49 protein-coding genes, 2 tRNA genes and 2 riboswitches (2 of these 53 cut by a window edge) are annotated in these 56,553 nt (G+C 68.2%); of the genes, 15 read left to right on the forward strand and 36 right to left on the reverse strand.

Translation table 11 applies throughout. From position 1 onward, the window contains the following. On the reverse strand, positions 1 to 231 hold the start of the coding sequence (locus AC1DGD_RS08215; RefSeq protein WP_476856480.1) for a phage holin family protein. The gene continues 648 nt to the left of window position 1, outside the view; 231 of the gene's 879 nt are visible here — the first part of the coding sequence; it begins with the start codon at positions 229 to 231; its stop codon lies off the left edge, out of view. A gap of 184 nt (positions 232 to 415) precedes the next feature. Between AC1DGD_RS08215 and AC1DGD_RS08220 the strand changes: the two genes are divergently transcribed. Further along, positions 416 to 1,639 carry a multidrug effflux MFS transporter gene (locus AC1DGD_RS08220; RefSeq protein ID WP_028278281.1) on the forward strand — a complete coding sequence of 408 codons (1,224 nt, stop codon included), beginning with the start codon at positions 416 to 418 and terminating at the stop codon, positions 1,637 to 1,639. A gap of 563 nt (positions 1,640 to 2,202) precedes the next feature. Further along, positions 2,203 to 2,610, forward strand: coding sequence for a hypothetical protein (locus AC1DGD_RS08225; RefSeq protein ID WP_476849386.1), 408 nt, complete (start codon positions 2,203 to 2,205; stop codon positions 2,608 to 2,610). Between the two features lie 125 nt (positions 2,611 to 2,735). Here the strand turns inward: AC1DGD_RS08225 and AC1DGD_RS08230 are convergent. From AC1DGD_RS08230 to AC1DGD_RS08260, 7 genes are all read right to left on the reverse strand, one after another. Continuing rightward, positions 2,736 to 2,808: transfer RNA gene (locus tag AC1DGD_RS08230), tRNA-Asn, on the reverse strand. A gap of 135 nt (positions 2,809 to 2,943) precedes the next feature. Next, a tRNA-Asn gene (locus tag AC1DGD_RS08235) sits at positions 2,944 to 3,016 on the reverse strand. Positions 3,017 to 3,069: 53 nt separating this feature from the next. Next, positions 3,070 to 5,025, reverse strand: a complete 1,956-nt coding sequence (gene dnaG, locus AC1DGD_RS08240) for a DNA primase (RefSeq protein WP_476856481.1) — start codon at positions 5,023 to 5,025, stop codon at positions 3,070 to 3,072. A gap of 52 nt (positions 5,026 to 5,077) precedes the next feature. Continuing rightward, positions 5,078 to 6,376, reverse strand: coding sequence for a deoxyguanosinetriphosphate triphosphohydrolase (locus tag AC1DGD_RS08245; protein ID WP_476856482.1), 1,299 nt, complete (start codon positions 6,374 to 6,376; stop codon positions 5,078 to 5,080). Next, positions 6,360 to 7,538: a tRNA dihydrouridine synthase DusB gene (dusB, locus tag AC1DGD_RS08250; RefSeq protein ID WP_018774562.1), complete on the reverse strand. Its 1,179-nt coding sequence runs from the start codon at positions 7,536 to 7,538 to the stop codon at positions 6,360 to 6,362. Before dusB ends, AC1DGD_RS08245 begins: the two co-directional genes overlap by 17 nt. Positions 7,539 to 7,639: 101 nt before the next feature. Next, complete coding sequence (locus tag AC1DGD_RS08255) at positions 7,640 to 9,070, reverse strand: YibE/F family protein (protein WP_476856483.1); 1,431 nt, start codon at positions 9,068 to 9,070, stop codon at positions 7,640 to 7,642. 69 nt (positions 9,071 to 9,139) lie between these two features. Then, complete coding sequence (locus AC1DGD_RS08260; RefSeq protein WP_476849383.1) at positions 9,140 to 10,513, reverse strand: FAD-binding oxidoreductase; 1,374 nt, start codon at positions 10,511 to 10,513, stop codon at positions 9,140 to 9,142. A gap of 269 nt (positions 10,514 to 10,782) precedes the next feature. Here AC1DGD_RS08260 and AC1DGD_RS08265 point away from each other — a divergent pair, with 269 nt between their 5' ends. The 4 genes from AC1DGD_RS08265 (at position 10,783) to AC1DGD_RS08280 (ending at position 14,773) form a co-directional block, all read left to right on the forward strand. Further along, a complete protein-coding gene (locus tag AC1DGD_RS08265) occupies positions 10,783 to 11,547 on the forward strand; it encodes an alpha/beta hydrolase (RefSeq protein WP_476856520.1) in 765 nt (254 codons plus the stop codon). Continuing rightward, positions 11,547 to 12,359, forward strand: coding sequence for a DUF1295 domain-containing protein (locus AC1DGD_RS08270; RefSeq protein WP_476856484.1), 813 nt, complete (start codon positions 11,547 to 11,549; stop codon positions 12,357 to 12,359). The genes AC1DGD_RS08265 and AC1DGD_RS08270 overlap by 1 nt, the downstream gene beginning before the upstream one ends. A gap of 46 nt (positions 12,360 to 12,405) precedes the next feature. Continuing rightward, positions 12,406 to 13,263 (forward strand): lysophospholipid acyltransferase family protein, encoded by an 858-nt coding sequence (locus AC1DGD_RS08275; protein WP_476856521.1) that lies wholly within the window; start codon positions 12,406 to 12,408, stop codon positions 13,261 to 13,263. A gap of 70 nt (positions 13,264 to 13,333) precedes the next feature. Next, complete coding sequence (locus AC1DGD_RS08280) at positions 13,334 to 14,773, forward strand: short-chain fatty acid transporter (protein ID WP_476849381.1); 1,440 nt, start codon at positions 13,334 to 13,336, stop codon at positions 14,771 to 14,773. Between the two features lie 82 nt (positions 14,774 to 14,855). On the opposite strand, the gene AC1DGD_RS08285 is transcribed toward AC1DGD_RS08280, so the two are convergent. The 3 genes from AC1DGD_RS08285 to AC1DGD_RS08295 form a co-directional block, all read right to left on the reverse strand. Continuing rightward, on the reverse strand, positions 14,856 to 15,863 hold the full coding sequence (locus AC1DGD_RS08285) for a GNAT family N-acetyltransferase (RefSeq protein ID WP_476849380.1): 1,008 nt from the start codon (positions 15,861 to 15,863) through the stop codon (positions 14,856 to 14,858). A gap of 2 nt (positions 15,864 to 15,865) precedes the next feature. Beyond that, entirely contained in the window at positions 15,866 to 17,251 is a 1,386-nt protein-coding gene (locus AC1DGD_RS08290) for a glycine--tRNA ligase (RefSeq protein WP_028278290.1), read from the reverse strand. A 136-nt stretch (positions 17,252 to 17,387) separates the two neighbouring features. Continuing rightward, positions 17,388 to 18,353 carry a DMT family transporter gene (locus tag AC1DGD_RS08295; protein WP_476856485.1) on the reverse strand — a complete coding sequence of 322 codons (966 nt, stop codon included), beginning with the start codon at positions 18,351 to 18,353 and terminating at the stop codon, positions 17,388 to 17,390. Positions 18,354 to 18,386: 33 nt separating this feature from the next. Here AC1DGD_RS08295 and AC1DGD_RS08300 point away from each other — a divergent pair, with 33 nt between their 5' ends. Further along, positions 18,387 to 18,623, forward strand: coding sequence for an RNA-binding S4 domain-containing protein (locus AC1DGD_RS08300; protein WP_018774572.1), 237 nt, complete (start codon positions 18,387 to 18,389; stop codon positions 18,621 to 18,623). Positions 18,624 to 18,670: 47 nt separating this feature from the next. Here AC1DGD_RS08300 and AC1DGD_RS08305 read toward each other — a convergent pair whose 3' ends face one another. Next, a complete protein-coding gene (locus AC1DGD_RS08305; protein WP_476849377.1) occupies positions 18,671 to 19,327 on the reverse strand; it encodes an alpha/beta hydrolase in 657 nt (218 codons plus the stop codon). A 94-nt stretch (positions 19,328 to 19,421) separates the two neighbouring features. Between AC1DGD_RS08305 and AC1DGD_RS08310 the strand changes: the two genes are divergently transcribed. After that, positions 19,422 to 20,294, forward strand: a complete 873-nt coding sequence (locus AC1DGD_RS08310; RefSeq protein WP_043437127.1) for an SGNH/GDSL hydrolase family protein — start codon at positions 19,422 to 19,424, stop codon at positions 20,292 to 20,294. Positions 20,295 to 20,407: 113 nt separating this feature from the next. Then, positions 20,408 to 21,028, forward strand: a complete 621-nt coding sequence (locus AC1DGD_RS08315) for a hypothetical protein (RefSeq protein ID WP_476856522.1) — start codon at positions 20,408 to 20,410, stop codon at positions 21,026 to 21,028. Here the strand turns inward: AC1DGD_RS08315 and AC1DGD_RS08320 are convergent. From AC1DGD_RS08320 to mmsB, 3 genes are all read right to left on the reverse strand, one after another. Next, entirely contained in the window at positions 21,025 to 21,591 is a 567-nt protein-coding gene (locus AC1DGD_RS08320) for an isochorismatase family protein (RefSeq protein ID WP_476856486.1), read from the reverse strand. The two genes, AC1DGD_RS08315 and AC1DGD_RS08320, sit on opposite strands and share 4 nt — an antisense overlap. A 141-nt stretch (positions 21,592 to 21,732) precedes the next feature. Next, positions 21,733 to 23,217 (reverse strand): CoA-acylating methylmalonate-semialdehyde dehydrogenase, encoded by a 1,485-nt coding sequence (locus tag AC1DGD_RS08325; protein ID WP_476849375.1) that lies wholly within the window; start codon positions 23,215 to 23,217, stop codon positions 21,733 to 21,735. 68 nt (positions 23,218 to 23,285) lie between these two features. Then, positions 23,286 to 24,188, reverse strand: coding sequence for a 3-hydroxyisobutyrate dehydrogenase (gene mmsB / locus AC1DGD_RS08330; protein WP_243179644.1), 903 nt, complete (start codon positions 24,186 to 24,188; stop codon positions 23,286 to 23,288). Between the two features lie 201 nt (positions 24,189 to 24,389). Between mmsB and AC1DGD_RS08335 the strand changes: the two genes are divergently transcribed. Next, the gene (locus tag AC1DGD_RS08335; protein ID WP_476856487.1) at positions 24,390 to 25,289 is read left to right on the forward strand and encodes a LysR family transcriptional regulator; all 900 of its coding nucleotides are present in this window, start codon (positions 24,390 to 24,392) and stop codon (positions 25,287 to 25,289) included. Between the two features lie 139 nt (positions 25,290 to 25,428). Here AC1DGD_RS08335 and AC1DGD_RS08340 read toward each other — a convergent pair whose 3' ends face one another. From AC1DGD_RS08340 to AC1DGD_RS08350, 3 genes are all read right to left on the reverse strand, one after another. After that, the gene (locus AC1DGD_RS08340) at positions 25,429 to 26,811 is read right to left on the reverse strand and encodes an MFS transporter (protein ID WP_476856488.1); all 1,383 of its coding nucleotides are present in this window, start codon (positions 26,809 to 26,811) and stop codon (positions 25,429 to 25,431) included. A 166-nt stretch (positions 26,812 to 26,977) separates the two neighbouring features. Next, positions 26,978 to 28,117, reverse strand: a complete 1,140-nt coding sequence (gene metX, locus AC1DGD_RS08345) for a homoserine O-acetyltransferase MetX (protein WP_476856489.1) — start codon at positions 28,115 to 28,117, stop codon at positions 26,978 to 26,980. Between the two features lie 11 nt (positions 28,118 to 28,128). Further along, positions 28,129 to 28,244: riboswitch (SAM riboswitch) on the reverse strand. Positions 28,245 to 28,427: 183 nt separating this feature from the next. Beyond that, a complete protein-coding gene (locus AC1DGD_RS08350) occupies positions 28,428 to 29,744 on the reverse strand; it encodes a bifunctional o-acetylhomoserine/o-acetylserine sulfhydrylase (protein ID WP_476856490.1) in 1,317 nt (438 codons plus the stop codon). A 61-nt stretch (positions 29,745 to 29,805) separates the two neighbouring features. Then, positions 29,806 to 29,921, reverse strand: a riboswitch (SAM riboswitch). Positions 29,922 to 30,090: 169 nt separating this feature from the next. Between AC1DGD_RS08350 and AC1DGD_RS08355 the strand changes: the two genes are divergently transcribed. Then, complete coding sequence (locus AC1DGD_RS08355) at positions 30,091 to 30,729, forward strand: VOC family protein (protein ID WP_223914077.1); 639 nt, start codon at positions 30,091 to 30,093, stop codon at positions 30,727 to 30,729. Positions 30,730 to 30,903: 174 nt separating this feature from the next. Here AC1DGD_RS08355 and AC1DGD_RS08360 read toward each other — a convergent pair whose 3' ends face one another. After that, entirely contained in the window at positions 30,904 to 31,671 is a 768-nt protein-coding gene (locus AC1DGD_RS08360; protein ID WP_079551520.1) for a CPBP family intramembrane glutamic endopeptidase, read from the reverse strand. 100 nt (positions 31,672 to 31,771) lie between these two features. Here AC1DGD_RS08360 and AC1DGD_RS08365 point away from each other — a divergent pair, with 100 nt between their 5' ends. After that, entirely contained in the window at positions 31,772 to 32,452 is a 681-nt protein-coding gene (locus tag AC1DGD_RS08365; protein WP_028278302.1) for a histidine phosphatase family protein, read from the forward strand. 63 nt (positions 32,453 to 32,515) lie between these two features. Here the strand turns inward: AC1DGD_RS08365 and AC1DGD_RS08370 are convergent, their stop codons facing one another. The 4 genes from AC1DGD_RS08370 to tdh form a co-directional block, all read right to left on the reverse strand. Further along, entirely contained in the window at positions 32,516 to 33,748 is a 1,233-nt protein-coding gene (locus tag AC1DGD_RS08370; RefSeq protein ID WP_476856491.1) for an amidohydrolase family protein, read from the reverse strand. A gap of 11 nt (positions 33,749 to 33,759) precedes the next feature. After that, positions 33,760 to 34,944, reverse strand: a complete 1,185-nt coding sequence (locus tag AC1DGD_RS08375) for an NAD(P)/FAD-dependent oxidoreductase (protein ID WP_476856492.1) — start codon at positions 34,942 to 34,944, stop codon at positions 33,760 to 33,762. Between the two features lie 754 nt (positions 34,945 to 35,698). After that, a complete protein-coding gene (locus AC1DGD_RS08380; RefSeq protein WP_243179652.1) occupies positions 35,699 to 36,910 on the reverse strand; it encodes a glycine C-acetyltransferase in 1,212 nt (403 codons plus the stop codon). 97 nt (positions 36,911 to 37,007) lie between these two features. Continuing rightward, a complete protein-coding gene (gene tdh, locus AC1DGD_RS08385; RefSeq protein WP_223914081.1) occupies positions 37,008 to 38,054 on the reverse strand; it encodes an L-threonine 3-dehydrogenase in 1,047 nt (348 codons plus the stop codon). Positions 38,055 to 38,234: 180 nt separating this feature from the next. Between tdh and AC1DGD_RS08390 the strand changes: the two genes are divergently transcribed. Beyond that, positions 38,235 to 39,143: a LysR family transcriptional regulator gene (locus AC1DGD_RS08390; protein WP_476856493.1), complete on the forward strand. Its 909-nt coding sequence runs from the start codon at positions 38,235 to 38,237 to the stop codon at positions 39,141 to 39,143. Between the two features lie 3 nt (positions 39,144 to 39,146). Here AC1DGD_RS08390 and gatB read toward each other — a convergent pair whose 3' ends face one another. From gatB to AC1DGD_RS08410, 4 genes are all read right to left on the reverse strand, one after another. Then, positions 39,147 to 40,652, reverse strand: coding sequence for an Asp-tRNA(Asn)/Glu-tRNA(Gln) amidotransferase subunit GatB (gene gatB / locus AC1DGD_RS08395; protein ID WP_476856494.1), 1,506 nt, complete (start codon positions 40,650 to 40,652; stop codon positions 39,147 to 39,149). After that, positions 40,652 to 42,217, reverse strand: a complete 1,566-nt coding sequence (gene gatA, locus AC1DGD_RS08400; protein WP_476856495.1) for an Asp-tRNA(Asn)/Glu-tRNA(Gln) amidotransferase subunit GatA — start codon at positions 42,215 to 42,217, stop codon at positions 40,652 to 40,654. The genes gatB and gatA overlap by 1 nt, the downstream gene beginning before the upstream one ends. Before the next feature lie 4 nt (positions 42,218 to 42,221). Further along, on the reverse strand, positions 42,222 to 42,518 hold the full coding sequence (gatC, locus tag AC1DGD_RS08405; RefSeq protein WP_026537696.1) for an Asp-tRNA(Asn)/Glu-tRNA(Gln) amidotransferase subunit GatC: 297 nt from the start codon (positions 42,516 to 42,518) through the stop codon (positions 42,222 to 42,224). Between the two features lie 176 nt (positions 42,519 to 42,694). Beyond that, positions 42,695 to 44,176: a CitMHS family transporter gene (locus AC1DGD_RS08410; protein WP_476856496.1), complete on the reverse strand. Its 1,482-nt coding sequence runs from the start codon at positions 44,174 to 44,176 to the stop codon at positions 42,695 to 42,697. A gap of 169 nt (positions 44,177 to 44,345) precedes the next feature. On the opposite strand from AC1DGD_RS08410, the gene AC1DGD_RS08415 reads away from it, so the two are divergent. Beyond that, positions 44,346 to 46,100: a sensor histidine kinase gene (locus AC1DGD_RS08415; protein WP_476856497.1), complete on the forward strand. Its 1,755-nt coding sequence runs from the start codon at positions 44,346 to 44,348 to the stop codon at positions 46,098 to 46,100. After that, positions 46,093 to 46,764 carry a response regulator gene (locus tag AC1DGD_RS08420; RefSeq protein WP_223914086.1) on the forward strand — a complete coding sequence of 224 codons (672 nt, stop codon included), beginning with the start codon at positions 46,093 to 46,095 and terminating at the stop codon, positions 46,762 to 46,764. The genes AC1DGD_RS08415 and AC1DGD_RS08420 overlap by 8 nt, the downstream gene beginning before the upstream one ends. 28 nt (positions 46,765 to 46,792) lie before the next feature. Here the strand turns inward: AC1DGD_RS08420 and AC1DGD_RS08425 are convergent, their stop codons facing one another. The 9 genes from AC1DGD_RS08425 to AC1DGD_RS08465 all read right to left on the reverse strand — a co-directional run. Then, a complete protein-coding gene (locus AC1DGD_RS08425) occupies positions 46,793 to 48,508 on the reverse strand; it encodes a SulP family inorganic anion transporter (protein ID WP_476856498.1) in 1,716 nt (571 codons plus the stop codon). Between the two features lie 82 nt (positions 48,509 to 48,590). Continuing rightward, positions 48,591 to 48,974, reverse strand: a complete 384-nt coding sequence (locus tag AC1DGD_RS08430; RefSeq protein ID WP_476856499.1) for a RidA family protein — start codon at positions 48,972 to 48,974, stop codon at positions 48,591 to 48,593. Between the two features lie 114 nt (positions 48,975 to 49,088). Beyond that, the gene (locus tag AC1DGD_RS08435; RefSeq protein ID WP_223914089.1) at positions 49,089 to 49,592 is read right to left on the reverse strand and encodes a GNAT family N-acetyltransferase; all 504 of its coding nucleotides are present in this window, start codon (positions 49,590 to 49,592) and stop codon (positions 49,089 to 49,091) included. A 112-nt stretch (positions 49,593 to 49,704) separates the two neighbouring features. Next, the gene (locus AC1DGD_RS08440) at positions 49,705 to 50,541 is read right to left on the reverse strand and encodes an inositol monophosphatase family protein (RefSeq protein ID WP_476856500.1); all 837 of its coding nucleotides are present in this window, start codon (positions 50,539 to 50,541) and stop codon (positions 49,705 to 49,707) included. Next, entirely contained in the window at positions 50,538 to 52,796 is a 2,259-nt protein-coding gene (gene ligA / locus AC1DGD_RS08445; protein ID WP_476856501.1) for an NAD-dependent DNA ligase LigA, read from the reverse strand. The genes AC1DGD_RS08440 and ligA overlap by 4 nt, the downstream gene beginning before the upstream one ends. Before the next feature lie 91 nt (positions 52,797 to 52,887). Continuing rightward, positions 52,888 to 53,676, reverse strand: coding sequence for a PP2C family protein-serine/threonine phosphatase (locus tag AC1DGD_RS08450; RefSeq protein ID WP_476856502.1), 789 nt, complete (start codon positions 53,674 to 53,676; stop codon positions 52,888 to 52,890). A gap of 154 nt (positions 53,677 to 53,830) precedes the next feature. Further along, positions 53,831 to 55,108 (reverse strand): adenylate/guanylate cyclase domain-containing protein, encoded by a 1,278-nt coding sequence (locus AC1DGD_RS08455; RefSeq protein WP_476856503.1) that lies wholly within the window; start codon positions 55,106 to 55,108, stop codon positions 53,831 to 53,833. Next, positions 55,098 to 55,697, reverse strand: coding sequence for a PH domain-containing protein (locus tag AC1DGD_RS08460; RefSeq protein WP_230007961.1), 600 nt, complete (start codon positions 55,695 to 55,697; stop codon positions 55,098 to 55,100). Before AC1DGD_RS08460 ends, AC1DGD_RS08455 begins: the two co-directional genes overlap by 11 nt. After that, on the reverse strand, positions 55,690 to 56,553 hold the 3' portion of the coding sequence (locus tag AC1DGD_RS08465) for a biotin--[acetyl-CoA-carboxylase] ligase (RefSeq protein ID WP_476856504.1). The gene runs 75 nt beyond the window's last position; only the last 864 of its 939 coding nucleotides appear in the window; its start codon lies beyond the right edge, outside the window — the gene reads right to left on this strand; it ends in the stop codon at positions 55,690 to 55,692. Before AC1DGD_RS08465 ends, AC1DGD_RS08460 begins: the two co-directional genes overlap by 8 nt.

The raw sequence follows: 56,553 nt of genomic DNA on the forward strand, positions 1-56,553 counted from the left end.
GATCGCTGCAACGAAGAGTCCGATCACCAGGAGTCCAACGAAGACCAAGGCGACGGCGAAGAAGGCGCCGGCGACGCCGAGCTGTGCCCCCTTGCGCTTGATTTCGGCCTTGGCCAGGGCAATCTCGTCATTGAGCTGCCGGGGCGCCAGCTTGAAGATCATCTTCAGGGTTTGCGGCAGCGCGGAAATCCGCAACCCGCTGCCTGTGCCGCCGCTGTGACGTCCGCTCATCGGTCCCGCCTAACTGGTGCCATCCGTCGATCCGCTCGCGCGGGCTTGCCGGGTCTGGACAGCTTCGCACAGACCCCGGTGTCAAAACTATCATTTAGGCTCTTGGGAGGCCTTTTCGGGCAAGGTGTGGCGCGCCCGCCCAGCCACCGGCCGGCCACCCCGGCGGGCCCTAGGATGGACCACTGTGAGCACACCCCACAATCCCGGTGATTCCCTGAGCCGCCGTCGTAAATTCCTCTACATTCTGACGCTCGGCGCTTTGACCGCCCTAGGGCCGTTCACGGTCGACCTTTACTTGCCTGCATTCCCGGCCCTGGAAGACAGCCTTGGCGTCTCCGCGGCCGCGGTGCAACTGACGCTCACGGGGACGACCATCGGTTTCGCGCTGGGACAGCTGGTCGTGGGCCCGCTGAGCGACAAGTTCGGCCGGCGCCTGCCCCTGATCGTGGCGACAGCGGTCCACATCGCGGCGTCCCTGGGCGCAGCGCAGTCCACGGACATCGCCACGCTGGGTTTTTTCCGCGTCCTCATGGGTGTCGGGGCTGCAGGGGGCGGCGTGGTGGCCATGGCCATGGTCCGTGACCTGTTCAGCGGCTACGCGATGGTGCGGATGTTCGCGAGGATGGCTCTGGTCAACGGGCTGGCGCCGATCCTCGCCCCGGTCATCGGCTCCCAGCTGCTGTTGCTGATGCCCTGGCCCGGCATCTTCCTGTTCCTGGCCGCCTACGGGACCTGCGTCATCATCGCGGCCCTCTTCGTGATCCGGGAAACCCTGCCGCCGGAACTGCGCGGCAAAACCGGGATGACCATGGGCCAGCGTTACAAGGTGCTGTTCTCCGACCGGATCTTCGTAGGCCTGCTGCTGGTGGGCGGGATGAACTTCGCGGGCCTCTTCACCTACCTCTCCGCCTCGCCTTTCCTGTTCCAGAATGTCTACGGGTTCACGCCCCAGCAGTACGGCCTGCTCTTTGGCGTCAACTCGCTGGGCATCGTGGCAGGCGTGCAGACCAGCGCGCGGCTCATCAAGCGCGTCCCGCCGCAGTGGATCCTGGCTTGTTCCACGGCCTGGATGTTCGTCATGGCCGTCCTGATTGTCGTCTTCGACCAGCTGGGGTTCGGGCTGTGGGGCGTCCTGGTGCCGCTGTGGTTCTACATCCTGGGCGCCGGTTTCACCTTCCCCACCGTGCAGGTCCTGGCCCTGGCCAAACACGGAGCCCAGGCCGGAACCGCGGCTTCACTTCTCGGCGCGGCGACCTTCTTGATGGCTGGCCTGGTCTCGCCGGTGGTCGGCTGGCTCGGCGTCAGCTCCGCAACCCCGATGGGCGCCGTCCAGGCCGTCTGCATCCTTCTGGCGGCCGCTGCACTGTGGCTGGTTGTTCGGCCCAGCACGGTGCCACCGATCCAGTAGCCGGGCCATCCCCCCGGGGGGACACGCCCATTCTTCACGGCCTCCCCACGGGACATGCCCATTCTTCACGGCCTCCCCACGGGACATGCCCATTCTTCACGGCCTCCCCCACGGGACATGCCCGTTCTTCACGGCCTCCCCCACGGGACATGCCCATTCTTGGCGCCCGGGGCTGGACATATTGGCACTATGTCCATCCGCCAGGACCACCACTGGACATGTCCCAAGGGCATCCCGCCAGCACTGAGCATGTCCCCCGGACAGCCCCAGTACAGCGAACACCGTGGCCCAACCCTGTGCCTGTGGCGCTGCCCAGCCGTACTCTGCACCCCTGCACACTTGTGCCTGTGCCTGTGGCGCTGCCCAGCCACACCTTGCACCCCTGCACCCCTGCACCCCTGCAGCTCTTGTCCTCTGGCCCGTCGCTCCGCCAACATGGCCTGCACCCTGGCCTCTGCCCTAGGGCCCCGCCCAGCCGCCCACGCATCGCTGTCCGTGGCCTGCAGCCCTTGCGCCCCCCTCGCGCCCTGTTCGACGTCCGCGCCGGGCGATAAAGTTATTTCATGCCCGACAGGCAGGATCACCAGCCCCTTCCGGCCACTTGGCAGCGGTGTGACGCCGGAATCCTGCCCCTGTGGTGGGATCGCTTGTGCGCTCAGACCAGTCCGCAGTCGGCCGCCCTGTTCGCCGCCGGCCTGTTCACCGAAGACCGCCGCCGCCCAATCGCCCAGTGGTACAACCCCGCATATGACTCCGCCCTCCTCGTGGCACCGGAATCTTCCCCGGAATGGCCGGTGCAACGGTTCGGCATCTTCTATGCGCCCCCGGGCGGCGGATTCACCCAGGTCCACTCGGCGCCGCATGAATGGCACCCGCGGGAACCTCGGAAATCCCCCACGGAGCTGGAGGCCTTCCAGGCAGCGGTCGCCGAGGCCCAGCGCTTCCTTCAGGTGGAAATGTACTTCGTCTGAACCTCCACCTGAACTGCCCGCCACTGCGTTGCCCGGCGGAAAGCCCTGGCCATTGACGGGGCAACAAAAAAGAGGAAATAAAAAAGGTCCCGCGGCTGGTTTTCACCGGCCACGGGACCTGTCCGCTCCTCCTGCTGGACTTGAACCAGCAACCCTTCGATTAACAGTCGAATGCTCTGCCAATTGAGCTAAGGAGGAATGAAGCAGGTACGACATTAGCAAAGGTTTTGCCGGTAGGGAAATCGGCCACGGGGCCAGCGCCTGCCAGTCGCAAAATACCCCCTCCGGGTATAAAAAAGTCCCCGTTCCGGAACCCGGAACGGGGACTGCGCGCTCCTCCTGCTGGACTTGAACCAGCAACCCTTCGATTAACAGTCGAATGCTCTGCCAATTGAGCTAAGGAGGAATGAAGCGGGTATAAGCCTAGCAAACACCAGCCCGGGAAACGAAATCGGCGGCTCAGGCGTCCGAGCGCAGGGACCGCCGCTGCATCTCAAGTTGCATGAGTTCGCGATTCAGCCGCTGGAATTCCTCGGGGTCGGCCGAGGCGTCCAGACGCTGCAGCTGGCCCATCTTCTCGGCCTTGACGCGGGTGATCTGGAGCTCGAACAAGCGGGCGAGGATGTCCTTGCAGTAGCGCAGGACGCCTTCGGGGGTGTTGGCCGGCAAGGGCACCACGGAGAGCTCGGACACGAGCGGGCGAAGGGGCTCAGGGACCTCCTGCAGCAGCTGCTCGACCCAGCGCACCGGATCCCCCGAAGACCCGAGTCCGGTGGCCCGGATGGCCTCGTGGATGGCGAGATAGGCGGGTGTGGAGAACCGCGCCTCCGAGAAGCGCTGCCACGTCTCGCCCTCGAGCATGCCGGGTTCCTGCAGTGCGACCTCGAGCGCCTGGCGCTCCATCGCGGCCACGGGGTCCCGGGGATCGGGGCGGTTGAAGGACGGGAGTACGGCCGACGGCGGCAAGGGGGCAACGCCGGGCGCGGTCCCGGCAAAGCCGCGGCCGGACCCTGCATATCCCTGCCCGCCCCCTTGCCCGTGGCTCTGGGCCTGGCCGCCGCCCGGTGGAGCCGATGCAGCCTGTGCGGCGCGCTTGGTCGCCGCGCCGACGGCCCTGCTGACCTCCTCGACCGGCATCCCCAGCCAGCCGGCGAGCTCCCGGGCATAGGCCGGCCGGATTCCGGCGTCGCGAATCTGCGCCACCACGGGCGCGGATTCACGCAGGGCCGCGATCCGGCCCTCGACCGTGTCCAGATTGTGCCGCTTCAGGGTGGCCCGGATGGCGAACTCAAACAGCGGGCGGCGGCTACCGATCAAATCCCGGACGGCGGAGTCGCCCTTGGACTGGCGCAGTTCGCAGGGGTCCGCGCCGTTGGGTTCGACCGCCACGAAGGTTTGTGCGACAAACCGCTGGTCCTCTTCGAAGGCGCGCAGGGCCGCCTTCTGCCCGGCGGCGTCGCCGTCGAACGTAAAGATGACCTCTCCCCCACTGCCGTCGTCGGAGAGCAACCGGCGGGCGATCTTGATGTGCTCGGTGCCGAAGGCGGTCCCGCACGTGGCTACCGCCGTCGGAATGCCCGCCAGGTGGCAGGCCATGACGTCGGTGTAGCCTTCCACGACCACGAGCTGGCGGTCTTTGGCGATGTTGCGCTTGGCGAGGTCGATTCCATAAAGGACCTGGGACTTCTTGTAGAGCGCGGTTTCGGGGGTGTTGAGGTACTTCGGGCCCTGATCGTCCTCGTAGAGCTTGCGGGCACCGAAGCCGATGGTGTCGCCGGCGATGTCCCGGATGGGCCAGATCAGCCGGCCGCGGAAACGGTCATAGATCCCCCGGCCGCCTTCAGAGAACATGCCGGTCAGCTTGAGTTCCGGGTCCGTGTAGCCGCGGCCGCGGAGGTGCTTGAGGAGCGAGTCCCAGCCCTGCGGCGCGTAGCCCACGCCGAACTGTTCGGCCGCCGCACGGTCGAAGCCGCGCCCGTAGAGGAAGTTGCGGCCCTCAGCGGCGCCGGGGGTGAGCAGCTGGGCACGGAAGAACTCGTCGGCCACCTTGTGCGCGTCCAGCAGCCGCTGGCGCCGGCCGATGTCCTCCCGGTTGGGCCCGGAGCCGCCGTCCTCGTAGTGGAGCTCGAAGCCGATCCGGTGGGCCAGCTTCTCCACGGCCTCGTGGAAGGAGATGTGGTCCAGCTTTTGGACGAAGGAGATGACGTCGCCGTCCTCGCCGCAGCCAAAGCAGTGGTACCGGCCAACCTGGGGTCGAACGGTGAAAGATGGAGAACGCTCGTCGTGGAAGGGGCACAGACCCTTGTAGGACCCGAGCCCGGCTCCCTTGAGCGTCACGTAACCGTCGACGACTTCCTTGATGTCGGTGCGCTGGCGTACTTCATCGATGTCTTCGCGTTTGATCAGGCCGGCCACATTGCCATCCTAGTCCCCGGGTACGACGCCGACGGGCCGGCCATGGGGGCCCTCACCACAGCGACGGCAGGCTGCCCACGAGACGCTCGTACATGGCCAGCGCCGAGCCGTCCGTCAACGACGCGACCTGGTCGATGACGACACGCAGCCGCGCGGCGTCGTCGCCCGCGTCGAGCCAGTCGGCGGCGAACATCGGTTCCAGATGGCGGTCCCCCGTGGCGCTGAGCGCGGTGACGAGGGCATGCAGGACCTCACGCTGACGCTCGTAGATGGGCTGCCGGTGTTCGGTGGTCATCACGAAGGTGGTGGCCAGGCCCTTCATGACCGCGATTTCCATCACGGTTTCATCCGGAACGATCAGCTCCGCGTTGTAGCGGGTCAGGTTTTCCGGACCGTAGACCGTGCGGGTGGCCTCCAGCGCGCTCTGGCAGAAGCGGCCGATGAGCTGGCTGGTCATGTCCTTGAGCGCCGCCATGGCTTTGCGGCTGCCGTCGGCCTCGCGCACCCAGACATCCGTGGCCTCCAGCCGGGCCAGGGCGGCGTCGATCGCGGCGGGATCGTTCTGCGGCAGGTACCACTGCTTGGCGTAGCCGACGACGCGGGCGCGGTGGTCCGGGTTGTCCATCCAGCGCAGCTGGAAATGCCCTGCCACGATCGCGTCCTCGACGTCGTGCACCGAGTAGGAGATATCGTCCGCCAGGTCCATGACCTGCGCTTCGAGGCAGGACCGGCGTTCCGGGGCGCCGTCGCGGATCCAGTCGAAGATGGGGAGGTCGTCCTCGTAGGCACCGAACTTGCTGGTCCGCTCCCCGTGGATGACCGGGGCGTTTACCGCGGACCACGGGTATTTGGCGGCGGCATCGAGACTGGCCCGGGTCAGGTTCAAGCCGGCCGGCCGGCCGTCGGCGGCGAGGACCTTTGGCTCCAGCCGGGTCAGCAGCCGCAGCGTCTGGGCGTTGCCTTCGAAGCCGCCGATCCCGTGCGCCACCTCGTTGAGGGCGGCTTCGCCATTGTGGCCGAAAGGCGGGTGGCCGAGGTCGTGGCTGAGGCATGCGGTGTCCACGACGTCGGGGTCACAGCCCAGCGCACGGCCCAGTTCGCGGCCCACCTGGGCAACTTCGAGGCTGTGCGTGAGCCGGGTCCGGACGAAGTCGTCGGTATCCGGGGCCACCACCTGGGTCTTCGCGCCGAGCCGGCGCAGCGCCGAGGAGTGCAGGACCCTTGCACGGTCACGCTCGAAGTCCGAGCGGTAGGTGCTCTTGGGCGGCTCCTCGACCCAGCGGGCCCAGTCGCGGGACGTATACCCGTCCAGGACGGGCGCGGTGGTCCGGGTCTCAGCCACCGGAGACATCCAGTTCGGCGAAGGAAATATCGCGGGTCTGGGCGTCATCCAGCGTCCGGTTCAGCAGCCAGTCCTTTGGCAGGGCCGGTTTTTTGGGCGAACCAGCGCGGCCGCGCGGACCCTCGGCGTCGCCTCCGGGATACGGCGAGTCGAGGTCCAGCTGGTCCAGGGTGCCGCGCAGCACCTCCAGGCTGGTGACGAGCGCCAGCTTGGTCCGCAGTTCGCTGCCGACCACGTAGCCCTTGAAGTACCAGGCAATGTGCTTGCGGATTTCGCGCAGGGCTTTGCCCTCGTCCCCGAACGTCTCGACCATGAGCTCAGCGTGCCGGTACACGCTCTCGGCAACCTGGCGCAGGTCCGGCCGGTGCCGCTGGTCGCTGCCTTCGAACGCGGCCATGAGGTCGCCGAACAACCAGGGCCTGCCCTGGCAGCCACGGCCGACGACGACGCCGTCCACACCCGTTTCGCGGACCATCCGGACCGCGTCCTCCGCGGACCAGATATCTCCGTTGCCGAGAACGGGAATGTCCGGCAGGGCCTCGCGCAGCCGGGCGATGGCGGACCAGTCGGCCTGGCCGGAATAGAACTGGGCGGCCGTGCGGCCATGAAGGGCGACGGCTGCGACGCCGGAATCGCGGGCAATCCGGCCGGCATCGAGGTAGGTCAGGTGGTCCTCGTCGATGCCCTTGCGCATCTTGATGGTCAACGGGACATTGCCCTTGGAGGCTTCCTTCACCGCGGTCTGGACGATGGAGGTGAAGAGGTCGATCTTCCACGGCAACGCCGATCCGCCGCCGCGCCGGGTGACCTTGGGCACGGGGCAGCCGAAGTTGAGGTCGATGTGGTCCGCCCGGTCCTCCTCCACCAGCATCCGGACGGCCTGGCCGACGGTGACGGGGTCCACGCCGTACAGCTGGACGGAACGGACTTTTTCGTCGTCGTCGTGCGAAATGATGCGCAGCGACTCCGGCGTGCGCTCGACGAGGGCGCGCGAGGTGACCATCTCCGCCACGTACAGGCCGCCGCCGTATTCACGGCACAGTCTGCGGAAGGCGGAGTTGGTGATGCCCGCCATGGGAGCCAGGATCACGGGGGTGTCCACCGTGATCGGGCCCAGCTTCAGGGGCGGGAGTTCCAGCTTGGGGGCGGGAGGGGTTGCTACAACAGTCACCCGACCATTGTCTCAAAGACGGGCAAATCGGCCCGGTCCCGCTCCGGCTATGTGGAAATCTTCCCGATCTGGCGGCGTTCGGGGTGCCTGCAGATTCCTCGTCAGCCCCGCAGTGCGGCCCGCCGCCCGCGGCGCGTGGCAGCACCGGCGCCGTCGGACCCGCCCGGGTCCGACGCGGGCCCTTCCGGCCTGCCCCGATCCGAAGCAGTCCGTTCCGACGCAGTCCGTTCCGACGCGGTCCCTGCCACCGCACCACCCCTGATGCCGGTGGCCTTGACCACCAGCACGGCGATCAGGGTGGTGACCGGCACGGCCAGGACGAGTCCCACGGAGCCGACGAGGGTGCGGATGACTTCCTCGGAGAGTTCGGCACTGGTCAGGGCGTCCCCGAGCGGCCGCTCGTAGAGCATGACCAGGATCAGCACCGGCAGGGCCGCGCCGGCGTAGGCAAACGCGATGGTGTAGACGGTGGAGGCGATGTGGTCCCGGCCGATCCGCATGGCGGACGTGAAGAGCTGCCGGGCGCTGGTTTCGGGGGCGAGTTCCCACAGTTCCCAGACGGCCGAGGACTGCGTGATGGTGACGTCGTTGAGCACGCCCAGCCCGGAAATGATCAGTCCGCACAGGATGATGCCGGAGATTGAGATGTTGTCCGAGATGTTGGTCAGGGTGGCAGCGTCGTGGCTGCCCACACCGGCGAGGTTGGCGGCGTCGGTGGCCCAGGCCGCCAGCAGCGCCGTAATAGCGAGGCCGAACACCGTCCCGAGCAGCGCCGTCGACGTGCGGGCGGAGAAGCCGTGGGCGAAGTAGAGCACCCCGATCATGATCACCGTGGATCCCACGAGAGCCAGCAGCAGCGGCGGCTTGCCCTCGACCAGCCCGGGCAGCATGAACGAGACAAGCACAACGTACGCGCCGACAAGCCCGATCAGGGCCCGCAGTCCGCGCCAGCGCGCCACGGCGATCACCACGACGGCGTAGAGCACGGCCAGGAAGATGATGGGCAGGGTCCGGACAAAGTCGACGAAGACATAGGCCGGCGCGCCCTGGCCCGCGGCGTCCTGCACCTTCGAGAGGTTCAGGTAGCGGATCCCGTCCCCGGGCTTCACGCCGTGGGACTTCGCGACGTCAGGGTTGATGACCACTTTCACCGGGTTGCCGCCCTTGTCCGGCTCAGTGTAGGCGAACGTGCATTGAGAGCCCTCGTTCGGCGGCTGCGGCGCGGCGCCGGAACCGGAGGTGCCCTGCTGGGCGGCGTCACCGCCGGCCTGGATATCCGAACAGCTGCCGACGACGACCCGCTGGATCTTGCCGGTGTCAAACGTCACCCCCGGGGCCGCCGCGTACGGGCTGGCCAGCGTGATGCCTTCCTTGCTTCCCGACGGCCACATGAAGGCCATGGCCGCCAGGGTCAGCAGCGTCAGCGGGATCAGGATGGCAGCCAGGATCCAGTTGGCCTTCTTCCGCGCAGCCAACATTTGAGGCGTCGGCTCCGGATGTTCGTTGTGGGAGTGCGAGTGTCCGGCGCCCATCAGCAGTTCAACCTCATGCCGAAAACTTTACGGCGTGGGCGGTTCCGCTCAGGACCGATGACGCCGCGCTTACACCGGCGCGATGTTCTGGTTGACGTGGAAGAGGTTCTGCGGATCGTATTTGGCTTTGACCTCCCTCAGCCGCTTGTAGTTCTCCCCGTAGTTCTCCGCAACCCTGGGCAGATCATCGCCATCCATGAAGTTGATGTAGCCGCCGGGGGCAGAATAGGGCCGCAACGCGGCCGCGTAGTCCCTCACCCACGCGATGTTTGCCTCGTTTTCCGCGGGGTCCATCCACTGCGCCGCGATCACGGGCGAAAACTTCACGTTCCGGTTGGCGAACGCCGTGTCCGTCGCGCCCACCCGCTGGACCGCACCATCGATGGGGTAGATGTGTACCGCGGTCTGCACGCTGGGGACCTTGCTGCCGTGTTCGATGTGCGCCGCGATGGCACCGTCGTTCAGTTCCGCCAGAAAATCCGCTTTCCAGTAGGCCTGCATGCCAGGGGGCTGCAGCGGGTCGAAAGCCGAGTTCAAGGCGGGGTACGGCATTGGTCCCACCATGGATCCCGCCGCCGGCGCGGCGTCCAGGAACGGCTGCCAGCGTGCCGGACCTTCCGCCGGATCACCGGTCCACATGCCGACGATGACGCACACCGGTTTGCCATGCCATTCCTCGGGCAGGAACGGAACAGGAGGACCCTGGTGGAAGCCCAGGAACGCGCCAAACTCTTCAGGGGCGGTAGCCATGTAGTCCCGGTAAAACCGCGCCACCGTCTCGGCATGCTCGATGGGGTAAATGATGATGCCGGCGTGGACCATGTCCACGGGGTGCATCCGGTACTCGAACGACGTCACGACGCCGAAGTTCCCGCCGCCGCCGCGCAACGCCCAGAACAGGTCCTCGTTCTCGCTTTCGCTGGCGGTAAGGAATCTTCCCTCGGCCGTGACGACGTCGGCAGAGAGGAGGTTGTCGCAGCTGAGGCCATACTTGCGACTCAGGTATCCGATGCCGCCGCCGAGGGTCAACCCGGCGATACCGGTCGAGCCGACAATGCCGCCGGGAGTTGCCAGCCCGAAGGCATGGGTCGCGTGGTTGAAGTCGGCCCACGTCGCACCCGGCTCCGCGCGCGCCGTCGCGGCTGCCGGATTAACCCGGACGCCGGTCATGTTGGAGAAATCGATGACCAGGGCGTCATCCCACGTGCCAAAGCCCGGGGCACTGTGTCCTCCACCGCGGACCGCCAGGTCCAGGGAGTTGTCCCGGGCGAAGTTGACGCAGGAGATGACATCGGCCACCTGGGATACCTGGGCCACCGCTGCCGGCCTCTTATCGATCATGCCGTTGAAGACTGCCCGTGCCGCGTCGTAGCCGGCGTCGCCGGGCGTGATGATCTGCCCGCGGACTTGCCCGCGCAGGCTATCGAACTGTGTTCCGTTCATTTTGTATACCGTCGATTTCGTCGTGAGATTCGACCGGACGGTTCTCTGCGCTCCCAGCCGGCGTGGCGCCCGGAGGTTTACCTGCTCATGCCTACTCTTCCCGCATTTCCCCGTCAAGGGCGCCAGCAAATGCACGCATGCCGGCCGCACCCATCACCTGGGGCGCCGGCTCCGAATCCACACTAGGGACCACCGGCCTTGACGGGACCGGGCCGCAACCTATGGTTGGTAATTGACGGACGAAGGACCGGAAGGACACATACGTGGCAATGCGCAAACTCGACGACCGCGAGCCGGAGGCGGGCCGTTCCGGGCCCGCCGCCAAAGCCGTGCTGACCATCGCCGAAGCCGCCGGGGAGACCCGCGGAGTCGTGTTGATCCTGCACGGCGGTCGGGCCGACAGTTTTGATGCAGTCCGCGGCCGGCACCTGAGTCCGGCCCGGATGCTGCCCTTCGCCCGGGCGCTGCACAGGCAGGGCGGCCCGCACGGGCTGGCCGCGTGGACCCTGCGCAACCGCTACCGCGGCTGGAACGGGGAGGACATGTCCCCCGTTCACGATGCCCGCTGGGCGCTCGCCCGGATCAGTCAGGAACATCCCGGCGTGCCGGTGTACCTGCTGGGCCACTCCATGGGCGGTCTCACGGCGCTGTGCGTGGCCGACGACCCGCAGGTCGAAGCCGTCGTCGCGCTCGCCCCGTGGGTGAACCACAAGACTTCGGTCCAGCCTGTCGCGGGCCGCCGCGTCCTGATCGTCCACGGGACCGACGACCGCTGGACCAGCCCGGCGAACTCACTGGACTACGCCCGGCGCGCCGAGGGCGTCGCCGCGTCCGTTGACTACGTCTCGCTCAAGGAAGCCGGCCATTTCATGATCCGCCGGCTGGCACTGTGGAACGTACTTGCGAACGGCTTCGTCCTGGACGCCTTCGGCGAGGCAACGGAGGCCGATGTTTCCGGCGCCAGGGACGCATTGCGCAGCGCCCTCGGCGGAGCCCCGCCGGCGGCCGGAACGCGTATGCCGGTGGTGTTGTGATGCCGCCGTTCCCGCTCGATGCCTTCCTTGGCAGCCTGCCTTGGGCCATCGCGGGACTCGTGGTGCTGCTCGGAGTGACTTTCGCGGTTGCCGTGCGGCAGAACCGGCACTCCGTCATCGACACCGTCTGGGGTCTGGGCTTCGTGGTGGTGGCCGGCATCTCCTGGGTGCTTTCGGCCGGATACGGCGACGCCGGCAGGCGGCTGCTGCTGCTAGCCTTGGTCGCCGTGTGGGGCATCCGCCTCGCCGTCCACATCGGGGCACGCGCACGCGGCGGCCACGAGGACCCGCGCTACGTGGACATGCTCGCCGGAGCGCCCGGATCACGCCACGTCTATGCCCTGCGGCGGGTATACCTGCCCCAGGGGCTGGTGATGTTCTTCGTCTCGCTCACTATCCAGGTCGGCATGTTCGCCACGGGAAGCCTGGGCTGGCTGGCGTTCGCCGGCGTCCTGCTCTGGATCCTTGGCTTCGTGTTCGAGACGGTCGGCGACTGGCAGCTGACGCAGTTTAAGGCCGATCCCGCCAGGCGCGGCACCGTCCTCAACACCGGACTGTGGCGCTACACCCGCCACCCCAACTATTTCGGCGACGCCGCCGTCTGGGCAGGGCTGTTCCTGGTGGCGGCCGATTCCTGGCCGGGTGTCCTGACCGCCCTCTCCCCCGCCTTGATGATCTGGACGCTCGCCGGCAAGACCGGGAAGCCGCTGACGGAAAAGGCAATGTCCGCGCGTCCCGGGTACAAGGAATACATCGACTCCACCTCCGGCTTCCTGCCCTGGCCGCCCCGGCGGCGGGTGGGCGGACACTGACGTGCGCGGCCCGGCAGGTGCCCGGCACGGGCTGGGCTGGCGGCCCGTGAAGTGGCGGCCGGAGCCCAGCGACCGGTTCTACCGTTTCATTGTCCGCACCGGGCTGGCGCTGCGCTGGCTGTTCCGGATCCGCGTCCTCGTCACGGGGCGGGAGCACCTGCCCCAGCCCGGGCCGCCCAATCCCTCAACCCGCGGCGCATCAACCCGCCTCCCGTCCCGCCCGGTGGTGCCCGGCCAAGGCGCCGTGGTCGCGATCACGCACTTCGGCTACCTCGACTTTGCCTTTGCCGAGATGCTGCTGTGGTGGCACAACCGGGCCCAGCTGCGTTTCCTCATCACGCAGGGCGCCGCCGACCACTGGTTTGCCGGCCCCGCGGTCAGCGCCGCCGGGCATGTGGTGGTCGGGTACGGATCGGGAGCACACGCCTACGACGCCGCCGTCGCCCGGCTTAGGGAGGGCGAATACGTCGCCGTCCTGCCCGAGGCCGGCGTGAGCCGAAGCTTCACGGTGCGCGAATGCAAGACCGGTGCGGTGCGGATGGCCGCCGAGGCCGGCGTGCCGATCATCCCGGTCTCCGTCTGGGGCGCCCACCGGCTGATGACCCGCCACCATGCCTTCTCGCCGCGGCGCGCCTGGCGCGCCCCGGTCCGCATCCACGTCGGCGAGCCGATCCTTCCGGGCTCACTCCCGGACCCGTCCGACGACGCCCGGACCGCCACGGCGCGCCTGGCCAAGACCCTGCAGGACGGGATCGACGCCGGCATCACCGACTTCCCCCTGCGACCGGCCCCCGGGGCCTGGTGGATGCCGGCCGGTCTCGGCGGCGGCGCCCCGACTGAGGAGGAAAGACGCCGGCTCGACAAGGCCGACGGCCCCCGGCGCGCAGGTGCCAAGCGCCGATAAGCCCTACTTCCGCCATCGTCTTGACTAAACTCCATGGGGTACAAAAAGCACTCAATGGAGAGGGACACCTGTGGCAAGCACAGTCGTGACCAAGAGCGGAACCGAAGAACGCGGTCTCGCACGGATAGCCCAACGAATGGCGGCATGGACGGAGCGGTGGTTCCCGGACGCCTACATCTTCGCCCTCGCCGGCGTCGTCATCATCGCGGTGGCCGCACTCGCCATCGGCGCCACGCCCCAGGCAATCGCCGACTCGTTCGGCAACGGCTTCTGGGACCTGACGGCCTTTACCCTGCAGATGGCCATGGTGGTCCTCACCGGCTACGTCGTGGCCACCTCCCCGCCCGTGGCGGGACTGATCAACAGGCTGGCGCTCGTGCCGTCAACGGCGCGAACCGCGGTGAGCTTCGTGGCCGTGCTCGCCATGTCCGTGTCCTTCCTCAACTGGGGGCTCAGCCTGATCTTCGGCGGGCTGCTGGCCCGCGCGATTGCCCGCCGCAAGGACCTGACGGTGGATTACCGTGCCTTGGGCGCGGCGGCGTTCATGGGCCTCGGCGCCGTCTGGGCCCTGGGGCTGTCCTCCTCTGCCGCGCAGCTGCAGGCCACGGCCGCTTCGCTGCCGCCGGCGCTGCTGAAGATCACGGGCATCCTGGACTTCGGCACCACGATCTTTACCTGGCAGTCGCTGCTGACGCTGGCCATCCTGATGGCCCTGACCACCGTGATTGCGCACTTCTCCGCGCCCCAGGGCGGCTCGATCCGCACCGCAGAGGACCTGGGCGTGGACCTGGACGACGAGCCGGCCGAGTCCGCGCCGCGTTCCCGGCCGGGCGAATGGCTCGAATACAGCCGGGTCCTGCCGATCCTGGCGGGCGTCCTCACGCTCGGCTGGCTCGTCTCGCAGTTCCTCACCAAGCCGTTCCTCAGCGTGGTCAGCAGCCTCAACGGCTACCTGCTGGTGTTCCTCATCCTGGGCCTGGTCCTGCACGGGACGCCGCGGAACTTCCTGCAGGCCGTGACGAAGGCCGTCCCGGCCACCGCGGGCATCCTCGTGCAGTTCCCGCTGTATGCGGCGATGGCGGCCATCCTGACCAAGGCCACGGGAACCGGCGGCATGAGCCTCTCCACCCACCTCGCGGCGTTCTTCTCGGACATCGGCAGCGGCGGCGGCTTCGCCGTCGTCATTGCCCTGTACACGGCTGTACTCGGCATCCTGGTCCCCTCCGGAGGCGGAAAATGGCTGGTGGAGGCGCCCTACGTGATGCAGTCGGCCACCGACGTGCAGATGAACCTCGGCTGGACCGTGCAGATCTACAACATCGCCGAGGCGCTGCCGAACCTGGTCAACCCGTTCTTCATGCTGCCGTTGCTCGCGGTGCTGCGGCTGCGCGCCCGGGACCTGGTGGGCTTCACCTTCCTGCAGTTCGTCTTCCACCTGCCGGTGGTCCTGCTGCTCGTCTGGCTGCTGGGCATGACCTTCGACTTCGTGCCGCCGGTGATGCCCAAATAGCTGCTTTAACGCAAACTGACCCGCAGCCGTGGCCGTTATCAAGCTTTATACGGCTACAGCTGCGGGTCAGTCGGGTTAAGGCCTAGGCCGGGTCGGAGACGACGAGCGTTTCCGAGCCCTGGACATGGGCCTTGCCGCTCTCGAGCAGCGGTTCGACGACGGTGCGCAGGGCGGTCATTGCGTCGTCCAGTTCGAGCATCACCGGGTGCTGGTAAGCGATCAGGGCCAACAGGTCCCGGACGGCGGCCTTGGCCTCGTCCGCGCCAAGCTTGGGCTCGTGGCCGAGGAACACCTCAGTTGGCTCAGTGGTCGAGGCCGCGCCGGCATCGGCGCCGCCGTCGGCTCCCGGAATTCCCTGGGCGTAGCTGACGGCGAACCCCTCCAGCCGGCCCTTGCGGCTGGCCGCGATGCCGTGTCCGAAGGCGCTGGCCTTGGGCGCCCGCAGCACGATCGCTCCGTGGGCGCCGCTGAGGTCATCCAGGAACAGGCGCTGCACCGCGGCGACGCTCAGCTCCCCCGGGCTGTCCCAGCCGTGCACGGCGGTGTAGTAGCGTCCCACGACGTCGCTGAGCTCCACCGAGCCCGTGGCCAGGTCTTCGACCTGGTCGGTGGCCGCGGACTCCGAACCGTCGCCGAACACCGGCAGCTTGAGCGGAGCCGGGTCAACGACGACGAGGCGGGAACGCTGGATCGGGGCCAGGCCCGCGGCCTCGGCAAACGCCGCACCGGGGGTGCCCGGCTCCACTTTGCAGCGCAGTCTGGACACGCCCGACGGCGCCTGGGCGGCCTCGTGCCGCAGCATGGTCAGCAGTGTGGACCCGAGGCCGGCGCGGCGGTGGTCCCGGGCGACCTCGACATACGCCCAGAGCCGTTCAGGGTGCAGCGAGGCCTCGTGGACCACGGCGGCCGCCACCGGAATGGCGACACCGTCCACAACGTCCTCGGCCACGATGCAGCGGCGCCACGGGGAATTGCCCGAGGGCGACAGCGTCCCGCGGAACTGTCCGGCCTGGACGGTCTCAGGGCCGCCCCAGATTTCCAGCAGCGCGAGGTCGTCGCCTTCCCGCCATTCCCGGTATGCGATGGCCATGATCAGGCGCCAATCAGCCGTGCGGCCAGGTAACCCTCCACCTTGTCCAGGGAGACGCGTTCCTGGCTCATGGTGTCGCGTTCGCGGATGGTGACGGCCTGGTCCTCGAGCGTGTCGAAGTCCACGGTGATGCAGAACGGGGTGCCGATCTCGTCCTGGCGGCGGTAGCGGCGGCCGATGGCGCCGGCGTCGTCGAACTCGATGTTCCAGCTCTTGCGCAGCTGCGCTGCGAGGTCCTTGGCCTTCGGGGACAGGTCCTCGTTGCGGCTCAGCGGCAGCACGGCCGCCTTCACCGGCGCCAGGCGCGGATCGAGCTTGAGCACCGTGCGGATGTCCACCCCGCCCTTGGCGTTGGGGGCCTCGTCCTCGGTGTAGGCATCGATCATGAAGGCCATGAACGAACGGGTGAGGCCGGCCGCGGGCTCGATCACATACGGGGTGTAGCGTTCGTTGGTGGCCTGGTTGAAGTAGCTCAGGTCCGCGCCGGAGGCCTTGGCGTGGGTGGAGAGGTCAAAGTCGGTGCGGTTGGCGATGCCCTCGAGCTCGCCCCACTCCGAGCCCTGGAATCCGAAACGGTATTCGATGTCCGTGGTGCCCTTGGAGTAGTGGCTGAGCTTGTCCAGCGGGTGCTCGAAGAAGCGCAGGTTCTCTTCGCGGATGCCCAGGCCCGTGTACCAGGACATGCGTTCCTTCATCCAGTACTCGTGCCACTGCTCGTCGGTGCCGGGCTCGACGAAGAATTCCATCTCCATCTGCTCGAACTCGCGGGTGCGGAAGATGAAGTTTCCGGGCGTGATCTCGTTGCGGAAGGACTTGCCGATCTGGCCGATGCCGAAGGGCGGCTTCTTCCGCGAGGTGGTCAGGACGTTGGAAAAGTTCACGAAGATGCCCTGGGCCGTTTCGGGCCGCAGGTAGTGCAGGCCTTCTTCGCTGGCGACGGGGCCAAGGTAGGTCTTGAGCAGCCCGGAGAATTCATGCGGCTCAGTCCACTGGCCGCGGGTGCCGCAGTTGGCGCAGGCGATGTCCTTGAGGCCGTTCTCGGCGGGACGGCCCTTCTTCTCCTCGTACTCTTCCTCGAGGTGGTCCGCGCGGTAACGCTTGTGGCAGGACAGGCACTCCACCAGCGGGTCGGAGAACACATCGACGTGGCCGGAGGCCTCCCACACCTGACGGGGCAGGATGACGGAGGAATCCAGGCCTACGACGTCGTCGCGGCCGCGGACCACGGACTGCCACCACTGGCGCTTGATGTTTTCCTTGAGCTCGGCGCCGAGCGGGCCGTAGTCCCACGCAGAACGGGAGCCACCATAGATTTCACCGGCCTGGAAAACGAATCCCCGGCGCTTGGCGAGGGAAATGATCTGGTCGAGGACGGATTTTGCTGCCATGGGAACTCCAATTTTCTACAGGGCCGCTGGGTGCGGTCCGTGGTGTTGGCCCCGGGACGCCGGCTGGTTGCCGGCCGGGACAATACGAACAAAGCGATACGAACAGTGCAATGCAAACTCCAAGCCTACCGGCCCGCTACCGCTTCAGCGCGCCCTTGGGCCAGGGCAGGGTGGCCAGGACGATGGCGCCGAGCGTCAGGATGGTGCCGAGGACCGTCGGGAGGGCGATCACCGTTCCGGGCACCGGCAATATGAGGTCCAGTCCGAGGGACCCCAGAAGCTGGCCGGCGATCATGCCGAGGCCGGTGACCAGCACGCCCAGGCTGCGGACCAGGAGGGCGCCGATGCCGATGAAGATGCAGCCGAGCGGGCCGCCAAGGTAGTACCACCACTGCGCCGGGAGGGGGCTGCCGGCCCCGGCCACGGCGAGTTTGATCAGCCATGCCACCCACAGCAGGGCCGCTCCGGCGATGAAGTTCACGAGTGTCGCGGCGATGGGGGTGCCGTAGTGCACGGTGGCTGTGCCGTTCATGGCCTGCTGGAAACTCATCAGGAACCCGGCCAGGAGCGGAAGCATCACTGGGACCAGCAACTGCAGCCCGGATTCCCCGGCGCTGAACCTGGGCGACACCGCCCAGGCGACGGCGGCGACGGTGAGCACACTGCCGAGCACCCGGATGCCGGTAATGGGCCTCTTCCCCGCCGGTCCGATCCCCATCCGGTCCACCAGCAGGCCGCTGAGGGTCTGCCCCGTCACGGCGGCCACCGTGAAGAGGGCGACGCCGAGCAGTCCCACGGTGAAGGACTGGGCGAAGACGAAGAGGGCACCGATGCAGCCGGCCAGGACGTAGTACGGCGGAAACTGCCGTTCGCGCACGGCCGGCAGGATCCGCGCCAGCCCTGCCCGGCCCCGGGGCAAGGCCAGGGAAATGACCGTCATGACCAGCAGTCCGGTGCTGAAGCTGACGACGGCGGCACCGATTCCGTCCCCCAGCGCCACCCCGAGTGCGCCGTTGATCCGGCCCTGGATCGGGATGAACAGTCCCGTCGCGACGGCCATGGGCAGGCCGACGATCAGCGGAAGACGGCGGTGATGGGTCATAGGTGCCACCTTAGGTCAGGCATTATTGCTTGTATGAGCAATCCGGAATTCGAAGACATCACTATCCGCGACAGCATGATCCGGCTGGGCCAGCTGCTGAAACTTGCGAATCTGGTCGAGGACGGCGTGGAGGCCGCGGAACTGATCAAGAACGGGCTGGTGAAGGTCAACGGCGAAATCGACGAGCGCCGCGGCCGCCAACTGCACGACGGCGACACCGTCACCGTGAACGGCCGGACCGTGCGGATCAGCGCGCCCCCGGCCGCTTAGCCGCCCGCCCGGCGCCCGCTTCCCTGGCGCACACGTCCCCGGCGCGCCTACTTCTTGGCGTTGAGCACCACGTGCGTGAGGAACTCCGAGACGTGGCCAATCTCCTGCTGGTTGATGCCGTGCCACATGCCCGTGTAGAGGACCTTGGTGAGCAACACGTGCTTGCGCACCCAGCCGACGGTGTAGTCGATCTTGTCCTCGGTGATCACGGGGTCCTGCTGGTCCCGCCCCCAGAACAGCGGCACAGTGCCGTCCAGTTCGCCGTCGTGGAAGCTGGGGTCATCGCCGGCATCGACGACAAAACCTGACAGCCCGACGACGGCGGCAAAGTCCGCCGGCCGCTGCCGCAGCAGCGTGGTGGCCATGGCCATGCCCATCGAGAACCCCAACAGCGTCACCGACGGGTGGTTGGCTTTGACGCCGTCGAGCCAGTCCTGAACGTAGCCTGCCGCGACCTTGACGGCGTCGAGCGAGTAGTCAATGGACCCTGTCAGCGGGAACCAGGTGAAGCCCGGTCCCATGGCGATCGGGGCGCGCAACGAGGCCACCGCGAATTCCTGCGGCAGCATCCCGGCCAGGCTGAGCAGATCCTGTTCGTTGGCGCCGTAGCCGTGCAAAAGGACAAGAAGCGGCTTGCCGGCCCGTTCCTGCTCCGGCTGGGACCATTGGACGACAGGGGCGGGGAAGGCGTCAGCGTGAGTCATGGAACTATTCTTACAGTTACCCGGCGGTAACAAATTACGGTGGCGCAGCTAAACGGGAACAGTGCAGGATAAGGGGGTGAGCAATACCGATCCCATGGAAAATTCACCGGACACCCCAGCCGAGACCACCGTTGACACCGTCACCCACCCGTGGACCCGGTATGTGGCGATGGGCGACTCATTCACGGAGGGCATCGGCGACCCGGAACCGGCCAGTCCGGGCGGCCATCGGGGCTGGGCGGACCGCGTGGCCGAGGAACTCAGCCGTGGGCACAACGACTTCGCCTACGCGAACCTGGCCGTCCGCGGCCGGCTCCTGCAGCAGATCGTGGACCAGCAAATGGCTCACTGCCTGTCGCTCAAACCGGACCTCATCACGCTCTCCGCAGGCGGAAACGACCTCATCCGCCCGGGCGGCGATCCGGACGTGCTGGCCGAAAAGCTGGATTCGGTGGTGCAGATCCTGAGCCTGGGCGGCGCCACCGTCGTCCTGTTCAACGGCCCGGATACCGGCTCCACGGTGCTGGGCCGGATCCGCAGCAAGGTGGCCATTTACAACGAGAACCTGCGCACGATCGCCGCGCGCCACGACGCCGTGATCGCGGACATGTGGTCGCTGCGCCAGCTCAATGACCCGCAGATGTGGAATGTCGACCGGCTGCATTTCTCACCGCTGGGCCACCACACGATCGCGGCCATGGTGCTGGACTCGCTGAACGTCGAGCACACGCTCCAGCCCCTCTCCCCCAAACCGCTGCCGCAGCGCAGTTGGCGCGAGGCGCGCAGCGGGGACCTGGTGTGGGCCAGGGAGTATTTTGTCCCCTGGGTGGTCCGCCGGCTGCGGCACCGCTCCTCCGGCGACGGCATGACGGCCAAGCGGCCGCTGGCCGGCCCGGTGTTCGGTCCCGGCGTTCCGCTTGGTTCCGGAGAGGGCCCGCCCGGCGCCGAGGACGCTGTCCGGTCCTGAGGCTTCGGGCCTGAGCCTGCGGGGCATAAGCTGGAGGGACACTTCTCCGGCCCTACAGATGAGCCCGCAGATGAGAAGGCCCAGCAGCTGAAAGGCCCAGTACCGTGAGCAGTATGTTCTTCTGGATCATCGTGTTGTCCTTCCTGGTTCCCGTGGCGATGCGCCTCTACCGCAGGTCTGCCCGCGGCCGGAACCAGGGCACTCCGGGACAGTTCGGCCGGTTCCCGGGCAGCCAGAACAACCCCGGCCAGGGCAACCAGCCGCGTGATGGTTACACCCAGCAGGACTACTTCGGCGGCTTTGGCCAGCTGGGCGGCCCGAAGCAGTCGGGTCCGGCCAACGAGCCGTATCCCAACCCGCAATACCCCAGCCCGGAGTACCCCAGCGCGGAGTACCCGAACCCGCAGAACCCCAGTCCCCGGTTTCCGGACCAGCCGTTCCCGAACCAGCCATACCCCGGCCAGCAGTACCCGAACCCGGTCGGCTACCAGTCGCCCGTCCCCTACGAGGACAGCCCCGAGTACCTGAACAACCCGCCGCAACCGCAGCGGCCGCAGGCATCGCAAACTCCCCCGGCGCCGGGCGCGGGACAGGCGCCGCAGTCTCCGCCGCCGCCGTCGGCCGGGCAGGGCTACCGGGCCCGCAAGCTGGCCGAGCTCGACCAGCAGTACACCGACGGCAAGCTGTCCATGGAGGACTACATGGCCCAGCGCGCGGAAATCATGAAGGGCTAGGACCCTGCTGGGCCGGCGAACTCGACGTCGGCCGCGTTGACGGTTCCCGCCGTCCGCCCCGGCGCCTTGTGGTACTGCCAGTACAGATTGGTGTGCGCGACCACCAGAGCCGGGGGCGGGGCGCCGTATTCGGTCAGGTCCTCGGTGGTGTGGGCGTCGGCGACCAGCGTGACGTCGTAGCCGCGGGTGATCGCGCCGTGCAGGGTCGAGCGGATGCACTCGTCGGTCTGAGCACCGGCCAGGAAGAAGCGCCCGATGCCGCGCCCGGCCAGCACGGATTCGAGGTCGGTGGCCTCGAAGGCGTCGCTGTACTCCTTGGCCACGAGCGGCTCCGAACTACGGCGCGCGAGCTCCGGCACGTACTGCCAGCCGTCGCTGCCGCGCGGGAGTTCCTCACCGCTGTGCTGCACCCAGACGACGTCCACCCCGGCGTCGCGGGCCTTGTCCACGAGCGCGGCGATTGTTGCGACGACGTCGTCGCGGCGGTATGCCTCGGCGACGACGCCGATCTGCATATCGACGACGAGCAATGCCGTGTTGGGACGGTTGACGAGCGTGGTCATGGTGCCTCCCGGATCCTGGCTGTCCCTGCGTGCTTACTCTAATCCCGAGGCAGCAAACAACGCGGGGTCACTTGCGGCCCATGATCCGGTGCCGGATGGGCGATAAGTGACCCCGCGTTGCTTTTGTTGGGGGTTGCGGCGTCAGTCGACCTGGGGGAAGCCGAGGTCGATCACCGAGGTGGACGGGTCCGGCCAGCGGGTGGTGACCACCTTGCCGCGGGTGTAGAAGCGGATGCTTTCCGGGCCGTACATGTGGGTGTCGCCGAACAGCGAATTCTTCCAGCCGCCGAAGGAGAAGGTGCCCACCGGCACCGGGATGGGCACGTTGACGCCCACCATGCCGGCCTCGACGTCGAACTCGAACTGGCGGGCGGCGCCGCCGTCGCGGGTGAAGATGGCCACGCCGTTGCCGAACTCGTTGTCGTTGACCAGCTTCACGGCGTCGGCGTAGGTCTCGACGCGGACCACGGAGAGGACGGGCCCGAAGATCTCGTCGTCGTAGACCTTCATTCCGGGCTTGACGTGGTCGATCAGGCTGACGCCGATGAAGAAGCCGTTGGAGTCGAATTCGTGTTCGCGGCCGTCCACCACCACGGTGGCGCCCTCGTTGGCCGCGCCGGCAACGTAGGAGGCCACCTTGTCGCGGTGCTCGGCCGTGATGAGCGGACCCATCTGGGAGGCCGGGTCTGTGCCCGGGCCGATCGTGAGGGCAGCCATGCGGGTGCTGATCGCCTCCACGAGGTCGTCGGCGATGCTGCCGACCGCGACGAGGACGCTGACTGCCATGCAGCGCTCCCCGGCGGAGCCGTAGGCGGCCGAGACGGCGGCGTCCGCGGCCATGTTGAGGTCCGCGTCCGGCAGGACCACCATGTGGTTCTTCGCCCCACCCAGGGCCTGGACGCGCTTGCCGTGATCGGCGGCGCGCTTGTAGATGGACTGCGCGATCGGCGTCGAGCCGACAAAGCTGATGGCCTTGACCGCCGGGTGTTCCAGCAGGACATCCACGGCTTCCTTGTCCCCGTGGACCACGTTGAGCACCCCTGCCGGCAGCCCGGCCTCAGCGAAGACCTGGGCGATGAAGATGGCGGAGGACGGGTCCTTCTCGCTCGGCTTGAGCAGCACGGTGTTTCCGCAGGCCAGGGCGCTGCCGATCATCCACAGCGGCACCATGGCGGGGAAGTTGAACGGCGTGATGCAGGCGACGACGCCGACCGGCTGGCGGACCGAGTGGACATCGACGCCGCCGGAGACCTGCTCGGAGCGTTCGCCTTTGAGCATGTGGGAGAGCCCGGTGGCGAATTCGATGTTCTCCAGGCCGCGGGTGATTTCACCTTCCGCATCCGAGAGGACCTTGCCGTGCTCGCTGGTGAGCAGGGCCGCGAGTTCGGGCCGGCGCTGCATGAGCAGTTCACGGACCTTGAAGAAGATGGCGGTGCGCCTGGCCAGGCTCGTGGCGCGCCAGCCGGGCAGGGCGGCGCGGGCGGCCTCGATGGCCTCCTCGACGCGGGCGGCGGAGGCCAGGGCGACCTCTTTCTCCTGCTCGCCGGTGGCCGGGTTGAACACGGGGCCGAAGCGCTCGGCGTCGGAGATCAGGGCGCCGTTGATGAAGTGCGGGATGCGTTCCATGGGTGGGTCTCTTTCGTGAGGGGCAGGGCCGTGAAGGGCAGGGCCGTGAAGGGCAGGGCCGTGGGGGGCTAGTTGGCGGACTCGAGGGTGCCGTCGACGAGCTTGACGATCATCGAGCAGTCCTGGCCGGACTGGCCGGAGTCGATGAGGCGCTGGAAAAGCTGCTGGACGTGCTCGCCGAGTTCCAGCGGGGTGCCGGTGTCCCGCGCGGCGCTGATGGCCAGGCCGATGTCCTTGTTGGCCAGTTCGGTGGTGAATGTCGGGGCGAAGTCGTTGTTGGACGCGGCGGTCGGCACGACGCCGGCCACGGGGTACCAGGTGCGCAGCGCCCAGCTGTCGCCGGAGGAGACCGACGCGATGTCCCAGAAGACCTGCTTGTCCAAGCCGAGCCGCTCGGCCAGGACCGCGCCCTCGGCGGTGGAGGCGAGGTTGATGAAGAGCATGAGGTTGTTGCAGATCTTCGCGGCCTGGCCGGTGGTGGCGCCGCCGGTGGGGATGATGTTCGCGGCCATGGGGCGGATGTATTCGGTGGCGTCGGCGACGGCGCCGGCCTCGCCGCCGATCATGAACGTCAGCGTGGCGGCCTTCGCGCCGCTCATGCCGCCGGAGACGGGTGCGTCGACGAAGCGGAAGCCGGCGGCAGCGGCGGCGTCGTGCAGGGCCTGCGCGGAGGCGATGTCAATGGTGGAGGAATCCACCAGGAGGGTCCGGGTGTCCGCGTGGGCAAGGACGCCGTCCTGGCCGAGGTACACGGCGCGGGCGTGCTCACCTTTGGGGAGCATGGTGAAGACGACGTCGGCGCCGGCGACGGCCTCGGCGATGCTGCCGGCGGCCTTGACTCCCCCGGCCTCGGCGGCGGCAACGGCTGCGCTGTTGAGGTCGAAGCCACGGACTTCGTGTCCGGCGTTTGAGAGGTTGACGGACATGGATCCGCCCATGTTTCCGAGTCCGATCCAGGCGATGACTGCCATGGCTTAAGCTCCTTTGCTTGATGTGCTGCCGGGCGCCTCGACGCGCTCCGGCGTGAAAGCCGAAACTCCGGCGCCCCGGTGTCCACCATCACACCCTGTTAGAGTGCAATCAAGGTAAAAAATCACAGATGCCATGTGCACAGATGCACAATCATGGCTCTGGCTCCGCCACACTCGCTGCAGAGGGGGACAATAGTGGACTTGCGCCGGCTTCCGAGCCCCGACGACCTGCTGATCCTGCTGACCGTGGCACGCCTGGGCCGGTTCAACGCCGTGGCCGAGACGCTCGGCACCACCCACACCACCATTTCCCGCCGCGTCCTGGCCCTCGACAAACAGCTCGGCGGCCGGACGCTCGAACGCAACCCGCACGGCTGGGAGCTGACCGAGCTCGGCAGCCAGGCGGTCGCGGCGGCGGAAGCTATCGAGGGCACTCTCAGTGCCCTCTCCAGCAGCATTGCCCGCTCCGGCGACGTGGTCTCCGGCCTGGTCCGGATCAGCACCCCGGACGGCTTCGGCGCCGAATTCCTGGCCCCGGCCCTCGTCCGGCTGCAGCGGGCGAATCCGCTGCTCAACGTCGAACTGCTCAGCGCCACCCGCAAGGTGAGCCAAAACCGCTCCGGTGTGGACCTGGAAGTGGTGGTGGGCAACATGGACACCACCACCGCCCGCGCGATCTTCCTGAGCAACTATTTCCTCAGGCTGTACGCCAGTCCCGGCTATGCGCAGGAGCACGGGCTTCCGGCAACGCTCGACGACGTCCGGCAACACGGCTTTGTCTCCTACGTGGAATCGGCGCTCCAGGTCGCCGAGCTGGGCCACCGTTCAACGCAGCTGCCGGTGCCGCGGTCCAGCTTCCAGGCCACAAGCGTCTTCGCCCAGCTGGAGGCCGTCCGGCGGGGCGCCGGGATAGGCCTGCTCCCCAATTTCCTCGTGGCGGGCCGGCCGGATTTTCTGCCCGTCCTGCCGGACGACTTCCAGCGCCAGCTGCCCATCTGGGCTGTGGCCCGGCCCGAGGCGCTGCGTTCGGCCCCGGTCCGTGCCGTGCTGGAGGCGATTCGCGGCGAAATCCGGGAGCGGCAGGATGTGCTGTCCGCCTGAGGCGCCAGCGCAGCCGAACTGGTGCCTGCGGCGTTAGCCTGCGGCGTTAGCCTGCCGCGTTAACGCAGACTGCCCGGATCCGCGCGGTGCGCGGATCCGGGCAGTCTGCCCCCACCGGGTTTGGTGAGGCCGGTGAGGATTACCGCTTGCTGGCGGCGAGGAGGTCGGCGGTGCCACGGGCGTCAGCGGCGTCGACGTCGCGGAGCGAAATGCCGCGGGTTTCCTTCAGGAAGAACACCGCAACCAAAGTGACCACACAGGCGCCGAGGAGGTAGATGGCGACCGGGACCGAGGACTTGTACTGGCTCAGGAGCGCGACGGCGATGATCGGAGCCAGCGAACCGGCCACAATCGAGGTGACCTGGTAGCCCAGCGAGACACCGGAGTAGCGCATCCGGGTCGGGAACATTTCGGCCATGAGCGCCGGCTGGCCGGCGTACATCAGGGAGTGGAACAGCAGGCCGATGGTGATCGCAGCGAGGATGATGAAGTCGTTCTTGGTATCCATCATCGGGAAGGCGAAGAAGCCCCACGTGCCGCCGAGGATGGCGCCGGCCATGTAGACGGGCTTGCGGCCGACGTTGTCCGAGAGCCTGCCGACCATCGGAATCACGGCGAAGTGGACGAGGTGCGCCACGAGCAGCAGCAGCAGGATCCGCGAGGTGTCCGTCTGGACGACGACCTTCAGGTACGTGATCGAGAACGTGACCACGAGGTAGTAGAGGATGTTCTCGGCGAAGCGCAGGCCCATCGCGGTGAAGACGCCGCGCGGGTAGCGGCGGAATACTTCGGCCACGCCGTAGCCCTTGTTCTCAACCTCGACTTCCTTTTGCGCCTCCAGGAAGATGGGGGCGTCCTGGACCTTGGTGCGGATGTAGTAGCCGACCAGCACGATCACGGCGGAGAGCCAGAAGGCGACGCGCCAGCCCCAGCTGAGGAAGTCGGCGGAGGACAGCACGGAGGACAGTGTGAACAGCACGGCGGTGGCGAGCAGGTTGCCGAGCGGAACGGCAGACTGGGGCCAGCTGGCCCAGAACCCGCGGGACTTGCTGGGGCTGTGCTCGGCGACGAGGAGGACGGCGCCGCCCCATTCGCCGCCGACGGCGAAGCCCTGGGCGAAGCGCAGGAAGACCAGCAGTGCCGGGGCCCAGTAGCCGATCTGCGCGAAGGTGGGCAGGCAGCCCATCAGGAAGGTGGAAACGCCCACCAGGAGGATGCTGACCTGGAGCAGCTGCTTGCGGCCGAACTTGTCGCCGAAGTGGCCAAAGACGATGCCGCCGATCGGGCGGGCGACGAATCCGACGGCGTAGGTCAGGAACGCGGCGATAATGCCGTCGAGTTCCGTGCCCGAATTGGGGAAGAACGTCTTGCCGAAGACCAGCGTGGCGGCGGAGGCGTAGAGGAAGAATTCATACCACTCCACCACCGTGCCGGCCATGGAGGCCGTTACTACCTTCTTCAGTCCGGACGTTTTGACGTCCGGCTCGTCTGCGCGCGTTGTCGCGGCGTTTTCCGTGCTCATGTGAACTCCTTCGGTGTCGCCTTCGACACCCTGCGGACCATTGGACTGAGGACGCCCGTGATGTAGGGCACATGGCGTCATTCCCCATGAGTATGGACGCTCCCGCCCCGAGCCTCAACGGCCATTAGTGCAGAGCGCATCTGCAAAAATGCACAAGCGGGCCGGCCTAGTGGCCGAAGAAGGTCTCCCGGAGCTGCCCGCTGAGCTGGCCGATTTCGGTCAGGAAGCCGTCGTGGCCGATCGGCGCTTCAATGATGTGCAGTTCCGGGCCGCCCGGCAGGGCCTCTGCCAGTTGACGGGACTGGGCCGGGAAATACAGGCGGTCCGAGTCCACGGCCGCCACCAGGAATTCGGCGGTGGCCGGGGCCAGTGCCTCCCCGAGGCTTCCGCGCCCCCGGCACACATCGTGGCTCATGAGGGCTTCGGTGATCGCGATGTAGCTGTTCGCGTCGAAACGCCGGGCCAGTTTGCTGCCCTGGTGGTCCAGGTAGCTTTCCACCTGGTAGCGCCCGCGTCCGGCCAGCGATCCGGCTTCCAGGGGCGTCTCGGACTCCTGGGCGTTGCGGCCAAACCGGCCGTCCAGTTCGGCCGCTGAGCGGTAGGTGATGTGCGCGATGCGCCGGGCGAGGGCGAGCCCTGCTTCGGGTTCCGGGCCGCCGTAGTAGTCCCCGCCCTTGAAGTGGGGGTCCTGGCGGATGGCCAGCGTCTGGGCCTGCGCGAAGGCAATCTGTTCGGCGGTGCTGCTGGCGCCGACGGAAATCACGGCGCAGCGCCGGACCCGGCCGGGAAACGTGACGGCCCATTCAAGGGCGCGCGCGCCGCCGAGCGAGCCGCCCAGCACCGCGTACCAGCTGCCGATGCCCAGGGCATCGGCCAGCCGCGCCTCGGCGGCGGCGGTGTCCCGCAGGGTGACCAGCGGGAACCGGGATCCCCAGGGGCGCCCGTCGGGGGCCGGGGTGGAAGGTCCGGTGGATCCGTAGCAGCCGCCCAGGATGTTGATCGAAACGACGAAATACTTGTCCGTGTCCACGGGAGCCCCGGGTCCGGCGAGCTGTTCCCACCAGCCGGGCTCCCCGCTCTCGCCGCGGGTCACGTGTGTATCGCCGGTCAGGGCGTGTTCAATGAGCACGGCGTTGGAGGCGTCCGCGTTCAGGGTCCCCCAGGTCTCGTAGGCGAGCACCACATCCGGCAACGGAGTCCCGGATTCGAGCTGCAGATCACCGATCCTGACGAACTGGACGGTCCCGTCAGGGGTCCGGGATGGTTTGGTTTCGGGAACACCCGTGCGGGTGACGGCAATCGTCATGTGAGGACCTATCTTCGCGCTTGCCCGCCGTCAGCTGACCGGCAGGCCAGGTCTTCACCCGGGGCACCCCGCCGCAAAAGGAGGGTTGCCGGCCAGCAAGCCGGGGCTGTCGCTGGCACTCATGACCTGGTACGAGTCTACGAAACGGGGTGCGGAAATGACGAAGATTATGACTTCCATGTGACAGCCGGACCCGTCAGCACCGCAGACTCCCCACCTTTGACAGCCGTGACTGGCGGGTCGCCCCGGAGTGCCGGCGATTCCCGGTGTCATGCCCGTAAAGGTGGGGAAATTCGGCGTGGGCTTCGGCCTAGGCGGACTTGGCCGCGCGGAATCCGGCGTCGAGGTCCGCGAGGATGTCGTCAATGTGCTCCAGTCCCACCGAAAGCCGCACCAGTCCGGGGTTCACCCCGGCGATCACCTGCTGTTCGGGCGAGAGCTGGCTGTGGGTGGTCGACGCCGGATGGATCACCAGCGACCGGACATCGCCGATGTTCGCGACGTGCGAGTGCAGTTCGAGGGCATCGACGAACCGCTTGCCGGCCTCCGCTCCCCCGGCAATGTTGAACGCCACGACGGCGCCGGTCCCCTTGGGCCCGTACTTGCGGCCGCGCTCGTACCAGGGGCTGGACGGCAGCCCGGCGTAGGCGACCGATTCGACGTCGTCCCGCCCCTCCAGCCAGTGCGCCACCTTCGTGGCGTTGGCCACGTGGCGCTCGACGCGCAGGCTCAGCGTTTCGATGCCCTGGGCGATGAGGAAGGCGTTGAACGGGGACACCGCGGAGCCGAGGTCGCGCAGGAGCTGGACCCGGGCCTTGAGGATGTAGGAGAGGTTCGCGCCCAGCGCGCCGTCGGCTCCGAGGTCGCGGGCGTAGACCAGGCCGTTGTAGGTGGGGTCCGGGGTGTTGAAGCCGGGGAACCGCTCCGGGTCCTTCCCGAAGTCGAAGTTGCCGGAGTCCACGATCACGCCGGCGATCGCGGCGCCGTGCCCGCCGAGGTACTTGGTGGCGGAATGGACCACGATGTCCGCGCCCCACTCGATCGGCCGGATCAGGTAGGGGGTGGAGAGCGTGTTGTCGACAACCAGCGGCACGCCGGCCTCGTGCGCCACCCGGGAGACGCCCTCGATGTCCAGGACGTCCTGGCGGGGGTTGGAGACCACTTCGCCGAAGAACAGCTTGGTGTTGGGCTGGACGGCGTCCCGCCACTGGTCCAGGTTGTCCGGGTCCGCCACGAAGGTCACGGAGATGCCGAACTTCTTCAGCGTGTGCGCGAGCAGGTTGTAGGTTCCGCCATAGAGGCTGGGGCTGGCCACCACATGGTCCCCGGCCTCGGCGATATTGAGGATGGCGAACGTCTCGGCGGCCTGGCCGGAGCTGAGCAGCAGCGCCGCGAGACCGCCTTCCAGGCTGGCGACGCGCTGTTCGACGGCGTCCTGGGTCGGGTTGCCGATCCGGGTGTAGATGGGCGCGAGCTCGGCGAGCGCAAAGCGGTTCGCGGCGCTTTCGGCGCTGGGGAACACGAACGACGTCGTCTGGTAGATGGGCAGGGAACGCGCGCCGGTGGCGCTGTCCGGCTCCTGGCCGGCGTGGATCTGGCGGGTTTCAAAGGACCAGGCGTTGGACATTGGTGCTCCTCGAGTCACTGGGCACAGCACCGGCCTGGGCTTTCGGCCCGAACCGGAACAGGCGCCGCGCTTGCCCTCCGGCGGGCGCCGGACGGCCAGGTCTTCACCCGGGGCACCCCACCGCGATACGAGGGTTGCCGGCCAGCAAGCCGGGGCTGTGCGCTGGCACTCATGACCTGACTTCAGTGTAGGAATGGCGGCGGAGCCCTGGATAGCTTTGTGACGAAGATGAAGACGGCCGCCGTGACGGAGCATCCGGGGCGCCGCGTTCCGCGCCCCAGGACGTCCCATGACGGTTAGGGGAGCCTAAGCTGAGAGGTCCATCACAAAGTGCCAAGATGATGGCATGCGCATGGATCACGTCTCTTACGCCTGTGAACACGATGGCTTGGCAGCCACCACTGAACGTATTGCGTCTGCCCTCGGCGTTGAAGCCGTGAAGGGTGGAGTGCACCCCCGTTTCGGGACACGCAACATGATTATCCCGCTCGCGGGACACAAGTACCTGGAAGTCGTGGAGGTCCTGAACCACCCGGCCTCCGACAAGGCCCCGTTCGGCCAGGCCGTCCGGGCACGCTCCGAGGCCGGCGGCGGCTGGATGGGCTGGTGCGTCGAGGTTGACGACCTGGCCCCGTTCGAGGAGCGGCTCGGCCGCGCCGCCGTCAACGGCAACCGGAAGTTTCCCGATGGCCGCGAACTGGTCTGGAAGCAGATCGGCATCCTGGGGCTCATCGCCGACCCCCAGGTGCCGTACATGCTCAAGTGGGAGGGCGACCCGGAGTTGCACCCGTCCAACGCCTACGCGAGCGATGTCAAGATGTCCGCACTGACCATTGCCGGTTCGGCCGAGCGCGTCACGGAGTGGCTGGGCGAACCGGTTGAAAAGCCGCTGGAAGACGTGGCCGTGAACTGGATCGCGCCGCACGGTACTCCCGGCATCCTCTCTGTCACCTTCGAGACCGCCTCCGGAGCGGTCACGATCTAACGCTCCACCCGCCCCACGCTTCGGCCGCCATCTCTTAGGTGCCAACGATGTCACCTAGGAGACGGCGGCCGAGATCATTTAAGGCCTGCTCCTAAAAGCAACGCGGGGCCACTTCGCGCCCGTCCGGGGGCTCCGGATGGGCCCGAAGGGACCCCGCCTTGCTTTGCGAGGAACTCAGCCCAGGCCCACGGCCTTGCCGAACAGGCTGAACCCCACGAACGCCACGGTGTCCAGGATGGCGTGGGCGATCACCAGCGGCATCACCCGTTTGGTCCGCGTGTAGACCAGCGCGAAGACGACGCCCATCACCGCGTTGCCGATGAACGGCCCGAACCCCTGGTACAGGTGATAGCTGCCGCGGAGCAGGGCGCTGGCGGCGATGGCCGCCGGCACGCTCCAGCCCAGTTTCCCGAGCCGGTCCAGCAGGTACGCCACCACAATCACTTCCTCGACCACCGCGTGCCGGATCGCGGACAGGACCAGCACCGGCACGGTCCACCAGTACGCGTCCAGGGCGCTGGGGATGATCGCCGTCGTGATCCCCAGCGCCCGGCCGGCGGCGTAGAGCCCCAGGGACGGAATGCCGATGAGCGCGGCGAGTCCGAGACCCTGCAGGAGGTCCTTGCCGGGCCGGGCGAAGTCGAAGCCGATCCTTCGGAACGCCGAGGTTCCGCGCTCACCGGCCGGCCAGTGCTCGGTGAGGAAGTAGATCACCAGGGCCACCGGGACCAGGGCGAAGATGATGTCCAGCAACTGGTAGGTGAGGTCGAAGTATTCGCGTGCGCTCTGTGAGCGGTTCAGGGTGGATGTCCCCTGGGCCAGCGGCGCCGTGGTCATCTTGTCCAGCAACTGCACCAGGGAGTAGATCGCGGACTGCCCCAGCGACAACCCCAGGACAATCAACACTTCGAACCGCAGCCGACGGCGGGAGGGAACCAACATGGTTCTATCTTGCCTGCACTTGCCGATAGTTTGCTGGTGCCCGCATGGTGCCGGCCGCGCCGGCACCCCCGGCTTTTTGGGAGCCCTATGCTTGGGGATTATGAGTGCGCCCCGGAAAATCATCATGATCCGGCACGGCCAGTCTGCCGCCAATGCCGACACCTCGATCTACAACCGTGTTCCGGACTACCGGATCCCGTTGACCGCGCTGGGCCTGGAGCAGGCCACCGCGGCCGGGGAGGAGGTCCGGCGCCAGCTGGACGGCCGCCCGGTGTGCGTCTACGTCTCCCCTTACCTGCGCGCCTACCAGACCCTCGAGGCGCTGAATCTCGGCCCGCTCGTGGAGCGGGTGATCGAGGAACCGCGCCTGCGCGAACAGGACTGGGCCAACTTTCAGATCGCCGGCGACATCGAGGACCAGAAGGAGCTCCGCAACGCCTACGGGCACTTCTTCTACCGCTTCCGCGAGGGCGAGTCCGGTTCCGATGTGTATGACAGGATTTCTTCCTTCATGGAAACCCTGCACCGGCACTGGTCCCGGCCCGGCTATGCCCCGAACGCGCTGTTTGTGACGCACGGATTGACCATGCGGCTGTTCTGCATGCGCTGGTTCCACTGGTCGGTGGAATATTTCGAGTCCCTGAATAACCCCGAGAACGCCGAGGTCCGCACCCTGCTGCGCACCTCGCACGGCAAGTACGAGCTCGACAAGCCCTTCACGCAGTGGGAGAAGAGGCGCGTGGACGAGACCGTCCTCGACGCACCGCCCATGATGTTCTAGGGCGGCCCGTCCGGGGCCGGAGCCAGCCGGGTCAGCGGACCGGCTCGCTAACGGACCGGCTGGCTAACGGACCGGCTGCGCTACACCGGCGCGCCACACCGCGTGCGTCAGGGGGATGCCTGGCCGGTAGGCCAGATGCGTGGCGGAAGGTGCGTTGAGCAGGTGCAGGTCCGCGCGGTGCCCGACGGCGATCGAGCCCACCGCGCGTTCGCCGTCGGCGTCGTTCCCAGACTCCCGCCCCAGGGCCAGCGCGCCGCCGTAGGTCGCGGCGCGCACCGCCTCGTGGACGCTGAGCCGCATCTGCAGCACGGCGGTGGTGACGCAGAACGCCATGGAGCTGGTGTAGGACGTGCCGGGGTTGCAGTTGGAGGCCAGCGCCAGCTGCACACCGGCGTCGAGCAGTTCACGGCCGGGGGCCAGCGGCTGCCGGGTGGAGAGATCGCAGGCCGGCAGGCACGTGGCGACCGTGCCGCGCTGCCCGGATCCGGGCGTGCCGCTGCCGCCGGCGGCGTCCCAGCCGGACCAGCTGCCGGCAAGGGCATCGACATCCGCGGCTGAAAGGTAGTTCACGTGGTCCACGCTCGCGGCGCCGACTTCCACGGCCAGCCGGACGCCGGGGCCCTCGCCGAGCTGGTTGCCGTGGACGCGCAGCCCCAGCCCGGCGGCCTTGCAGGCCAGCAGCACCCGGCGGGACTGGTCCTCGTTGAACGCGCCCTGCTCGCAAAAGACGTCGGCCCAGCGGACGTAGGGCAGGACTGCGGTGAGCATCGGCCCGCAGACCAGCTCCGTGTATTCCTCCGCGTCCATCCCGGCGGGCACAAGGTGCGCCCCCAGGTAAGTCACCTCGTCCGCCACGGTGGAGGCGATGCGGGCGCTGCGGGCCTCGTTCTCGAGGTCCAGGCCGTAGCCGGTTTTGGTCTCCAGGTAGGTGGTGCCCTGCGACACGGCCTCCGCGACGCGGCCCATCGCCAGCCGGGTCAGGTCGAAGTCGCTCGTGCTCCGGGTGGCGCCGGTGGTGACGGCGATCCCGCCGGCACTGTAACTCTCCCCCGCCATCCGGGCCTCGAACTCGGCAGTGCGGTCCCCCGCGAAGATCAGGTGCGTGTGCGAGTCGACCCAGCCCGGGAGGAGCGCCCGGCCACCGGCATCCACCCGTTCGTCCGCGGCCGGGGCGTCGGCCGCGGGCCCGAGCCAGGAAATCCGCTCCCCCTCGATTACCACCGCCGCGTCGCGGAGGACGCGGTGTTCCGCGTCCTGGGTCATCAGTTCGGCGACATTGGTGATGAGGGTACTCATGGATCCATTCTTCAGCGCCGGATGGACCAGCGGGTCGCGGCCAGCGCCTCCGCTGTCCGGGATGCCGGACTGGCCTCGGTGGACGGGGGCACAGCCAGGGGCACAGCCGGGGCCAGGGCCGGGGGCACAGCCGGGGTCAGGGCCGGGGCCAGGGCCGGGGCGGTGCCCTGGCCGGCGAGGATCAGCCCGGCGGCCAGTTCCGCGACGCCGGATGAGGTCTGGAATCCGTACCCGCCCTGGCCGGCGAGCCAGAAGAATCCGGTGGCCTCGGCGTCGAACCCCACCACCGGGACGCCGTCGGCCGCCTCCGTCCGCAGCCCCGTCCAGGCCGTGCGGACGTTCCGGATCCCGAGCGTCGTGACCTCGTTGAGCCGGGCGATGACCCGTTCGATGTCGCCGGGATAGGGCCGGGCGTCCTCGGGTCCGCTCGGCACGTGTTCGGCGGGCGAGATCAGGACCTGGCCGTTGTCCGGCCGGAAGTAGAAGCTGTCATCGGCCGCCGCCACCATCGGGCTGGCTTCCGGGAGGGGATTCTCGACGTCGACGATCGCCGCGGTGCGCCGGTACGGCTGCAGGCCCAGCTTCTCGACGCCATTGAGGACGGCGAGCTCGTCGGCCCAGGCACCGGCGGCATTGACCACGACGGCGGACTGGAAGCCTTCCTGCCCGGCGCCCAGTTCCCAGCCGGTGCCCAGCCGCTGGGCGGAATGGACCCTGGCGCCGGTAATGATGTCCACGCCGCCGGCCACGGCGAGCCGCCGGTGGTCCTCGAGCAGCACGGGGGCGTTGCAGGCGAAGGACCCGGTGTCCAGCCCGGCGGCGCTGAACGAATCCGGGACCAGGGCCGGGCACAGATCCAGTGCCTCGGCGTGGGTGATCCGCTGCATGTGTCCGCTTGCCTCCGCCCGGACGGTGGCGTCGTCCCCGATCAGCATGAAGCTGCGCGGGGTGAGCACCGGTTCCGGACGTTCGGCGTCCTGGGCCGCGATGAGGTCGAGCGTCCGGACGGTGAGCTCCTGGACCACAGGCGGTCCGTAGCTGGGAATCAGTTGCCGGGCTGAGCGGGCCGAGGTGTGGTACGCCAGGGTCTGCTCGGCTTCGATCAGGGCCACGCTGCAGTGCCCGGCCAAGGCGGAAGCAAGGGACAGGCCGGCGATCCCGCCGCCGACAATTACGACATCGTAATGAGCTGACATGATCCCATCCTTGCAGATCGTCGGGTCAGGTGATCACGTCCCGGTATCCGGCGTTTGCCGCAACCTGCGCCCGAGCGAGCAACGTCAATCGGGTCCCACAGTCATCACCTGCGCCGTTGTTGGGTCCCAGGGCGTTGAAATCCAGTGGCTCACGGCGTTCTCGGCACATGCCGTCTCCACGATTCCGAGTTTGGCGGCAACCTTCTTGGAACCCCGGCTGTTTGGATAAATTGTGCACGCCGGCCCGGGACATGCCCTTCCATGGTCCGCACGACTGGACATGTCCCCCGTTGCGGCGTGCAGGCGCGGGACATGCCCCTCGTGGTCATGGCCGTTGGACAGAGTGGCATTATGTCCAGTCCTCGCTGCCGGAGCTGGACATGTCCCCCGTTGCGGCGTACCGGCACGGGACATGCCCTTCGTTGGTCGTGGCCGTTGGACAGAGTGGCATTATGTCCAGTCCTCGCTGCCGGAGCTGGACATGTCCCCCGTTGCCGCGTGCAGGCCCGGGACAGGCACTTCCCTGGTCCGCGCGCCTGGACATGTCCCCCGTTGCGGCGTACCGGCMCGGGACATGCCCYTCGTTGGTCGTGGCCGTTGGACAGAGTGGCATTATGTCCAGTCCTCGCTGCCGGGGCTGGGCATGTCCCGCGGACAAGCCAGAGGAGGAAGCCGGGATGAACGAGCAAGGCCGGGCAGGGTGGGGCCGGACCCCGTGCTGAAAGCGGGGGGTCCGGCCCGGCGATCAGGCGGACTAGGCTGCTGCCACCGCCGCGCGGCTGCGCACGAACGCCTGGACGCAGGCCTCGACGTCGTCGGCGCTGTGTGCGGCCGAAAGCTGGACGCGGATCCGGGCGGCGCCCTTGGGCACCACCGGGTAGCTGAACGCCGTGACGAAGACGCCGTTGTGGAGCATGGCATCGGCCACCTTGGCGGCCATGACGGCGTCGCCGAACATAACCGGGACAATGGCGTGCTCGCCGGGGAGCAGGTCGAAGCCTTCCTCGCTCATGCGGTTCCGGAAGAGCTCCGCGTTGGCGAAGAGCTTGCCGCGCAGTTCGCCGGAGTTTTCCACGAGGTCCAGGGCCTTGAGCGTGGCCGCGACGATCGCCGGGGCCAGCGAGTTGGAGAACAGGTAGGGGCGGGCCTTCTGGCGGAGCATCGCCACCACCTCACCGCGGCCCGAGACATAGCCGCCGGAGGCGCCGCCGAGGGCCTTGCCGAACGTGCCGGTGTAGATGTCCACGCGGTCCGAGACGCCGGCGTGTTCCGGCGTGCCGGCACCGGTGGCTCCCATGAAGCCCACCGCGTGTGAATCGTCCACCATGACCAGGGCGTCGTACTTGTCGGCGAGGTCGCAGATCGCTTCGAGCGGGGCCAGGAAGCCGTCCATCGAGAAGACGCCGTCCGTGACGATGATCTTGCGGCGGGCCGGGTTCTCCTGCGTGGTGGCCTCGATCAGCTTCGATTCGAGGTCCGCCATGTCCTGGTTGGCGTAGCGGAAGCGCTGGGCCTTGCAGAGCCGGATGCCGTCAATGATGGACGCGTGGTTCAGGGCGTCCGAGATGACGGCGTCTTCCGGGCCGAAGAGGGACTCGAACACGCCGCCGTTGGCGTCGAAGCAGCTGGAGAACAGGATGGTGTCCTCGGTGCCGAGGAACGCCGAGACACGCTTTTCCAGTGCCAGGTGCAGGTCCTGGGTGCCGCAGATGAAGCGCACGCTGGCCATGCCGAAGCCGCGCTCGTCCATGGCCGTCTTCGCCGCGGCGATGATGTCCGGGTGGTCGGCGAGGCCCAGGTAGTTGTTGGCGCAGAAGTTCAGCACGTCGGCGCCGGACTCGCCGATCTGCCCGGCCTTGATGCGGTTGGCCTGCGGCGAGTCGATGTGCCGCTCGGTCTTGAACAGACCGGCGCTGCGGATCTCATCGAGTTCGTGCTGCAGCTGGTCCTTGATGGCTGAATACATGGGTTGGCTCCTCGGCTGGTTGGATGCGGGGGCGGAATGCTGTGCGTGGAATGCTGTGTCGGGCAGGGGCCCGGAAGCGTGCGGTCAGGAAAGGGGCCTAGAAAACGGTCCAGTCGAGGACCACCTTGCCGCCGACGCCGGCGCGGGCCACCTCGAAACCCTTTTCCCAGTCGGTGGCCGGCAGCGTGTCCGTGACCACGGCCGAGATGTTTGCGTGCAGGGCAGGGTTGGAGGAGAGCATGGCGCTCATCGCGTACCAGGTCTCGAACATTTCGCGGCCGTAGATGCCCTTCATGGTCAGCATGTGCGTGACCACCTTGCCCCAGTTGATGTCGATGGACTGGCTGGGCAGTCCCAGCATCGCGATCCGGCCGCCGTGGTTCATGTTGTCGATCATCTCAGGCAGCGCGGTGGGGTGTCCCGACATTTCCATGCCGATGTCGAAGCCTTCGCGCATGCCGAGTTCGCGCTGGGCGTCCTTGACCCGCATTTTCGAGACATCGATCGCGAGGTCGACGCCGAGCCTGCGGGCCAGTTCCAGCCGGGGCGCGGAGACGTCGGTGATCGCGATCTTGCGGGCGCCCGCGTGCCGGGCGACGGCGATCGCCATCAGGCCGATGGGTCCGGCGCCGGTGATCAGCACGTCCTCGCCGACCAGCGGGAAGCTCAGAGCGGTGTGGACGGCGTTGCCGAAGGGGTCGAAGATGGCGCCGAGTTCCGGGGTGACCGAGGGGTCCTGGTGGACCCAGACGTTGGTCTCGGGGATCACCACGTACTCGGCGAAGGCGCCGTCGCGCTGGACGCCGACGCTGACGGTGTTGATGCACATCTGCCGGCGGCCGGCGCGGCAGTTGCGGCAGATTCCGCAGACGATGTGGCCTTCGCCGGAGACCCGGTCCCCCACCTTGACGTCCAGGACGTCCTCGCCGGTCTCCACGACCTCGCCGTAGAACTCGTGGCCGGCGATCAGGGGGGCGTTGATGATGCCCTGCGCCCAGGCGTCCCAGGCCTGGATGTGCAGGTCCGTGCCGCAGATGCCGGTGGTCATGACGCGGATCTTGACGTCCCCGGGGCCGGTCTCCGGCTCGGGACGGTCGACGAGCTCGAATCCTGCGTGGGCGCCGGCTTTGTAGAGAGCCTTCATGGGCCTTCCTAACTGTGCTTTTGGGGTCCTGCTCCGCGCGTTCTGTTCCGCGAGTTCTGTTCCGCATGCGGGGCCGGCGTGTGGGTCAACTCACCCCATTAGACCCACCAGAAAGCATTAGCACAACCGAATTCTTCTCAATCGACGAATTAGCAATTGCTGTTGCATAGAATGGCTGGCATGGAAATCCACCAGCTGGAGATGTTGCGCGAACTCGGAGCACTGGGCAGCGTCAAGGCCGTCGCCGAAACCCTCCTGGTGACGCCGTCGGCCGTGTCCCAGCAACTGGCCGCGCTGCAGAAGACCGTGGAGGTGCCGCTGACCCGCAAGGAGGGCCGGAACCTGGTGCTCACGGAGGCCGGGCAGGTGCTGGCGGACGCCGGGGCCGCGGTGGTCAGCGCGATGGCGGATGCGAAGATGGCGATCGGCGCCTACCACGGCTCACCGGTGGCGCCGGTGACGCTCAGCGGTTTCCACAGCGCCGGGCAGGCATTGTTCGCGCCGCTGGCCCGGCTGCTGGACGGCCCGGGCCAGCCGCGGATCCTGCTCTCCGACGAGGACGTCGCGCAACAGGATTTCCCGGCCCTGACGGCGCGCTACGACCTGGTCCTGGCGCACCGGATGGACCACAGCCCGCGCTGGCCCGAGGAACGCGTCGCGGTGATCCCGCTCGCGCATGAGCCGCTGGACGTGGCGCTGCCGGCCGGGCACCGGCTGGCCGGCCAGCGCGCGGTGACGGCGGACGACGTCGTGGGCGAACCGTGGGTGACGAGCCGCGGCGGCTACTCCCCCGCCGACGTGCTTTCCACCGTCGCGGCGGTCTCCAGCCGTGAGCTGAACATCGTGCACCGTATCAACGACTACTCGACCGTGGCGGCGCTCGTGGCGGCCGGCGGCGTGATCGGCCTGCTGCCGCGGCACACCGCGCGGCCTGTGCTGAACCCGGACATTGTGCTGCGGCCGCTGGAGGGCATCAGCACCCGGCGCCGGATCGACGTCCTGGCCCGGCCGGAGAACCTTAAACGCACATCGGTCATGATGGTCTGCGAAGCACTGCAGACCATCATGACCGATCTAGTGGGTGGCTAGGGGCTAGCCCTCGACGCCGAGGCGCTGGAGGATCAGCTCGCGCACGCGGCCGGCGTCGGCCTGCCCGCGGGTGGCCTTCATGACCCCGCCGACGATCGCGCCGATCGCCTGGATCTTGCCGCCGCGGATCTTGTCCGCGACGCCGGGCTGCGCGGCGAGGGCCGCGTCGATCGCTTCGAGAAGCGGGCCGTCGTCGGAGACCACGGCGAGGCCGCGTTTCTCGACGATTTCCGCCGGGGTGCCTTCGCCGGCGAGCACGCCGTCCAGGACCTCGGAGGCCATCTTGTTGTTGATCTTGCCGTCCTCAACCATCTTGTTCAGTTCCACGATGGTGGCCGGGTTGACGCCCAGCTGGCCGGGATCGACGTCGGCGTTCTTGGCGCGGCCGACGATCTCGCCCATCCACCATTTGCGGGCCACGGTGGCGGTGGCGCCGGCTGCGATGGTTTCCTCGATCTCGTCCATGACGCCGGCGTTGACGACGTCGCGGAACTCCAGGTCCGAGTAGCCCCAGTCGGCCTGCAGCCGCTTGCGGCGCGCGGCCGGCGGCTCGGGCAGGGTGGCCCGGAGCTCCTCGACCCATTCGCGGGACGCGGTGATCGGGACCAGGTCAGGTTCCGGGAAGTAGCGGTAGTCGTCGGCGTCGGACTTGGCCCGGCCCGACGTCGTGGTCCGCGTGTCCTCGTGCCAGTGGCGGGTTTCCTGGATGACCGGCTCGCCGGAGTCCAGCACGGCGGCGTGCCGCTGGATCTCGTAGCGGACCGCGTGTTCGACGGCGCGCAGCGAGTTGACGTTCTTGGTCTCCGAGCGGATGCCGAAACGTTCGCGGCCGTGCGGGCGCAGCGAGACGTTGGCGTCGCAGCGGACGTTGCCGCGCTCCATCTTCGCGTCCGAAACCCCGAGGTTCTTGACGATCTCGCGGACGGCGGCCACGTAGGCCTTGGCGAGTTCGGGGGCGCGGCTGCCGGCGCCCTCGATCGGCTTGGTGACGATCTCGACCAGCGGCACGCCGGAACGGTTGTAGTCCACCAGGGAGTAGTCCGCGCCCTGGATGCGGCCGGTGGCGCCGCCCATGTGGGTCAGCTTGCCGGCGTCCTCCTCCATGTGCGCGCGTTCAATCTCGACCCGGAACACGGTGCCGTCGGAGAGCTCGACGTCCAGGTAGCCGTCGTACGCGATGGGCTCGTCGTACTGGGAGGTCTGGAAGTTCTTCGGGGTGTCCGGGTAGAAGTAGTTCTTCCGGGCGAAGCGGCACTTCTCGGCGATCTTGCAGTTCAGCGCCAGGCCGATCTTGATCGAGGACTCGATCGCGGTCTTGTTCACCACCGGCAGCACGCCGGGCATGCCGAGATCCACCTCGTTGACGTTGGTGTTCGGCTCATCGCCGAAGACGTTCGGCGCGGAGGAGAACATCTTGGTCTTGGTGTTGAGCTCCACGTGGACCTCGAACCCCAGGACGGGATCGTACTTGTCCATCGCCTCTTCGAAGCTGAGGGTTGCGTCAGTCATTAGTGTGAGCCTCCGTGGCTTGAGGCGGCGGCAGCCGCAGAAGTAGCAGTGAGCGAGGGGGCCCTATCCAGCAGCGGGCCGCCCCACTGCGCCTCGAGCAGGGATTCCAGGACCGCGCCGACGCGGTACAGGCGGGCATCCTGGCGGGCCGGGGCCAGGAGCTGGATGCCCACGGGCAGTCCGTCCTCGTCGGCCAGGCCGCCGGGCAGGGACAGGCCGGGGACGCCTGCCATGTTCGCCGGGATGGTGGCGACGTCGTTGAGGTACATCGCCAGCGGGTCGTTGAGCTTCTCGCCGAGCTTGAACGCCGTGGTCGGCGCCGTCGGGGAAATCAGCACGTCGGCCTTTTCGAAGGCGGCGTCGAAGTCGCGCTGGATCAGGGTGCGCACCTTCTGGGCCGAGCCGTAGTAGGCGTCGTAGTAGCCGGCGCTCAGGGCGTAGGTGCCCAGGATGATCCGGCGCTTGACCTCGTCGCCGAAGCCGGCGGCGCGGGTGGCGCCCATGACCCGCTCGATGGTCAGCGGTCCCTGTTCGGGCAGGACCCGCAGGCCGTAGCGGACGCCGTCGAACTTGGCCAGGTTGGAGGAGGCCTCCGACGGCATGATCAGGTAGTAGGCGCCCAGGGCGTACTTGAAGTTGGGGCAGGAGACCTCGACGATCTCGGCGCCCGCGCCCTTGAGCAGCTCGAGGGATTCGTTGAAGCGGTTCTCGACGCCGGCCTGGTAGCCCTCGCCGTGGAGTTCCTTGATGATGCCGATCTTCATGCCCTCGACGTTGCCGGTCCTGGCCGCGGCCACGAGGTCCTCGAGCGGGTCCGGCAGCGAGGTGGAGTCGCGCGGATCGTGCCCGCCAATCACCTGGTGCAGCAGGGCCGAGTCGAGAACGGTGCGCGAGACCGGGCCGATCTGGTCCAGCGAGGAGGCCATGGCGATGGCGCCGTAGCGGGAAACGCCGCCGTAGGTGGGCTTGACGCCGACCGTGCCGGTGACGGCGCCGGGCTGGCGGATGGATCCGCCGGTGTCCGTGCCGAGTGCCAGCGGGGCTTCGAAGGCCGCGACGGCGGCAGCGGAGCCGCCGCCGGAACCGCCGGGGATGCGGTCCAGGTCCCACGGGTTGTGCGTGGGCCCGTAGGCGGAGTGTTCGGTGGAGGAGCCCATCGCGAATTCGTCGAGGTTCGTCTTGCCCAGGATCGGCATCTTGGCGGCGCGCAGGCGCTCGACGACGGTGGCGTCGTAGGGGCTGTGCCAGCCTTCGAGGATCTTCGAGCCGGCCGTGGTGGGCTGGCCGATCGTGACGATGAGGTCCTTGACGGCGATCGGGACGCCCGCGAGGACGTGGAGCTCTTCGGCGGCGGCACCGCCGGCGGCGCGGATCGCATCCACTTCGGCGGCGACGGCGAGCGCCTCGTCGGTGTTGACGTGGAGGAAGGCGTGGACCTTGCCGTCGACGGCGGCGATGCGGTCCAGGTAGGCCTGGGTGACCTCGACGGCGGTGATCTCGCGGGCGGCCAGCTTCTCGGCGAGCGCGGCGGCGGAGAGGCGGATCAGTTCGTTGTTCTCAGTCATGGTCTTAGTCCTCATCCAGGATTGCCGGGACCTTGAAACGGCCTTCGTACGCGTCGGGGGCACCCGAGAGGGATTGCTCGGCCGTAAACGTGTGGCCCACGACGTCCTCGCGGAACACATTGGTCAGCGGAATCGGGTGGGACGTGGCCGGGACGTCATCACCGGCGGCTTCACTGACGGACTTCACTGAATCCACGATGACGGCGAGTTCGCCGGCCATCCTGTCCAGCTCTTCAGCACTCATCTCGATGTGCGCGAGTTGCGCGAGATGCGCGACGTCGTCGCGGTTGATCGCAGCCATGGATCTCCCCTGCAAGGTATGGATAATTTTCCGTCCCAGTCTACGTGGGTTGGACGGTGGTTACTGTCCGCCGCCTGGAACGACGACCACAAACAACGCGGGGTCACTTACGGTCCATCCGGAGGTCCCGAATGGGCCGTAAGTGACCCCGCGTTGGTTGGTGTTGTTGGGAGTGGTTAGCCGATGCCGATGGCTCCGGTGAGCACTCCGACGCCGAGCATCACCAGGGAGATCACGGCCGTGCGCCACAGGACCTTCTTGTGGTGGTCGCCCAGGTCCACCTTGGCGAGGGAGACCAGGAGCAGGATGGCCGGGACCAGGGGGCTCTGGAGGTGGAAGGGCTGGCCGGTGATGGAAGCGCGGGCCATGTCGGCGGCGCTGACGCCGTAGTGGGCCGCCGTTTCGCTCAGGACCGGCAGGACGCCGAAGTAGAAGGCGTCGTTGCTCATGAAGAACGTCATCGGGATGCTCAGGACGCCGGTGATCACGGCCATCAGCGGACCCATGTCGGACGGGATGATCTGGACCAGCCATTCCGACATGGCCTTGACCATGCCAGTGCCGTTGAGGACGCCGGTGAGGACCGAGGCGGCCATGACCATGCTGACGACGGCGACGATCGAGGGAGCGTGCGCGATCAGCTGGGCGCTCTGGTCCTTGACCTTGGGGAAGTTGACCAGCAGGGCGATGGCGGAGCCGACCATGAAGACGAACGGGAGCGGAATGACGTTGGCGACGAGCGTCACCATGACCGCGACCGTGAGGCCGAGGTTGAACCAGAACAGCTTGGGACGGAGGGTCTTGCGGTTGGGGTCCAGGGCGGTGTCGGCCATGGCGGAGTCGCGGTCGTCAACGAGGGAATCGGTGCGCTCCAGCACTGCAACGGACGATCCTTCCGGGGAGAGCCCGGCGGGCGAGGCTCCGGGGTCCTTGCGGCCGCGGCGGATGCCGGTACCGCCGGCCGCGCTGCCGCCGGCTGCGCCGTCTGCGTCGCCGTCGAAGGCTGCGGCTGTATCCGGGACGCCCCAGATCTCGGGGGCGACGGCGCGGAGGCGGTTGCGTTCCTGCAGGCCGAGCAGCCAGGAGAAGACCAGCACGACGATGAGCCCGGCGATGAGGGACGGGACCATGGGCACGAAGACATCATTGACGTCGAGCTTCAGCGCGGAGGCGGCGCGGGCGGTGGGGCCGCCCCAGGGCAGGATGTTCATGGTGCCGTTGGCCAGGCCGGCCACGCAGGTCAGGACCACGGGGCTCATCTTCAGCCGCAGGTAGACCGGCAGCATCGCCGCGGTGGTGAGGATGAAGGTGGTGGAGCCGTCACCGTCGAGGGAGACCGCTGCCGCGAGGATGGCCGTGCCCAGGACAACCTTGGCGGGGTCGTTGCCGAGCTTTCGCAGGATGAACCGGACCAGGGGGTCAAAGAGCCCGACGTCGATCATCAGCCCGAAGTAGATGATCGCGAACATCAGCAGCGCGGCGGTGGAGGTCATGGATTTCATGGAGTCCATGACCATCGGGCCGATCCCGAGGCCCGCGCCGGCGAAAAGCCCGAAGACTGTGGGAACAATGATGAGCGCCAGCACCGGCGTCAACTTCTTCGTCATGATCAGCACCATGAATACCGCGATCATGGCGAATCCTAGTAATACCAGCACGGCCGGCTCCTTCTTCGTTGAATGACACCACTCCGGTGTGATGCGCACTACAGACGTTAGAGTGGCGCCCGTCACGACTGGGTCTTTGGCTCAATTGATTGGCATACTGCTTATTGGATGCATTTTGCGCATTTTGCTCACGTCCGTACCAACCCCAGGCAGGAGCCCGATGAAGCGCCGCACAGCTCTGCCGGCCCTGCGCTTTTCGACCCAGACACTGCTGCTGCAGCTCGGCGTCGTGGCGCTGGTGGTGCTGCTGAGCAGCGCCGTCCACGCCTGGCTGAGCTATGACCGGCTGGGCCGCGAGGCGGAGAACCAGGCGCTGACCCTGGCCCGGACGGTGGCCTCGGACCCCTCAGTGCGGGCAGAGGTCCAGTCCATCAGCGCTCTTCCCGCCGCTCCCCCGGCCGCCGAGCTGTTGGCCGGTCCGTTGATGGCTGCCGCGGAGGGTGCCCGCACCCGCACCGGGGCCCTGTTCGTGGTCATTACGGACGAGACCGGCATCCGGCTGGCGCACCCCGACGCGGAGCGGCTGGGCGAAAAGGTCAGTACCGACCCCTCGGACGCCCTCGCGGGCCGGGAGGTCACCACGCGGAACACGGGCACGCTGGGCCCGTCCGCCGGCGCCAAGGTCCCGGTGTATGCCCCGGACTCGACGGCGGTGGTGGGCGAGGTGAGCGTGGGCTACTCCACCGAGACGATCAGCCAAAGCCTGGCCCGGGACATCATCCCCATCGCCGTCACGGCCGCCGGCGCGCTGCTGGCCGGCGTGCTCGCCTCCTTCCTGCTGCGGCGGCGGCTCCAGCGGCTGACCCTCGGGCTGGAACCCGAGGAGATCAGCACCCTGGTGCACGACCAGGTGGCCGTGTTGCAGGGCGTCGACGACGGCGTGATCGGCGTTTCGGCCGACGGCAGGGTCAGCGTTTTCAACGCCGCCGCCCAGCGGCTGCTCGGTGTCCCGGACCTCGCGGGCACGCCCTGGGCCGCCGCGCCGGTCCCGGAGCAGCTCAAGGCCCTGACCCGGGCCGATGCGGCCGAGGGCGAGGCGGTGGAACTCGTGGCCGGCGGCCAGGTGCTGGTGGTGAGCGCCCGCAAGGCTCTGCACGGCCGCGAGGACCTTGGCTGGGTGGTGATGCTGCGGGACCGGACCGAGCTGCAGCAGCTGACCCGCCAGCTCGACGCCGTCGGCACGATGTCCGCGGCTTTGCGGGCGCAGCGCCACGAGTTTGCCAACCAGCTGCACACGATCGCCGGGTTCATGAGCATCGGGGAGCCCCAGCAGGCCCAGGAATATCTCGCCAAACTGGCGGGCACCGGGCCGCTGGCATTCCCGGTGGACCAGGCCGAGCTGCTCCAGGACCCCTACCTGCAGGCCTTCCTCGGCGCCAAGGGCGTCGAGGCGGACGAGCGCGGCGTGAGCCTCCGCCTCGGCCCGGAATCTGTGGTCCGCGGCCGCGTCACCGAACCCCAGGACGTCACCACAGTCCTGGGGAACCTGATCGACAACGCCGTGAAAGCCGCCGTCGCCGGTTCCGCGGCCGAGCGCTGGGTGGAAGTCGAAGTGCTGGACGAACCGGGCATCAACGGAGGCGCCGGCACACTCCACATTGTGGTGGCCGATTCCGGCGACGGCCTGGGCGTTGGAATGACAGCCGCCGAGGCCGAGGGGGTCTTCGCGGAGGGCTACACGACCTCGGTCCGGCCCGCGCGCCCTGGCGGAGGGCAGGGCCTGGGGCTGGCCCTGTCCCGGCAGCTCGCGCGCCGCCGCGGCGGAGACGTGCGGGTGCTCGAGGCCGGCTCCCCCGGCGGCCCGGGCGCCGTTTTCGTGGCCACGCTGCCGGGAACCACCGAACCGGGGCCAACGCTGCCGGGAAATACCGAACCTGGAATCACTGAAGCAAACCGGGAGGACAACGATGTCTGAGGATTTCAGGGTGCTGATTGTCGACGATGATTTCCACGTCGCCAAGCTGCATGCCGCCTATGTGGATTCGGTGGCCGGCTTCCTGGCGCTGCCGCCGGCCGGCTCGGCGTCCCAGGCGCTGCAGGCCATCCACAGCCTCCGCCCGGACCTGGTGCTGCTGGACGTCTACCTGCCGGACGCTTCGGGCCTGGACCTGCTGCACCAGCTGGACGTCGACACCGTGATCCTCAGCGCGGCCTCGGACACGGCCTCGCTGCGCCTCGCGTTCCGCCGCGGGGCACTGGGCTACCTGCTCAAGCCCTTCACAGCCGAATCCCTTTCGCAGCAGCTGCGCTCCTATGCACGCTACCGCCGGATCCTGGCCCAGCCGGGCTCCGTCAGCCAGGAGACGGTGGAGCGCGCCAAGCGCGCCCTGATCCCGGGCGACGTCGTCGCCTCGGCACGTCCCCGCTCCGCCACCGAGGCCGCGGTGCTGGAATCCCTGGTGCCGGGCGAGCAGTATTCGGCCGCCGACGTCGCCGCCCGGGTCGGCGTGTCCCGGGCCACCGCCCAGCGGTATCTGTCCGCGCTGGCGGACGACGGCGCCGTCGACATCCAGCTGCGCTACGGCACCACCGGGCGGCCCGAGCACCGTTACGGAATCCCCGCCCCGGCCGGCCACTAGGCGCCGCGACACAAGCAGCGAAGCCAACTTAGGCGCCGTCGGGCTCCTTCTGTGCCGCCGCCTGCTCCGCCTGCACGGCCCTGTGGATGTTGCCGTGGATCATGTCCGCCCCGATGCGCTCGATCACGCCGTCGCGCTCCAGGACCGCCCGGACCGCGGGCTTCAGCCGGGTCAGGCGCAGGTTGACCCCGGCCTCCCGGGCGAGGATGACGATGTCCGCCACCTTTGCCGCCCCCTGCGAGTCGACGAAGTTGATCCCGCCGCAGTCGAGCACGATCCCGGTGAGCCCCGGCGTCGACTGGATGACGTCGCGCAGGCGGTCCTCCAGTGCATCGGCCGTGGCGAAGAACAGGCCGCCGTCGAACCGGATCACGGCAATGCCGGGAACGGTCTCGTCGCCGGGGTGCTCACCGGCGTCGCGGAAGACCTGGGTCCCGGGCTCGCGGCCCAGGTCGGGCATCTCCGGATGGGTCGCCACCCGGACGAGCCAGATGAGCGAGAGCCCGATCCCAATGACGACGCCCGCCAGCACGCCGAAGATGAGGGTGCCGATGATCGCCGCGACCGCAATCCAGAAGTCGAACTTCTGCACGCGGGCCAGCCGCCGCAGCTCGGGCACGTTCATCATGCCCATGACGACGGCCTCGATGATCAGCGCCGCCAGCACGGGCTTGGGCAGGATCGAGAACAGCGGCGCCAGGAAGAGCAGCGTGAGCAGGACGGTGATCCCGGAGGTGAGGGAGGCCAGTCCGGTCTTCGCCCCCGAGTGGTCGTTCAGCGAGCTCGCGGACAGGCTTGTCGAGACGGGCATCCCCTTGAAGAGACCCGAGGCGATGTTGGCCATTGACTGGGCAATGGATTCCTGGTTGATGTCGATCTGGTAGCGGTGTTTGGCAGCGAACGCCCTCGCATCCCCGGCGGTCTGGGAGAAACCGATCAGGACCAGCGCCACCGCCGCGAGCGCCACGGTGCCGACGTGGTCCCACATGAGCTGACCGTCCGGGACCTGCAGCGAGGGCAGCCCGCTGGGTACGTCGCCTACCAGGGCCACGCCTTTGGCCCCGAGACCGAAGAGCGCCTCCGCCGCCAGTCCGCCGACCACCAGGACCAGGGCGCCGGGGACTTGGGGAGCGATGGCTTTCAGCCCGAAGACGACAGCCAGCGCGATGACCCCCACCACCACGGTGGTCGGCTGCGCCTCGCCCAGGGTGCCCAGCCACGACCACAGCTCCTGGAGCGGGTTGGAGCCGGTGGCCTCGGTCCCGGTGAGTTTGGGGAGCTCCCCGATCACGACGTCGATCGCCGCGCCGAAAAGGAAGCCGGTGACCACGGCCTTCGAGAGGAACTGCGCGATCCAGCCCATCTTGAAGACGGCAAGAATCAGGAACAGAATCCCGGAGGCGAGGGTGATTCCGGCAACGAACGAGGCGATATCCTGTTCGCCGGTGATGCCTGCCGCGAGCACGGCACTCGCGGCCACCGCCGCCAGGCCCGAGCTCGGGCCCATCGAGATCTGCCGGCACGTGCCGAAGATCGCGTACACGATGGCGCCGGCGGCCGCGGCATACAGCCCGTTCTGCAGCGGAATCCCGGCGATGCCTGCGTACCCGAGGTTCTTCGGAACGATCAGGGCCGCGACGGTGACCCCGGCAATCAGATCGCCGCGCAGCCACGAGCGGTCATAGGAGCGGAACTGGCCGATGAGGGGGATCCTGGCGGGCCCCTGCCCGGGTGCCTTGGTCATGCGCTCTTCTTACTCCAAGTCCGGCGGTTCCGCCAGAGTCCCCCCGGCCCCCGCAACGCCCCGGGCAAGCGTCGCTTTGGCCCTAGGCGGCGCTCTTTTGGGCGACGAGTTCGATCTCGACGAGCATCTTGGGATCCAGGAACGGCAGCACGTGAACGAGGGAGAGCGTGGGGCGGATGTCGCCGAAGACCTCGCCGTGGGCCCGGCCGGCCTCTTCCCACTGGCTGATGTCCGTCAGGTACAGCTTGGACTGCACCACGTCCTCGAAGCCGAAGCCGGCCTCGGCCAGCACGGCGCCGAGCTTCTGCAGGATGTAGCTGGTCTGGGTATAGAAGTCTTCGCCCACGATTCCGTCCTCGCCGCTGGCGGCGGTCGCGGAGATGTAGAGGGTGTTGTCCACCTGGACAGCCCGGGAATAGCCGAGGGTCTGTTCCCAGGTGGAGCCGGTACCGAAGGTCTTGCGCATGGTGGGCCTTTCGCAGTTGCCGCAGGGATCGGCACAACTGTAGGGCGCAGGACGGCCGGGCCGCCAAACCGGGTTGATTTGTGTCGGCGGACCTGCGCGGGGCCACCGCCCCGGCTAGAGTTCCTGGCGGTAAACGAGCAGTTTGATGTCCGTGCCCGGCACGAGCCAGTCGCGCTCCGGCGCCCGGACGAAGCCGGTCTTCAGGTAAAGGCCGTGGGCGCTTTCCCAGCTCTCGCCCGTGGTGAGGGCCACGGCGTGAATACCGGGAAGGGCCCTGGCGTGCTCCATGATGGCCTGGACCATGGCCTTGCCGGCGCCGCTGCGCTGCACGGAGGGGTCCACCACGAGCATCCTGAACTCGAGCTCGTCGCTGAAGGCGATGTCCGCGTAGGGCTCGCCGGCGACCGCCAGCGTCACGGAGCCGAGGATCCGGCCCTCACGCTCGGCGACCCAAACCGTCGCGGCCGCCGCGCGCTGCCCGACGTTCTGGATCTGCTGCATGTAGGGGTGGTCGGCGCTCTCAAAGTAGCCCGCCGCCAGGTAGGCGTCCCGGGTGATGCGCGCTATGGCGTCGAAGTCGGCCGGAACGGCGGGGCGAATGAGGATCTGCGAAGGCACCTGTCAATGGTACGGGCGCCCGGCCCGGGCCGTGCCCGGAAAGGCCGTTTCCGTGACTGAACTATCACTCAGGCGCATCTGACAGGCGTAGAGCCGGCCCGGCGGGACGACGTTAGAGCGGGAATTTGCCGGAGAGTTCCAGCGGACCGGCGCACGTCCATGCGGCCAGGCGTTCGTCGTCGGAGGGGCCGCCGGCCAGGGGGCTGGTGAGCCGCGGCCGGCGCACCCAGCAGCCTGCCTCCTCGGCGATCAGGGCTCCGGCGGCGAAGTCGTGTTCGTTGAGCCCGCGCTCACCGTAGGCGTCGTGCGTGCCGTCCGCCACGAGGCACAGGTCCAGCGCCGCGGACCCGAGCCGGCGCATGTCGGCGAAGCCGTCCATCAGGCTGCCGAGGCCTGCGGCCTGTTCCGCCCGCACGCCGGGATCGTAGCTGAAGCCCGTGGCCAGGATCTGGCCGGTCCGTCCGGGGACCGGGCCGAACAGGGCGGTCACCTGGCCCTGTTCCTGGAGCCAGGCGCCCTCGCCGCGGGACGCGTAGTAGGTGCGTCCCAGCGCCGGTGCGCTGACGACGCCGGCCAGCCAGACGCCGTCGGCGTCGGCCACCGCCACGGAGGTGGCGTAGTAGACGATGTTGCGGATGAAATTGGTGGTGCCATCGAGCGGGTCGATGGACCAGCGGTAGCCGCTGGGCTCCGCCGGCAGGACGGTGCCGCCCTCCTCCCCCGTGATGATGTCCCACGGCCGGGCGGCGGTGATGACGTCCCGGACGGCGGCTTCGGCGGCGAGGTCGAAGGCGGTCACCCAGTCTCCTGAGTCGCCCTTGTTGCTGGCGTCCAGGCCCGCAGTCTTCCGGGTGGCCAGGACGGCGGCCCCCGCCGCGGCGGCCGATTTGGCCAGTTCGAGCAGCCCCGGAACGCCAGGTGCGGGAGGACCCGCGGAGTGGGAACTCATTCGCCGGCCGGCCCGTTCGCCAGCAGGGCACGGAAGCCGTCCTCATCCAGGACCGGGACGCCGAGCTGTTCGGCCTTGTCCAGTTTGGTGCCGGCGTTCTCGCCCGCCACCACGTAACTGGTGTTCTTCGACACCGATCCGGCCGCCTTGCCGCCGCGAATCAGGATGGCTTCCTTGGCCTCATCGCGGCTGAAGCCCTCGAGGCTCCCGGTCACCACCACGGTCAGCCCCTCCAGCGTCCTGGGCGTCGACTCGTCGCGTTCGTCCGCCATCCGGACGCCGGCGTCCGCCCAGCGGTCCACGATGTCGCGGTGCCAGTCCTCGGCGAACCATTCAGTCAGCGCCTGGGCGATGACCGGGCCCACGCCGTCCACGTGGGCGAGCTCCTCCTCGGAGGCCTGCCGGATGGCGTCCATGCTGCCGAACGCGGTGGCGAGGGCGCGCGAGGCCCGCGGCCCGACGTGCCGGATGGACAAAGCCACCAGGATCCGCCACAGCGGCTGGGATTTCGCTTTTTCCAGCTCCCGGAAGAGCTTGTCCGTCGTGGCCGTGGGCTTGGACGGGGTCTTGGTGGTGGCCTTGGTGAAGAAGTAGGGCACCAGCTCGAATTCCCCTGTGCCGGCGCCCTTGGAGCGCTTCTCCCGGCGGACACGGACGTCCGCGAGCTGCTCCGGAGTGAGGTCGAACAATGTCGCCTCGGTGGTCAGCGGCGGCTCCGCGGGCTCGGCCGGCTGGGTCAGTGCGATGGCGGCTTCCCAACCGAGGGCCTCGATGTCGAAGGCGCCGCGGCCGGCAAGGTGGAAGACGCGTTCGCGCAGCTGCGCCGGGCAGGACCGGGAGTTGGGGCAGCGGATGTCCACGTCCCCTTCCTTCCCGGGGGCCAACGGCGTGCCGCACGCGGGGCATTCGGTGGGCATGATGAAGTCGCGGACGGGAGGGTCCTGCTGGTCCCGCAGCGCCAGCACCGGGCCCACAATTTCCGGTATCACGTCTCCGGCCTTGCGCAGCACCACAATGTCGCCGATCTTCACGCCCTTGGCCTTGACCACTTCCTGGTTGTGCAGGGTGGCCATTTCCACGGTGGAGCCGGCAACCTTGACCGGTTCCATCACGCCGTACGGGGTGACCCGGCCGGTGCGGCCGACGTTGACGGCGATGTCGAGCAGCTTGGTGTGGACCTCTTCGGGCGGGTACTTGTAGGCCACGGCCCAGCGCGGCACCCGGGTGGTGTAGCCCAGGGCCCGCTGGGTGGCGAAGTCGTCCACCTTGATCACAATGCCGTCGATCTCGTGGGTGAGGCTGTGCCGCTTGTCGCCGTAGCGCTTGATGAATTCGAGGACGTCGGACAGCCCGGCCAGGACCTCGAAATACGGGCTCGTCGGCAGTCCCCACTCGGCCAGCTTGCGGTAGGTCTCGGACTGGCTGGCGGTGTCGAGACCCTCGCGGGCGCCGATGCCGTGGACGTACATCCGCAGCGGCCGCTTGGCGGTTTCCGCGGGGTCCTTCTGCCGCAGCGAACCCGCGGCGGCGTTGCGCGGGTTGGCCAGCGGCGCCTTGCCGGCCTCGATCAGGGCTTCGTTGAATTCCGCGAAGGCCTGCGACGGGATGAAGACTTCGCCGCGGACTTCCACCTCCGCCGGGAAGCCGGTGCCGCTGAGCTGCTGCGGGATTTCCTTGATGGTCAGGACGTTGTGCGTGATGTCCTCGCCGGTGGTGCCGTCCCCGCGGGTTGCGGCCCGGACCAGGGCGCCGTCGCGGTAGAGCAGGTTGACGGCCAGGCCGTCGATCTTCAGTTCGGTGAGCCACGACGGCGGGTTCCCGCCGTTGCCGAGCTTGGCGACGCCCGCCTCGGCCTTGACCATCCAGGCCTCCAGCTCCTCGAGCGAGAAGACATCCTCCAGGCTGTACATGCGCTGCAAATGCTGCACGGCGGCAAACGCCGCTGACACCTCGCCGCCGACTTCCTGCGTGGGCGAATCGTTGGCCACCAGTTCCGGATGCATGGCTTCGAGCGTTTCCAGCCGACGGTAGAGCTCGTCGAACTCGGCGTCGGAGATGATCGGCGCGTCCTGCTGGTAGTACGCAAAGCGGTGCTTGCGGACCTGCTCCACAAGGTCTTCATACTCCGCGCGGATGTCCCCGGACGGGACCTGCTCCCCCGCGGGGCCTTGAGGGTCCGTGACGTGCCCGGGGGCTGCTTCGGCTGCTTCTTCAGTCCCTGCTGCGGTCTCTGCTGCGGTCTTCCCTGTGCTCACAGACCTATCCTGCCCTAGATCCCCGACATTGTCCGGTCCAGGGTCCGGTCTGGGGTCCGCTTCCGAATTCGGTCTGACGCCGACCGCGAGGTCAGGCTGGCTCGTCCGCGTTTGCAGTCCGTGCGTCGACCACGATCGCCGTGATGTTGTCCCGGCCGCCGCTTCGCAAGGCCGCCTGGATCAGTTCGTCCACGGCCGCCTGGGGGTCGGCCTCGGCCGCGAGGATGCCGGCGATCTTCTCATCGCTGAGTTCGCCGTTGAGGCCGTCGGAGCAGACCAGCATCCGGTCGCCGTCTTCAAGGGGAACCAGCCAGAAGTCGGCCTCGGAGTCATCCCCGGTTCCCAGCGCCCGTGTCACCACGTGCCTGCGGGGGTACACGGCGGCCTCGGCCTCGGTGATCTGGCCGGTGTCGAGGAGTTCCTGGACTTCGGAATGGTCCACGCTGATCTGGGCGAGCTGGCCGTGGCTGTACCGGTACGTGCGGGAGTCCCCGATGTTGAGGACAAGCCAGTACGGAACGTCCTGTTGTTCCACCACCACGACGCCGGACAGGGTGGTTCCGGCACGCGATCCGGTGGCGTGACGAATGCCCGCATCGGCCATGAGCAGGTACTCCTGCAGGATGTCCGCCGTCGCATCCCGGCTGCCGGTCTTGGACTGTGGCAGCTCGGCCAGGGTGCGCACGCAGATGCTGCTGGCAACTTCGCCGGCCTCGTGCCCGCCCATGCCATCCGCCACGGCGAAGACGGGGTCAGCGGCAATGAAGGAGTCCTCGTTCGCCTCGCGGCGCAGTCCCCGGTCCGTGCCGTACCCGCAGCGCAGTAGCGGTCCCTGTTTTCCGTCCGAGGGCGGGATGGGGGCGTCTGGCGATGGGTTCATGGCGGTCCTCAATACAGTGGTGCGCGGCTTCACTGGTGCGCGGGGGTTGACGGCGTTCACAACCCGGCCGGATCGCAACTGCCGGTCCGACTATTGCATATGCGCCGCTCAGCTGAGAAGCCCGCCACGGCCTGCCGGCGGGCTGATCCGGCGTTCAGTCCAGGATCAGGCCCCGGCCGCTGCCGGGCTGCAGCTGCACCGGGTGGATTTCACCAAACCCGCGGACGTCCTCGGCCGGCCGGGGCACCAGGACGAAGCGTTCGTCCTGCTCCAGCGCGGCCGCGGTCATCGAATCCACCAGCACGGTTCCAGGGTCCGCGAGAGCCGTCAGGCGGGCGGCGAGGTTGACGGTGGGTCCGTAGATGTCGCCGAGGCGGGAGAGGATTCGGCCCCAGACCATGGCCACGCGGGCCTGGGGCAGGATCTCGTCGTCGGTGAAGGCGCGGGACAGGGCCAGGGAAATCTCGGCGCCGGCCGCCGGAGTCTCGGCAATGTACAGGACCTCGTCGCCGACGGTCTTGACCAGCCGGCCGCCGCCGACCGAGATGATTTCGGCGCACTTGTTCTCGAAGCGCTGCACCAGCTGGGCGAGCGTCTTCTCGTTCATCCGGCGGGACAGGCTGGTGTACGAGACAAGGTCGGCGAAGCCGACCGCCCGGGCCAACGGCAGGGGCGCATCGTCCTCGTCGCCTTCGCGGCCCTCTTCGCTGGACTGCAGCCCGGCTTCGGCCCGGACGGCCAGGCGCTGCACACCGGCGTTGAGCTGGCGGCGCCAGGAGTAGGCGAGCATCTCCTCGAGGGGGTCGATCAGGTTCGGCAACTCGCTGACGAGCCGCTTGCGGGCGACGGCGTCAGTCACGCCATGTTCCTGGACCATGTCCTCCACGAGGGCCTCGATCTGCCACACCACCATCCGGTCGGTCATCTGGCCGATGGCCCGGGTGATGGAGATTGCGGCTTCCTCGGTGAGCTTGCCGTCGCGCACCAGGTCCACGATGGTGGACAGGGCGGCCTGGTCACGCTCGGTGAAGGCGACATCTTCATCCCCGAGGTTGGGAAAACCCAGGGCGCGCCAAAGTTTCCGGGCAGAGAGCAGCGAGAGCCCCGCACCGGCGGCGACTTCACGACGCCGAAGCTTGCGTTCTCCGCCCAGCAGCCGCGCTTCCAGGGCCTTGGCGGCAAGCCGTTCAGCGGACATCGTGCCGGTGGGCGGGGCCACGGGTTCGGCGGCGGGTTCGTCGGGCTCGACTTCGTCGGGTTCGAGTTCGAGTTCGGGTTCGATGAGCGCGCCGGCTTGGGCGCCGAAGGCGGTCCCGGCGTCGCTGTCGGCGGCAGCCGAACCGGCGGCAGCCGAACCGGCGGCGTCCTCGGGCTCCCGGGGCAAATCCGGGGCAGCGAGATCGATGTCCTGGTGGACGTTCTCAGCGTTCATCTCTTCCACCTTCTCTCGTCTCCCACGGCCAGGCCTCGCCCGGGTTGTAGGTCATGCCATCGGCGCCGGACGCCTCGCCCTGCGGGAGGTCGTCGATGGCGTCCAGCAGGAAATTACGGAATGTCGCGACCTCCGGGACATCGGGGACCACCGTTCCAAGGGGGTACCCGGTCTCCAAGGATATATTCCCGGAGTGCAATAGGCGCTGCAACAAGGATTGCTCAATGGCCACATGCCGGACGGCGGCGAGTGGTATCTGTTCATCGCGCCGCCGTAACATGCCGTATCGGGCAACTATGCGCTGGCTGGTGAGGATGTAGCGGGTGGCATGCCATGCAATGACCCGCGGGAGGCAATAGCCCAGCAGCACCCACGCCGCCAACGCCAGGCACACGGCGAGGAGCCAGGGCGTCCACTCTTTCGGGACGAGGGGGACGAGCCGCGCCGGACCGCCCTTGACAACCCAGGCGCAGGCGTACGCGGCCAAGGCCGGAACAACAATGAACATCAGCGCCGGGACAATGAGCATCCTGGGCTGGGGCCGGGTCACCACAATCACTTGCTCTCCCGGCAGGAGCACTCTACGCATAGCCGCTTTCTGCTCCGCCGCTGCCGGTGCCCTGGCCGCCGGTCCCGGCCGGGTTCCACGGCCTCAGGTGCACGACGTCGCCGGCGGTCACCACATGTTCATGGCCCGCGGCATCGACCACCAGGAGTGAGCCGTATTCGTCCAGGCGCGTGGCATGGCCAATGATCTCGTGGTCGCCCGGGAGTTGGGCCCGGACCTGCTTGCCGAGGGTTGAGAGGAGGTGCTCCACGCGTTTGTGCAGCGATGGGCCACCGGCCATGCCGGCGGTAGGGTCGCCGTCGGCGTTGCAGAAACTCCGGTACAGGGTGGCGAAGCGGGACAGGTAGCTCTTCAGGAGCTCCGTCCGGTCCACTGTGTCGGGATTCTCCAGCAGCACGGAGGTGGCGGTGGGAACCGGGAGTTCGGGCTCCGTCAGCGTGACGTTCAGGCCGGTGCCGAGGATGACCGGCGGCGCGCCGCCGGCGCCGAGCGGGCCGAGCTGGGCCAGGATGCCGGCGATTTTCCGGCCCCGGACCAGGACGTCGTTGGGCCATTTGAGTTCCGCCGGAAGGCCTGCCGTTTCCGTCAGGGCCTCACGCAGGGCGAGGGCGGCCAGGAGGGAGAGCCAGGAGTACCTGTGGGTCGGCAGCGGCCGGCCGGCCCCGTTGACCGGCAGGAGCACCAGGGAGACAGAGACCGAACTGCGGGCCGGCGCCTCCCACCGGCGGTCGAGCCGGCCGCGCGCGTCACTCTGGTACTCGGCGGTCAGCACTGACAGGTCCGGCCACGCGCCGGGTTCCTCGGTCACCCCGCGGAGGAGATCGGCGTTGGTGGAGCCGGTGGACTCAAGCACCGTCAGGCGCGGAATTCCGTTCGC

This window comes from Arthrobacter sp. 05T45, from assembly GCF_056395875.1.

Coding starts and splice junctions, on each gene's coding strand:
- AC1DGD_RS08255 (WP_476856483.1), bottom strand. CDS start 9,070: ATGGGCGCCGGACACTCGCACTCCCACAACGAACATCCGGAGCCGACG.
- AC1DGD_RS08440 (WP_476856500.1), bottom strand. CDS start 50,541: ATGAGTTCCCACTCCGCGGGTCCTCCCGCACCTGGCGTTCCGGGGCTG.
- AC1DGD_RS08325 (WP_476849375.1), bottom strand. CDS start 23,217: ATGGAACGCATCCCGCACTTCATCAACGGCGCCCTGATCTCCGACGCC.
- AC1DGD_RS08320 (WP_476856486.1), bottom strand. CDS start 21,591: ATGACCACGCTCGTCAACCGTCCCAACACGGCATTGCTCGTCGTCGAT.
- AC1DGD_RS08360 (WP_079551520.1), bottom strand. CDS start 31,671: ATGTTGGTTCCCTCCCGCCGTCGGCTGCGGTTCGAAGTGTTGATTGTC.
- AC1DGD_RS08390 (WP_476856493.1), top strand. CDS start 38,235: ATGGAAATCCACCAGCTGGAGATGTTGCGCGAACTCGGAGCACTGGGC.
- AC1DGD_RS08455 (WP_476856503.1), bottom strand. CDS start 55,108: ATGAACGCTGAGAACGTCCACCAGGACATCGATCTCGCTGCCCCGGAT.
- AC1DGD_RS08430 (WP_476856499.1), bottom strand. CDS start 48,974: ATGCGCAAGACCTTCGGTACCGGCTCCACCTGGGAACAGACCCTCGGC.
- AC1DGD_RS08355 (WP_223914077.1), top strand. CDS start 30,091: ATGCGCATGGATCACGTCTCTTACGCCTGTGAACACGATGGCTTGGCA.
- AC1DGD_RS08265 (WP_476856520.1), top strand. CDS start 10,783: ATGCGCAAACTCGACGACCGCGAGCCGGAGGCGGGCCGTTCCGGGCCC.
- gatA (WP_476856495.1), bottom strand. CDS start 42,217: ATGACTGAGAACAACGAACTGATCCGCCTCTCCGCCGCCGCGCTCGCC.
- AC1DGD_RS08270 (WP_476856484.1), top strand. CDS start 11,547: ATGCCGCCGTTCCCGCTCGATGCCTTCCTTGGCAGCCTGCCTTGGGCC.
- AC1DGD_RS08315 (WP_476856522.1), top strand. CDS start 20,408: ATGTTCTTCTGGATCATCGTGTTGTCCTTCCTGGTTCCCGTGGCGATG.
- AC1DGD_RS08350 (WP_476856490.1), bottom strand. CDS start 29,744: ATGTCCAACGCCTGGTCCTTTGAAACCCGCCAGATCCACGCCGGCCAG.
- gatC (WP_026537696.1), bottom strand. CDS start 42,518: ATGGCTGCGATCAACCGCGACGACGTCGCGCATCTCGCGCAACTCGCG.
- AC1DGD_RS08245 (WP_476856482.1), bottom strand. CDS start 6,376: ATGTCTCCGGTGGCTGAGACCCGGACCACCGCGCCCGTCCTGGACGGG.
- AC1DGD_RS08285 (WP_476849380.1), bottom strand. CDS start 15,863: ATGGCCATCGCATACCGGGAATGGCGGGAAGGCGACGACCTCGCGCTG.
- AC1DGD_RS08300 (WP_018774572.1), top strand. CDS start 18,387: ATGAGCAATCCGGAATTCGAAGACATCACTATCCGCGACAGCATGATC.
- AC1DGD_RS08420 (WP_223914086.1), top strand. CDS start 46,093: ATGTCTGAGGATTTCAGGGTGCTGATTGTCGACGATGATTTCCACGTC.
- AC1DGD_RS08295 (WP_476856485.1), bottom strand. CDS start 18,353: ATGACCCATCACCGCCGTCTTCCGCTGATCGTCGGCCTGCCCATGGCC.
- AC1DGD_RS08365 (WP_028278302.1), top strand. CDS start 31,772: ATGAGTGCGCCCCGGAAAATCATCATGATCCGGCACGGCCAGTCTGCC.
- AC1DGD_RS08450 (WP_476856502.1), bottom strand. CDS start 53,676: ATGAACCCATCGCCAGACGCCCCCATCCCGCCCTCGGACGGAAAACAG.
- AC1DGD_RS08225 (WP_476849386.1), top strand. CDS start 2,203: ATGCCCGACAGGCAGGATCACCAGCCCCTTCCGGCCACTTGGCAGCGG.
- AC1DGD_RS08340 (WP_476856488.1), bottom strand. CDS start 26,811: ATGAGCACGGAAAACGCCGCGACAACGCGCGCAGACGAGCCGGACGTC.
- AC1DGD_RS08425 (WP_476856498.1), bottom strand. CDS start 48,508: ATGACCAAGGCACCCGGGCAGGGGCCCGCCAGGATCCCCCTCATCGGC.
- mmsB (WP_243179644.1), bottom strand. CDS start 24,188: ATGGCAGTCATCGCCTGGATCGGACTCGGAAACATGGGCGGATCCATG.
- AC1DGD_RS08370 (WP_476856491.1), bottom strand. CDS start 33,748: ATGAGTACCCTCATCACCAATGTCGCCGAACTGATGACCCAGGACGCG.
- AC1DGD_RS08460 (WP_230007961.1), bottom strand. CDS start 55,697: ATGCGTAGAGTGCTCCTGCCGGGAGAGCAAGTGATTGTGGTGACCCGG.
- tdh (WP_223914081.1), bottom strand. CDS start 38,054: ATGAAGGCTCTCTACAAAGCCGGCGCCCACGCAGGATTCGAGCTCGTC.
- AC1DGD_RS08375 (WP_476856492.1), bottom strand. CDS start 34,944: ATGTCAGCTCATTACGATGTCGTAATTGTCGGCGGCGGGATCGCCGGC.
- AC1DGD_RS08310 (WP_043437127.1), top strand. CDS start 19,422: ATGGAAAATTCACCGGACACCCCAGCCGAGACCACCGTTGACACCGTC.
- metX (WP_476856489.1), bottom strand. CDS start 28,117: ATGACGATTGCCGTCACCCGCACGGGTGTTCCCGAAACCAAACCATCC.
- AC1DGD_RS08290 (WP_028278290.1), bottom strand. CDS start 17,251: ATGGCAGCAAAATCCGTCCTCGACCAGATCATTTCCCTCGCCAAGCGC.
- gatB (WP_476856494.1), bottom strand. CDS start 40,652: ATGACTGACGCAACCCTCAGCTTCGAAGAGGCGATGGACAAGTACGAT.
- AC1DGD_RS08415 (WP_476856497.1), top strand. CDS start 44,346: ATGAAGCGCCGCACAGCTCTGCCGGCCCTGCGCTTTTCGACCCAGACA.
- AC1DGD_RS08260 (WP_476849383.1), bottom strand. CDS start 10,513: ATGAACGGAACACAGTTCGATAGCCTGCGCGGGCAAGTCCGCGGGCAG.
- AC1DGD_RS08380 (WP_243179652.1), bottom strand. CDS start 36,910: ATGTATTCAGCCATCAAGGACCAGCTGCAGCACGAACTCGATGAGATC.
- AC1DGD_RS08305 (WP_476849377.1), bottom strand. CDS start 19,327: ATGACTCACGCTGACGCCTTCCCCGCCCCTGTCGTCCAATGGTCCCAG.